The sequence below is a fragment of the Citrobacter amalonaticus genome (genome assembly GCF_018323885.1).
Lineage (GTDB): Bacteria > Pseudomonadota > Gammaproteobacteria > Enterobacterales > Enterobacteriaceae > Citrobacter_A > Citrobacter_A amalonaticus.
Window position 1 is genome coordinate 4,260,932 of record NZ_AP024585.1, and the last position, 57,671, is coordinate 4,318,602.

Below are 57,671 nucleotides of genomic sequence, written 5' to 3' on the forward strand. Positions count from 1 at the left end.
TTATTAAGCACACGACGAATTGTCGCCGGAAAGGCGATTAACGTCGCGTTGACGGTGGAGGGAATAATGTATTTTTAAACATGAACATGACGATTATCCTCGCAGCCATGCTGCGTTATTCTTTATGGGATGCAATCGTCTGGATGAGGAGATTGCTGCCCGCCGGTAGGCAAGCAGCGCAGAAAAAATTACGTCAGCTTGCCTTTATGTATAAATAAGGGTGACTGTCCAACATATTTCTCCTGTATGAATTTGTGCTCATTATAATCATTCAATTATTCGAGTAAAGTTAAAATCTCGCTTTAGTGACGATTTGTTTAGAATGACCTTAATGCTCAAAGCCCACCCCGGCGCGAACCGGGGTTAATTCACTAATCAAAGACGTCATTAATTATCGACGTCACGATCGCTGCTATCAGCACCTAATCCTGCCCTACCATGCACCAATCATAGCGGGATAGAACTAAGCAGCCTGAAGGCTGCAAATTTAAAAGCTGCCGTCTCCCGGTCCTGTTGTTGCCATACACTACGCGGGATACGCATGACCTGACTACTTTTCTACAGACTGAAAATCAGTATGGCTCAGAATGACGTCGTTTCGCTCACCAGGCGATTCCAGGACATATCCGTCAGGGATTCGACGGTCCGCTGAATCTGCCGCCCGGGTCGATGCCCGGTAAGCGTAGCGCCACCGGGCAACATGACGGTGTTACTGATTTTCGATCAGTAACGCTTCCAGCAGGTCGAGATCGTGCAGCAGTTTTTGCAGCGTTTCATTGCTGATTTCACGCGTGGCGCGCAGGTGATACAGCTCCGCCCGCTCTGAACGCAGCGCCGCGAGACGGAAGCGGCGTTCCAGATTCTCTTCCTGGAGCGAACTCTCAACATCGTTACGCCCGTCGGCACGACGCCGCAGGTTACCGATGACGCGGGAACTCACCTCGGTCAGCAGCTGATTATCAATGTTCTCTTCGGTATCCGCCGCCAGACGCTCTTCCATCTTCTGAATGGCGACAATCGCCACCTCCGCCGTCGCCGCGCGGGCAATCCGCTCCTCTTTCAGTTGCTGAGAATGATCGGCCACTTCCAGATGTTGCAGCAGAATCGGCAGCATAATCACGCCGACAAACAGCGAGAACAGAATCACACCAGCGGCCAGGAAGACCAGTTCGTAGCGCGCCGGGAAGACGTTGCCATCTGGCAGCAGCAGCGGGATAGACAGGACACCCGCGAGGGTGATAGCCCCGCGAACGCCCGCAAAGGAGGCGATCAAAATTTCCCGTGTCGTCCAGGAGCCAAACTCCATCGGTTTCTTTTTCAGGAAACGCATGCTGAAGTTTTTCATCGTCCACAGCCAGCCGAAACGCACCAGCATCAGCGCCACATAAATCAGAATGATATCGGTAAATAGCATCCAGATTTCCACGTTCGGATCGGCCTCCGCTGCCACCAGCGACGACTCGAGAATGCCCGGCAGTTGCAGGCCCAACAGCAAAAAGACCATGCCGTTAAACACAAACTCAAGCATCGCCCAGGTGCTGTTGGCGCGCAGACGCATCGCCAGCGGCGCACGGCGCATCACCCCGGAGCGGGTGATGGTCATCCCGGCGGCGACCGCCGCGAGGATCCCGGAGACGCCGATATGTTCTGCGATCAGGTACGATGCGAACGGCAGCAGGAACAGCAGGACGATTTGCGTCGCTGGCTCATCGCCGCCCCAGCGGCTGAGAAAGCGCAGCGAGCGACCGTACAGCCAACTGACCACAAAGCCCGCGAGGATACCGCCGATCGCCACCTTAAAGAACTCCACCGTCGCGCCGCCGACGGTAAACACCATCGTGCCCATCGCCACCGCAACGGCAAATTTCAAAGATACCAGACCGGAGGCGTCATTCATCAGCGCCTCACCTTGCAGGATGCCCATGATTTTCTTAGGGATCCGCCCTTCACCGACAATACCGGAAAGCGCAACCGCATCGGTTGGCGACAGCACGGCAGCCAGCGCAAAGGCCGGAATCAACGGAATGCCCGGCACCAGCCAGTAAATCAGAAAACCAATCCCGACCACGGTGACCAGCACCAGCGCCAGCGCCAGACCGAAAATCTCTCGCCCATGTTCAAGAAATTCTCGCGTTGGCGTCTTCCAGCCATCCGCAAACAGCAGCGGCGGGATAAACAGAACCAGAAACAGTTCGGGGTCAAATTCTACGTGCAGACCAAACGTGGGCCACGCCAACAGCGCGCCGATAGCAATCTGCATGAGGGGTAAGGGGAGCTGGAAGGGCAATACGCGCGTAAATACCCCGGACAGCGAGACCACAAGGGTCATGATGAGTATTGTGAAGAAGATTTCCATGCGTTCCCTGTTTGCGATGTTTCTTATGTGTTTGAGAGGCGTCGTGCCTCAATTTTGCCTTTCTCAGAGTATCGCAAAAGACAACGAGTGTGTGCTGAAAATAAAAACGGGCGGCAAACGCCACCCGTTTTTCGGAATCACTTTCGGAATCAAATGGCCCAGCCACCGGCATAGAACGCCACCAGCGCCACGGCGATCACTACGGTGCCGATGTTCAGCTTGCGCCATTCACCCGACACCACACGGCCAATCACCAGCGTGGCAAAACCAATCATGATGCCGGTCACGATGTTACAAGTCAGTACAATGAATACTGCCGTCACCAGACCCGCCATCGCATCGACAAAGTCAGCGAAATCGATTTTCGCCACGTTGCTCAGCATCAGCAGACCGACGTACATCAGCGCAGGCGCCGTGGCATACACCGGAACGAGGTAAGAGAGCGGGGAAAGGAACAGGATCAGCAGGAACAGCACGCCAACGGTAATGGCGGTCAGGCCAGTTTTCCCCCCCGCCGCCGTACCGGCTGCCGACTCAATGTAGACTGCTGCCGGCGCCGCACCCACCAGACCGGAGAACACGCTGCTCAGGGAGTCTGTGGTCAGTGCTTTACCGCCGTCAATAATCTGCCCGTCTTTATCCAGCAGATTCGCCTGACCCGCCACGGCACGGATGGTGCCGGTGGCATCAAACACAGCGGTCATTACCAGCGCCAGAACGCTTGGCAGAACAACCGGGTTCAGCGCGCCCATGATATCCAGGCTGCCAATCAGTGATTTACCGGTTTCATCGCTCAGCGACGGCATGGCAAAAATGCCGGAGAATTTCACCGCCGGATCGAAAATCAGACCAACGACAGAAATGCCGATAATAGTCAGCAGAATACCGCCCGGCACTTTCAGTTTCTCCAGACCGATAATTACCGCCAGACCCACCAGCGACATAATCACCGGGAAGGTAGCGAAGTGACCAAGCGCTACGGGCAGACCATCCAGCGGGTTCTTGATAACCAGACCCACGCCGTTCGCCGCAATCAGCAGTAAAAACAGACCGATACCGATGCCGGTACCGTGCGCGATGCCCTGCGGCAAATTACGCAGGATCCAGCTACGGATCCCGGTGGCGGAGATAATGGTAAACAGTACACCCATCAGGAATACCGCACCCAGTGCGACCGGAACGCTAATCTGCTGGCCCAGAACCAGACTGAACGCGGTGAAGGCGGTCAGCGAGATGGCGCAACCAATCGCCAGCGGCAGGTTGGCCCACAACCCCATGACGATAGAGCCCAGACCGGCCACCAGACAGGTCGCGACGAACACCGCCGCGGGCGGGAATCCGGCTTTACCCAGCATGCCAGGCACGACGATAACGGAGTACACCATCGCCAGAAACGTTGTTAAACCTGCCACCACTTCCTGACGGACAGTGCTTCCACGTTGTGAAATTTTAAACCAGGCGTCGAGCGAACCGCCGGTACGCGCTGAAGGCGTAGACATAGAAAACATCCCCTGAGAGTTTATTATTCGTTCTTATGCGTGGTGGACAATCCACTGCCAGCGCAACGTCAACTCCCTGTGCTCTGATCGCGACAAAGAGGGGTGTCGCAAAAAGCAAACGTTTAGCTCCGCGCATAAAAAAACGGGTTGTAAAAAAAGCAAACGATTATCCAGCGATCATACGAGGATTTTCAACTGAACTTTGCCGCTTTTTACTCATTTCTTGCACTAACGCTGAAGAAATCACCAACTGATGCGCAAACGTTATCGTCAATGCGCAATCCGGCAACATAGTTAGCCGGATCGCGTCGCAAATGCAGGAGGCAAGACGGTTAAAAAACCGCCATCAACCACCGGGAATGGCAAAAGGTCCTCCCTGCTGAATGGCACGTTGCCAGGCAGGACGCATTTCCACGCGTTTTTTCCACGCGCTGATATGGGGAAGATCGGCAATACCACCGCGCGCCAGTAGCGCAAAAAGAGGAAAACTCATCTGGATATCCGCCATGCTGAGATGGTCTCCGGCAAACCACAGACGCTCAGCGAGGTGCGCGTCAATAAAGCGCGCGTGGGTTTCCAGTTGCGGATTGAGATACGCTTTTTGTACGCCCTGCCCCAGCGCGCCGCCCAGCGTGCGCAAACCAAACGGCACGGGCGGTTTCCCCAGACTGGTGAAGACCAGCTTCATTAACAGCAACGGCATCAGCGAACCCTCGGCGTAATGCAACCAGAAGCGATACTGGAGAACGGATTGTGCATCAGCCGGTTTAAACTTCCCTTCGCTGTCATAGGTGTCCTGCAAATAGTCGAGAATCGCCCCCGACTCCGCGAGGATCGCGCCGTTATCTTCCACTACGGGGGATTTCCCCAGCGGATGAATTTTCTTCAGCGCCGGCGGAGCGAGCATGTTCTTTTCACGCTGGTAACGCACAATCTGGTAAGGCAGCGATAGCTCCTCCAGCGCCCAGAGAATGCGCTGTGAGCGGGACTGGTTTAAATGATGCACCGTCAGCATGATGTTCTCCCGTCATTTCCTCTTACTCACTCTAGTAAATTATGGGAGATGGCGAAAAAAATTCGCCTAAAAAGTCGCCAGATACACTGGCAAACGGGATAACGCGGCTTACACTTACAGTATCAACACAAACCGGAACCTCCACCACGTGCTCGAATGAGGGGTGTTGACGTCGGGGGAAACCCTCCCGTGAACCAGCGGGATAGAGAGAAAGACAAAGACCGGAAAACAAACTAAAGCGCCCTTGCGGCGCTTTAGTTTTGTTCATCTTCCAGCAGACGCGCGCCCGTACCCTCTTCGCCCAGCCGATCTCCGGGGTTACGTAACGGACAGTCTTTGCGCGACAAGCAGCCACAGCCGATGCAACCATCCAGCTCATCACGCAGCGCCACCAGCGTATGAATGCGACGGTCCAGCTCTTCGCGCCATTGCGAGGAGAGTTGCTTCCACTCTTTAGCGCTGAGGGTATGACCTTCCGGCAACACGCCCAGTGCTTCACTGATAGTCGCCAGTGGGATACCGATTCGCTGAGCAATCTTGATAATCGCGACATAACGCAACACGTCACGCCGGTATCTGCGCTGATTGCCGCTATTGCGGATACTGCTGATAAGCCCCTTGCTTTCATAGAAATGCAATGCGGACACCGCCACGCCGCTACGCTTTGCCACTTCGCCCGGCGTGAGCATCGCTTTTATACGCGGTAATTTCTTTTCCATAAATCGCTTTACCTCAAGTTAACTTGAGGAATTATACTCGCCCGCAGACAAATAGACGAATCGAACACTGAGAAGGAGGCAGCAATATGTCCCATCAGCAAATTATTCAGACCCTTATTGAATGGATTGATGAACATATCGACCAACCGCTGAACATTGATGTGGTCGCGAAAAAATCAGGTTATTCAAAGTGGTATTTACAGAGGATGTTCCGCACAGTAATGCGCCAGACGTTGGGTGACTATATCCGTCAGCGCCGACTGCTGTTGGCCGCCGTTGAGCTGCGCAACACCGAGCGACCGATATTCGATATTGCGATGGATTTAGGTTATGTGTCGCAACAGACATTTTCCCGCGTGTTTCGCCGGGAATTTGATCGCACCCCCAGCGACTACCGCCACCGCCTGTAGTATTACTGCCCGCGCTGCATCAGGAGTGCGGGCGGTTGTTGCAGCCAGTGAATGAAGTCCTGCGGCGGCAGCGCCTTCGCAAAGTGCCACCCCTGACAGTACTGCACCCCGCGTTTAAGCAGCCAGCTCACCTGATCCGCCGTCTCCACGCCTTCTGCGATGGTTTTCAGACGCAGGCTTTGCGCCATCTCAATGATATGTTCCGCAATCAGATGGCTGGTACTGTTGGTGGTCAGCGTATCGATAAAGGACTTGTCGATCTTAAGAATATCAACGTTCAGGGAATAGAGGTTGTGCAGGTTAGAGTAGCCGGTGCCGAAATCATCAATCGCCACTTCATAGCCTGCCTGACGAAATGCCTGGATCACCGGCGTGGTTTTCGGCACATCGATAAATCCTCGCTCGGTCACTTCGACTTTTATTTGTTGCGCAAGCACGCCATGTTCGCGCGCTTTATCCGCGATCATGGCAATCAATCGTGAAGAGTGGAAATCCGATGCGGAAAGGTTGATAGAGATATACAACTGTGGATTTGCAGCCAGAAACGTCCCCATATCACTGAACACTTCTTCCACCACGTAGTCGGTAATCTGCGCGATCATCCCCTCTTTTTCCGCCAGCGGGATAAACTCCGCCGGACTCATCACCTGATCTTTACAACCCGGCCAGCGCAGCAGCGCTTCCGCCCCCACGCATTTCTCGTTTTTGATATCAATGATCGGCTGATAGTGCAGGCAAAGCTGACGCTGTTTAAGCGCGCGCTGGAGCATGCGCCGCGGCGAGTAGTATTGCCGACGCGCCCGAGACCAGAACATTAATAGCAAAATACTGCTGATGACCGCCAACGGAAGCGCGATCAGCAATTGCTGATACAGATTCTGATAAAACCGCTGCATCGAAGTCGACACAATGACCGCTATGGGGCGTTTATCCGATTGGACGACGGTATAAAAACGGTCGTCCTGCCGGAAGACAGACTGATTACGCTGGACCAGTGGCAATAGTTGAGCCGCCCAGGCCTGTTCGCTAAGGGAGAAAAAGGTGTTGGTTACCGTGTCATAGACCCCCCAGGCCAGCTCGGGGTCTTCGGACATCACTTCGCTATATGACAATGGATTGATCACGGCAACATAGTTTCCACGTTGCATATACGTCATTTTATAACCGGTGAAAAAAGGCGTATCGCGAAAGTAATAAATAGCGATATTGGGTTTTCGTTTATAGTTTGCCGTTGGCATAATATAGGGCGCTGACGGTGCCATTACCGTTGAGCATAAAAAACGATCGCCTTGCGCATAAATTAACTCGTTGATATACAGGCGCCCTCGGATAATATTCAACATTCGTTGTTGATGCGCCGGCGTACACGCTTGTCCCTGATACTGTTCAGCGGCATCGCGGGCTAAGTCTGCCTGTAAAACGACCAGTTCTGTTTTATCTAAAGCCAGATGAGCAAAAATGCTCAGTTGCTTACTGGTTTGGGACGTTGCTTGCAGGTGGGCAAACCATAGCGCCAGCATCACGGGGAGCAAAACCACCATGATTATCCCGAGGAACCTCAGCACCTTGCGTCGCACCCGATGATTCATTTCAGCCCTATATCCCTGCATTTCATATGCCTGTTATCATCAAGACAGGATGCTAAATTACACAGGTGGTTACGTTGCATGAATCTATCAATATTAGCAACAGACTTTTATTAGCAAAAGTCTGATATTGCAAGATGGTGATAATATTCGACCATAAAGCAAACCCGCAGTGACGATTAATTTTATTAAGGGTAATCCATTCTGCGAAAGGAGTCGTGTTTTATGAAAGTTTTGTTGGCTCATTCGCAAAATGGAATTAAGTTAAATTTCTATGTCTGCTTATTTTTTGACAATACAAACAAGGTAAAGCCATTGCCTCTTTATTACGTCGCGCTTTTCGGTTGCACCACGGTGAAAGTGTGTCGATCATTGAATCAATAACCATGTTTTTATTAAGGTTATAAAGCAGGCAAAAAAGAAGTCGACAGGCTGGCGAACGGTCGCCTAACCGTGATATAGTTCACAAATATTATGAAACAAAAACAATGTTTCATTCGGTGTTGATATGAATGCCCATCGATAGCCAGAGTGCGCCACGCCTCCCGTGAAAACGCCGCGCTGTCCAGGGCACCTGCTATTCTCAGAGGAAATATTTCATGGCTACCCTAACCACTGGCGTGGTTCTTCTCCGCTGGCAGCTGCTGAGCGCTGTGCTCATGTTTCTCGCCAGCACATTGAATATTCGCTTTCGTCGCTCAGATTACATTGGTCTGGCAGTGATCAGCAGTGGGCTCGGGGTTGTCGCCGCCTGTTGGTTTGCGACGGGATTACTCGGCATCACCCTGATGGATCTCTCCGCCATCTGGAACAACATTGAATCCGTGATGGTTGAAGTAATGAGCCAGACGCCGCCGGAATGGCCGATGGTATTGACCTGATTTCACCTAAGCCTCCCTGACGGAGGCTTTTTTATTGTTTCCAGATAATCCCGTCGGTGTTTGTTGTGGACACACTCGATTCCCCTTCGATTTCAGCAAGCCCGCCTCGATTATTCGCTTATATGGCGCGGCCCGTTTATTCGGCAGGCTGCGCTTCATAATATATTTCCCCGTTGTCTCTGATTTCCCTAATGTCATTATTTTTCAGGATTTAAAAGTTATGTAAGGAAGACTGTTTTTATTATTCTCATCCCAGATATTTTACAAAGAAATAGGTTGAAATACCGCTAATTGCCGCCACAGCGATTGCAAACATAATCAATAAAATCAATCTCTTGGCATTGTATATTCCAAACATAAACACCTCCTTTCCTAAATTTACACTTCCATTTACCCTCATAAAAAACAAGGGAAAATATCATCTTCACTCAAAGATAAAATAATATTTACCGAAATACCATTGATTAATATCAAACATCTTAAGGCATTATTCAAATAGTATGCGCGTGTTTCAAAATATTAAAATTTTATTCTTTGAGGAAATTTACTTTGACCAGAATGCCGAACAGCAATCGTCTCCATTCTGCGCCATGCGCTGGAAAAAAGCCGTACCAGCTAACCGTTGAGGAGGTTCTGAAAAATCAGCAGAGCCAACCTTCCGGGCTGACTCACAATGAGGCCAGCGCACGTCTTGCCAGAGATGGCCTTAACGCACTACCGGAAAAAGCGGGTAAACCCGCCTGGCTACGCTTTCTGGCCCATTTTCACGATGTTCTGATCTACGTCCTGATCGCCGCAGCGGCCCTCACCGCCGTAATGGGGCACTGGGTGGATACAGCCGTCATCCTCGGCGTCGCGGTGATCAACGCCCTGATTGGCCATATTCAGGAAAACAACGCGGAAAAATCGCTGAAAAGCATCCGCAATATGCTCTCCGCATCCGCTGTCGTGGTCCGTAACGGACAACATGAGACGGTCGCGACGACCGATCTGGTTGTCGGCGATATCGTGGTACTGCGTGCGGGTGACCGTATTCCCGCCGATCTTCGTGTCATGGAAGCCCATAACCTGCGGGTTGAAGAGGCTATCCTGACCGGTGAATCCACCGTTGTGGACAAAACGGCAGAGGCGCTGAGTGGCGAACTGCCGCTGGGCGATCGCAAAAACCTGCTGTTCTCTGGCACCACCATCAGCGCCGGGGCGGGGCTTGGCGTGGTAATCGCCACCGGCGAGGCGACGGAACTGGGCCATATCAACCAGATGATGACGGAGATCGAAAAGCACCGTACGCCACTACTGGTGCAGATGGATAAACTCGGTAAAGCGATTTTCGCCCTTATTCTCGCCATGATGCTCGGGCTGTTTATTTTCAGTCTGCTGCTGCGCGATATGCCGATGGGTGAACTGCTGCTTTCGTTAATTAGCCTGGCTGTCGCGGCCGTTCCGGAAGGTTTACCGGCGATTATCTCGATCATCCTGTCGCTGGGCGTACAGACCATGGCCCGCAAACGCGCCATCATCCGCAAACTGCCTACCGTTGAAACGTTGGGTGCCATGTCGGTGATTTGTTCCGACAAAACCGGCACGCTGACCATGAACGAGATGACGGTTAAAGCCATCATCACGGCGGATAAAAATTATCGCGTGCAGGGCAACAGCTACGAACCAACGGGCGAGATCCACGTCGAGGAAAACGACGCGCAGGCAGAGATTGCGCCTGGCAGCCTGCTTGAAAGCTATCTGCGTACTATTGATCTGTGCAACGACAGCCAGTTGATTCGCGATGAACAGGGGCACTGGGGAATTACCGGCGGACCAACGGAAGGGGCGCTGAAAGTGCTGGCCGCCAAGGCCATGCTGCCTGCCGTCGAGAGCGAACTGCGCAGTAAAATCCCGTTCGATTCCCAGTACAAATATATGGCGACGCACTATCGCATCGGCAACGACGAGCGCGTACTGGTGACCGGGGCACCGGATGTGCTGTTTAAACTCTGCCGGTTGCAACAAACCGCGAACGGCACGGAAGCCTTTACCCAGCCGCACTGGGAGGCCGAAATCGCCCGCTATGCCAAAGAAGGTTTGCGGATGGTGGCTGCCGCCTGGAAGCCTGCGCGTGCTGATGCCGATGCGCTGACCCATGACTGTCTGAGTGAGGGGCTCATTTTCCTCGGCATCGCCGGGATGATGGATCCGCCGCGCCCGGAAGCCATTGCGGCGATCGGTGCCTGCCAGCAAGCCGGGATCCGCGTCAAAATGATCACCGGCGATCACCCGCAAACCGCCATGAGCATTGGCGGCATGTTGGGTATCCATAACAGCACACATGCGGTGACGGGCTATGAACTCGAGCAGATGGATGAGGCTGAACTTGCCGAAGCGGCCGTCACCTACGATATCTTTGCCCGTACCAGCCCGGAGCATAAGCTGCGTCTGGTAAAAGCCCTGCAAGAAAAAGGCGAGATCGTCGGCATGACCGGGGATGGTGTCAACGACGCGCCGGCGCTGAAGCAGGCCGATGTAGGCATCGCGATGGGTATTAAAGGTACCGAAGTGACGAAAGAGGCCGCCGACATGGTGCTGACGGATGATAACTTCGCGACCATTGCCAGCGCGGTACAGGAAGGGCGCCGCGTCTACGACAACCTGAAGAAAACCATCCTGTTTATCATGCCCACTAACCTGGCGCAGGGTCTGCTGATCATCGTCGCGCTGCTGGCGGGTAATCTGATCCCGCTGACGCCAGTGCTGATCCTGTGGATGAACATGGCAACCTCCGCCACGCTGTCATTCGGTCTGGCGTTTGAAGCCGGTGAGCGCAACATCATGCGCCGCCCACCGCGCCAGAGTAATGAGAACGTGATGGATGGCTTTGCTATCTGGCGCGTAGGGTTTGTCGGTACGCTAATTGCCGCCTGTGCCTTTATGCTGGAAGCTTGGCTGCAGCCGCGCGGTCACAGCCCGGAATTCATCCGCACGGTCCTGTTGCAAACGCTGGTGACGGCGCAGTGGGTGTACATGCTTAACTGCCGCGTTTCCGATGGCTTCTCGCTGGGTCGCGGTCTGCTGATGAATAAAGGCATCTGGCTGGTCAGCGGTATTCTGTTACTGCTGCAGTTGGCGATTATCTACGTGCCGTTCCTGCAAATGTTGTTTGGTACGGAAGCCCTGCCGCTACGCTACTGGGGAATTACCTTTGCCATCGGCATCGCGCTGTTCTTCATTGTTGAGATTGAGAAACCCCTCACCCGCAAATACCGCCGGAACTAACCGGCGGTATCCGGCAATAAAAAGGCCTCCCAAAACCGGAGGCCTTTTTCGTCTACGATGACGGATTAACGAACAACCATTACCGGCACCTTTGCGTAACGCAAAATATTAGCGGCTGCCGAGCCCAGCAGATGGGTGGCAATCCCCGGTTTGCGTGAGCCGATAATAATCATTTCGGCATTATGCGCCGCTGCCGCGTCATTCACCTCATCGCGAATATTGCCGTGTCGGACTTCAAAGCGAATCCTCTCCAGCGGCGTTTTGAATTTTCTCGCCAGCGCGAGCATTTTCTCCTGCGCATCGTTGGTCATGTACTCTTCGTATTTTTTGATATCCGAAGCAAAGCCGCGCATTGGCGACGCCTGCAGCTTAGGGAAAACGTGCAGCAGATGTAGCACGCCCTCTTCTTTATTGAGCATGTGATCGGCCCAGGCAATCGCTTTGTCAGAAAGGTCCATCGCCAGAATATCAACCGGCATTAAAATGGATTTGTTCATTCTAATTTCCTTATGTTCGCTGACAGGCTGATCGTGTTTCCCTGAAAAGCCCGGCAAGGTTCAGTCTTAATGGGTGAAAGTTGCGAACGCAGGATAATCGATAATCGTCGTCACGATTTGATCTCAGGCAGTTTATTTATCTTCCTGATAACTCTGCAGATTTATTTACGTAGCGTGAGAAAAACTGACAAAAAAATATCCTCCGGCATAGCCGGAGGTTTTTCTGATGCGCCGATAAGGCTCTGTTACTAGCCGCGCCCTAACAGGCGCATACGATCTGACATTTGCATCAGACTACTTTTCCCTTTCAGATACGCCATAAAGCCGTATACGCTCATTTTTGGTGGGATCTCCACAAGCATATGGATATGATCTGCACAGTATTCCGCTTCCAGGATTCGTACGTTTTTCCACTCACACAGCTTTCTTAAGATGCTGCCTACCGCCCTGCGTTTCTCTCCGTAGAACGCTTGTCTTCGGTATTTTGGCGCAAAAACTATATGATATTTACAGTTCCATCGGGTGTGCGCTAAGCTCTTTTCGTCCCTCATTGGGATCCCCTTTTGATTTCTTGTTTAACTTTTGCAGTTGCCAGACCGCAAGGGGTTTTAATAACTGTCTCAAAATTGAAAGCTTTCCGGAACCTCCAGCCTGGCTGGGGTTTTATACGTACAAAAAAGCCCCGTCAGAAACGGGGCTTTTCTATTTTTATTTAGCACAGCGCTAAACTGGCTTGATCAGAACGGGATATCGTCGTCGAAATCCATTGGTGGTTCATTAGACGGTGCTGCTGGGGCAGACTGCTGCTGCGGGCGAGACTGCGCGCCGCCGCTGAACTGGTTGCCACCCTGTGGCTGCTGAGGTTGACCCCAACCACCCTGTTGCTGCTGACCGCCTGCCGGTGCGCCACCACCCTGACGACCACCCAGCATCTGCATGGTACCACCAACATTCACCACCACTTCCGTGGTGTATTTCTCTACGCCGGACTGATCGGTCCATTTACGGGTACGCAACTGACCTTCAATGTAGACCTGAGAACCTTTACGCAGATATTCGCTGGCTACTTCCGCCAGTTTGCCGAACAGCACAACACGGTGCCATTCTGTCTGCTCTTTCATTTCACCGGTCTGCTTGTCACGCCAGGATTCGGAAGTAGCCAGCGTGATGTTGGCAACTGCGCCACCATTCGGCATGTAGCGTACTTCCGGGTCCTGGCCCAGATTACCCACGAGAATAACCTTATTTACGCCTCTGCTGGCCATGATCGAGTCTCCTGAAAACGTTTCTTAATAAGTGTAAACGCGCGATTGTAGCATTACCAATAGCGAATTTACTATGTTGCGACGCGGATTCCGCGAAACAACCTCAGCCGGACATTGTTACATAAGACTCTGCGTTTTGCATTCCAATACTGTATATCCATTCAGGTTTTATTGTGTCATAATTAACCGTTTGTGATCGCCGGTAGCACCCTGCTGCGCCGGGCAAAAAAGCGTTTAATCCGGGAAAGGTGAATGGATAAGATCGAAGTTCGGGGCGCCCGCACCCATAATCTCAAAAACATCAACCTCGTCATCCCCCGCGACAAACTGATTGTCGTGACCGGGCTTTCGGGGTCAGGCAAATCCTCGCTCGCTTTCGACACCTTGTATGCCGAAGGGCAGCGTCGTTACGTTGAATCCCTTTCTGCCTATGCGCGTCAGTTTCTGTCGTTAATGGAAAAGCCGGATGTCGATCATATTGAGGGGCTGTCTCCCGCCATCTCAATTGAACAGAAATCGACGTCCCATAATCCGCGCTCGACGGTCGGCACCATTACCGAAATCCACGACTACCTGCGTCTGCTGTTTGCCCGCGTTGGCGAACCGCGCTGCCCGGATCACGATGTTCCGCTGGCGGCGCAGACCGTAAGCCAGATGGTGGATAACGTTCTGTCGCAGCCGGAGGGCAAACGCCTGATGCTGCTGGCCCCGGTGATTAAAGAGCGTAAGGGCGAGCACACCAAAACGCTGGAAAACCTGGCAAGCCAGGGTTATATCCGCGCCCGTATCGATGGTGAAGTGTGTGACCTCTCCGATCCGCCAAAGCTGGAACTGCAGAAGAAACACACTATCGAGGTGGTGATCGATCGTTTCAAAGTGCGTGACGATCTCAGCACTCGTCTGGCGGAATCGTTTGAGACTGCGCTGGAGCTTTCCGGCGGGACGGCGGTGGTTGCCGATATGGACGACGAAAAAGCAGAAGAACTGCTCTTTTCCGCCAACTTCGCCTGCCCAATCTGCGGTTACAGCATGCGCGAACTGGAACCACGCCTGTTCTCCTTTAACAACCCGGCGGGCGCCTGCCCGACCTGCGATGGGCTCGGCGTACAGCAATATTTCGACCCCGATCGCGTGATCCAGAACCCTGAGCTGTCGCTAGCGGGCGGGGCCATTCGCGGTTGGGATCGCCGGAACTTCTATTACTTCCAGATGCTGAAATCGCTGGCAGAACACTACAAGTTTGATGTTGAAGCCCCGTGGGCCAGCCTGAGCGCAAACGTACACAAAGTGGTGCTGTACGGTTCTGGTAAAGAGAGTATTGAATTCAAATACATGAACGATCGTGGCGATACCTCCGTGCGTCGCCATCCGTTTGAAGGCGTACTGCACAACATGGAACGCCGCTATAAAGAGACGGAATCCAGCGCCGTTCGTGAAGAGTTAGCCAAGTTCATCAGCAACCGCCCGTGCGCCAGTTGTGAAGGAACCCGTCTTAAGCGCGAAGCGCGCCACGTCTTCGTTGAAAATACCCCGCTGCCGACCATTTCCGACATGAGCATCGGCCATGCGATGGACTTCTTCAACAATCTCAAACTCGCCGGTCAGCGGGCGAAGATTGCAGAGAAAATCCTCAAAGAGATTGGCGACCGCCTCAAGTTCCTGGTCAACGTTGGCCTCAACTATCTGACGCTGTCCCGTTCCGCGGAAACGCTCTCCGGCGGCGAAGCCCAGCGTATTCGACTGGCAAGCCAGATTGGCGCCGGTCTGGTCGGCGTGATGTACGTGCTGGATGAGCCGTCCATCGGCCTTCACCAGCGCGATAACGAACGTCTGCTGGGGACGCTGATCCACCTGCGCAATCTCGGCAATACCGTAATTGTGGTGGAGCACGATGAAGATGCGATTCGCGCCGCCGACCACGTGATTGATATCGGTCCGGGTGCCGGCGTCCACGGCGGCGAAGTGGTTGCCGAAGGTCCGCTGGAAGCGATTATGGCGGTGCCGGAGTCCCTGACCGGCCAGTACATGAGCGGCAAACGCAAGATTGAAGTGCCGAAACAGCGCGTTCCCGCAAACCCGGAGAAAGTGCTGAAACTGACCGGCGCGCGCGGTAACAACCTGAAAGACGTGACGTTGACGCTGCCGGTCGGCCTGTTCACCTGCATCACCGGCGTGTCCGGTTCCGGTAAATCGACTCTGATTAACGATACGCTGTTCCCGATTGCACAGCGCCAGTTGAACGGTGCGACGATCGCCGAACCGGCGCCGTACCGCGATGTGCAGGGGCTGGAGCATTTCGATAAGGTCATCGACATCGATCAGAGCCCGATTGGACGTACACCGCGTTCCAACCCGGCAACGTACACGGGCGTGTTTACGCCAGTACGTGAGCTGTTTGCTGGCGTACCGGAATCACGCTCACGCGGCTATACGCCGGGGCGTTTCAGTTTTAACGTTCGCGGCGGGCGTTGCGAAGCCTGTCAGGGCGATGGCGTAATTAAAGTCGAAATGCACTTCCTGCCAGATATTTACGTGCCGTGCGACCAGTGCAAAGGCAAGCGCTATAACCGCGAAACGCTGGAGATTAAGTACAAGGGCAAAACCATCCACGAAGTGCTGGATATGACTATCGAAGAAGCACGTGAATTCTTTGATGCCGTCCCGGCGCTGGCACGTAAGCTGCAAACCCTGATGGATGTCGGTTTGACCTACATTCGTCTCGGCCAGTCGGCGACAACGCTCTCCGGCGGTGAAGCCCAGCGTGTGAAGCTGGCGCGCGAACTGTCGAAACGCGGCACCGGCCAGACGCTCTATATTCTGGATGAACCGACTACGGGTCTGCATTTTGCCGATATCCAGCAATTGCTGGACGTGCTCCATCAGTTACGCGATCAGGGCAATACCATCGTAGTGATTGAGCACAACCTGGACGTCATCAAAACGGCGGACTGGATCGTGGATCTCGGTCCAGAAGGCGGTAGCGGCGGTGGGGAAATCCTCGTCTCCGGTACGCCGGAAACCGTGGCGGAATGTGAAGCCTCACACACGGCCCGCTTCCTGAAACCGATGCTGTAAAAGACAAAACGCCGTTCATCTTCCGCACTGAACGGCGTTTTTTACGGCTGTACCAGCAGCTTGCGTTTCTCTTCCGGCAGCGTATTCACCGCCTGTTGGTACGAAGCATCCACCAGATAATAAATTTGTGAATCCGGCAGCGAGCCGTCGAGGTAGACGGTGCTCCAGTGTGCCTTATTGAGATGTCGGCTCGGACGCACATCACTGTGCTGCTGGCGTAACAATTCCGCCAGTTCGGGGCTGGTTTTCAGAGATACCGCCGGGCGACCTTCCACCTCTTTCACCATGGCAAAGAGCACATCTTCAACTTTGATTTGTGTGGCTTTCCAGTCACTGTGCACACTCTGCTCCGCGCCGATTTTCGCCATGCAGTATTGCAGTAACTCCGAATTGGTCATCGTTAATCCCCTCGCAAGCGTAATACTCCACTGAAATGTCATCTATTCAGTGTGCAGCAAGACAGCAAAAGGTAAAAGCTGGCAGATCAATTTTGTTTAAAAAAACAGCAGACGCTCAGCCGCCGGTTAATACTCCGAATTTACGATCACCTCTTCACCATACGCACCAGCCTGCGGCAACGGTCTGTAGGTCGAGTTTGAGGCGCGCAGAATACGGATCCCACGGATGCCCGCATCACGCGCGGCGGTAATGTCGTTATCCGAGTCGCCATAGAACATGCGGATATTTTTATCCTGCAGCCACTGCGTTTTGGTGTTCTGACCCGGCTTGTCTCCGGCAAAAATCACCGGATTCATATTTGCCGCCGGAATGTGGAAGTTATCTGCCAGCGTTTTCGATACGGTCTCGGTTTTGGTCGGCGAACGACCGGTGATAAAAAAGATGCTGTCGCCACGACGGACGTGCATGTCGATCAACTGACGCGCGACCTCTTTTGGAATACTGAACTCATCCCAGCCGTTGTTCATTTTCTCCCAGAATGCCGGGTTCTTCAGATACGCCTCGCTGTCCGGGGACCAGGTTTTCTTTCCACGCCAGAAACCAGGACTGGAAAACAGCACAGTATCATCAATATCAAAACCGACGGCCATTGGCGGACGACCGGTCAGCGTGTTTTCGATCTGCGCCACGGAAACCCAGTGAACAGGAGCTTGTTCCGCGAGTTTCGCAACGTTAGTACCGGGATTTAATGGGGAAGGTGAAGAAGCCAGCGCGCTGGCAGGATGGTTCAACGTGAAAAGTAAGCAGATGGCGCTCAACGCCAGTGTGATCTTTCGCATATTTTTCCCTTTTAAGTCATTTAGTTATGATTTTATTAGTACGACTATTCGACAAACTCTCTGACCATAACCCCAGCGGCAGATGAAAGGAAGGATTTTCTGCGGTTTAACCCTGGAAAAAGAGGAGGATCACATATAGAAGGAAAAAGGCCGGTTCAACCGGCCTGAGAGGAATTACATGACCGCAGCAAAGGCCTTCGCTACACGCTGCACATTCGCCACGTTCAGACCGGCCACGCACATACGCCCGCTGGCGATCAGATAGACGCCAAACTCGTCGCGCAGGCGATCGACCTGAGCCGCGCTTAGCCCGGTGTAGCTGAACATGCCGCGCTGTTGCAGCAGATAGTCGAAATTACGGCCCGGAATGGTGGCGGTTAGCACGTTCACCAGCTCCTGACGCATGGCCAGAATACGGGTTCGCATTGCCTCCACTTCCGCCAGCCAACTGGCTTTCAGCGCGTCATCGCCGAGCACCGTCGCGACCACCTGCGCCCCAAAGTTCGGCGGGCTGGAGTAATTACGACGTACGGTCGCCTTCAGTTGCCCCAGTACGCGGCCTGCGGTGGAGGCATCTTCACAGACGACAGAAAGCCCACCGACACGCTCGCCGTACAGAGAGAAGATTTTCGAGAATGAGTTGCTGACCAGGGCAGGCAGTCCGGCGCTGGCAATCGCACGGATAGCATAAGCATCATCATCCATACCAGCGCCAAAGCCCTGATAAGCAATGTCGAGGAACGGGATCAGATCATTCGCTTTCAGGATCTCAATCACCGCATCCCATTGCGCGTGCGTTAAATCCGCACCCGTCGGGTTATGGCAGCAAGGATGCAACAGGACGATACTGCGCGCAGGCAGCGTTTTCAGGGTCGCCAGCAGATCGTTGAAACGCACGCCGTTGGTGGCATTGTCGTACCAGGGATAGGTGCTGACGGTAAATCCAGCCCCTTCAAAAATCGCGATATGGTTTTCCCACGTCGGATCGCTGACCCACACGCCGGAATCCGGGAAATAGCGCTTGAGGAAATCGGCCCCCACTTTCAGCGCGCCAGAACCGCCCAATGTCTGGATCGTCGCCACACGCTGCTGCTGGAGAACCGGATGATCAGCCCCAAACAGCAATGGCGCGATAGTATGACGATAGGTATTCAACCCTTCCATCGGCAGATACAGCGAAGCGCCGTGCGGCTGCGCGTTAAGACGCGCTTCGGCTTCCGCCACCGCTTTCAACTGCGGGATAATCCCGTCTTCGTTGTAATACAGACCGATACTCAGATTCACTTTGTCACTACGCGGATCTTCTTTGAACCGCTCCATGAGCGACAGAATCGGGTCGCCAGCGTAGGCGTCAACTTTTTGAAACACGCGATGGTTCTCCAGGTTTACAGGCAGGGGTTAAGACACAATAAACCGGATGGAGAGGAAGATCGAGCGCCTGGTGGGAATATTGCCGGATAAGGCGTTTACACCGCCATCCGGCACTCCACACGCCCGCTTAATCGATATACTTCATTGCCACCCGTGAAGTCAGGCGGGTAATCAGCTCGTAAGCACTGACTTTAGTCATCGCCGCAATGCGTTCCACCGGGAGTCCCTCTCCCCATAAAATCACCGGGTCACCGGCCAGGTCTGTCGCCTGCGGCCCGAGATCAACGCAAATCATGTCCATCGCTACGCGACCCACAATCGGTACTTCGCGACCGTTCACCAACACCGGCGTACCGGATGGCGCAGCGCGCGGATAACCATCGCCATAGCCCATCGCCACGACGCCAAGACGTGTATCACGTTCGCTGATCCATGTTCCGCCATAGCCTACCGGCTCGCCCGCTTTATGCTCGCGCACGGCAATCAGGCTGGAAGTCAGCGACATGACCGGCTGGCAGCCAAAATCGGCCCCTGTGGACTGGTTTTCCAGCGGCGACACGCCGTAGAGAATAATGCCAGGACGAACCCAGTCAAAATGCGACTGCGGCCAGAGTAAAATCCCGCCGGAGGCGGCAATCGAGCGTTGACCCGCTTTGCCTTCACAAAAGGTATTGAACACATCAAGCTGCCGTTCGGTCGCTCCACATTCCGGCTCGTCCGCACGGGCAAAATGGCTGACGATATTAACTGGTTGGCGCACGTTTTTACATTGCGTCAGGCGCTGCCAGAAGGCGTCCGCTTCTTCAGGAAGCACGCCCAGACGATGCATACCGGTGTCGAGTTTCATCCACACGGTCACCGGTTCATCCAGTTCGGCGGCTTCCAGCGCGGCCAGTTGTTCCTGGTTATGGACCGCCGTATGCAGGTGTTGTGCGGAAATGGTGGGCAGATCGGATGCCTCAAAAAAGCCTTCCAGCAGCAGGATGGGTTGCGTGATCCCCCCTGCTCGCAGACGTAAAGCTTCTTCGAGACGCGCCACACCAAAAGCGTCAGCATCGGGGAGCGTTCGCGCGGTCTCTAACAGACCGTGTCCGTAAGCGTTCGCTTTCACGACCGCAACCAGCTTGCTGGCAGGCGCCAGTTCACGCAGACGTTGCAGGTTGTGTCGCAGAGCGCGGCGGTTAATAACTACAGTTGCCGCTTGCATTGTCATTCCTTGCCTTAATAAAGAAATAATCTTCTCAATCAGTTGCGTCACAGCAAGACGGTCAACGCCGCTGCGGCACAAAAGATGACGAGGATTTACTCGTCGTCGTACTGCGGTCCCGCATAATTATCGAAGCGCGACCATTGTCCGTTAAAGGTCAGTCGCACCGTCCCGATGGGGCCGTTACGCTGCTTACCAATGATGATTTCCGCAATCCCTTTCAGGTCGCTGTTCTCGTGATAAACCTCGTCACGATAGATAAACATGATCAAGTCGGCATCCTGTTCAATGGAGCCGGATTCACGCAGGTCGGAGTTGACCGGGCGCTTATCAGCACGTTGTTCCAGCGAGCGGTTAAGCTGCGACAGCGCCACGACCGGCACATGCAGTTCTTTTGCCAGCGCTTTCAGCGAGCGGGAAATTTCAGCAATCTCCAGCGTACGGTTGTCGGACAGCGATGGCACGCGCATCAATTGCAGGTAGTCGATCATAATCAGCCCGATACCGCCATGTTCGCGAGCGATACGGCGCGCGCGGGAGCGCACTTCCGTTGGCGTCAGACCGGAGGAGTCATCAATATAGATGTTACGTTTTTCCAGCAGAATGCCCATCGTGCCGGAAATGCGCGCCCAGTCCTCATCGTCCAGTTGCCCGGTACGAATACGGGTCTGATCCACGCGGGACAGCGAGGCCAGAGAACGCATCATAATCTGTTCAGAGGGCATCTCAAGACTGAAGATAAGAACCGGTTTATCCTGCAACATCGCCGCATTTTCGACGAGGTTCATCGCAAATGTGGTTTTACCCATTGACGGACGCGCCGCGACGATTATCAGATCCGAGGGCTGCAGGCCTGCGGTCTTTTTGTTGAGATCGTCATAGCCGGTGTTAACCCCCGTCACCCCGTCGTGCGGTTGCTGGAACAGTTGTTCGATACGCGCAACGGTCGCGTCGAGCACATCGGCAATGTTTTTCGGGCCTTCGTCTTTATTGGCGCGGCTTTCCGCGATTTTAAAGACGCGGGACTCGGCGAGATCGAGGAGATCCTCACTGGTGCGCCCCTGCGGATCAAAACCCGCATCCGCAATTTCATGGGCGACGGCAATCATGTCGCGCACCACCGCACGTTCGCGAACAATATCCGCATAGGCGCTGATATTCGCGGCACTTGGCGTATTTTTGGAGAGTTCAGCCAGATACGCAAAACCGCCGACGCTGTCCAGTTGCCCTTGTCGCTCCAGCGATTCCGCGAGCGTAATCAGGTCTATCGGACTGCCGGTTTCCTGCAACCGCCCCATTTCTGTGAAGATGTGACGATGTGGACGGGTATAAAAATCTTCCGCTACCACGCGCTCGGCGACATCGTCCCAGCGCTCGTTATCCAGCATTAAACCGCCCAACACCGACTGTTCCGCTTCAATCGAGTGCGGCGGTACTTTCAGTCCGGCAACCTGTGGGTCGCGATCACGGACATCAGTCTGTTGTTTGTTGAAGGGTTTATTTCCTGCCATAGTGAATGGAGTTACCGAGATAAAAGTGAGTTGACGCTAATCTTCCGATGATACTGGAGAAATCATGGCAACACGAATTGAATTTCACAAGCATGGTGGCCCTGACGTGCTTCAGGCCGTGGACTTTACCCCTGCCGATCCCGCAGCAAACGAAATCCAGGTCGAAAACAAAGCGATCGGCATTAACTTTATTGATACCTATATTCGCAGTGGGCTCTATCCGCCCCCCGCGCTGCCCAGCGGTTTAGGGACCGAAGCTGCTGGCATCGTCAGCAAAGTCGGCAACGGCGTCCGTCATATTAAAGCAGGCGATCGCGTGGTGTATGCGCAGTCCGCACTCGGCGCCTACAGTTCGGTCCACAACGTACCGGCCGATAAAGCCGCTATCCTGCCTGACGCCATCTCTTACGAGCAGGCTGCCGCCTCTTTCCTGAAGGGACTAACCGTTTTTTATCTGCTGCGCAAAACTTACGAAATCAAGCCCGACGAACCGTTCCTGTTCCATGCGGCCGCTGGCGGCGTAGGGCTGATTGCCTGTCAGTGGGCGAAAGCGCTGGGCGCGAAACTGATTGGCACCGTTGGCAGTGCGCAAAAGGCACAGCGAGCGCTGGATGCCGGCGCATGGCAGGTGATTAACTATCGCGAAGAGAACATTGTCGAACGGGTTAAAGAGATAACCGGCGGCAAAAAAGTCCGCGTGGTGTATGACTCGGTCGGTAAGGATACCTGGGAAGCCTCACTGGACTGTCTGCAGCGTCGGGGGCTGATGGTCAGTTTTGGCAACGCGTCAGGCCCGGTGACCGGCGTGAACCTGGGGATTCTGAATCAGAAAGGTTCGCTATACGCCACGCGCCCTTCTCTTCAGGGCTACATCACCAACGCGGAAGAGTTGACCGAAGCCAGTAACGAACTGTTTTCGCTGATCGCCAGCGGCGTGATCAAAGTGGATGTGCCAGACCGTCAGAAATATCCACTGAAAGAGGCACGGCGCGCGCATGAAGTGCTGGAGAGTCGGGCAACGCAGGGTTCGAGTTTGCTGATCCCTTGATTCCCTTGCTCCTGAAAGAAATTGGGCTTCCCATTGGGAAGCCCTTTCTTTTTTAGTTCGGCTGTATGTAGGGTACAGCTCGATGAATCCGTTAGTCGCGCAATACTGACAGATTTGGTAGTCAATTCCTATTTGGTTCTGACGCCAAAGTTACAGGTTGTGACGCATCCCTCACATCTTTAGTAACGCCAACGGTTATTGCGCTGATATTGTGGGATTTTTGGCGACTTAATCGCTTTAATCACCCACACCACCGCAACAGCCAACAGCAGCCACGGCAAGAGTTTGATCATCAGTGCAAACATGCCGCCAAGGAACATCACGAAGGCGGCAACAACCAGCGCGGCCAGAATGCCCAATAGCGAGACGCCGGTGACCATCAGCATGATAAAGAAGCCAATCACAAAAAGTAGTTCCAGCATGATGCTCTCCCATAATGAATTCCTGCCCAAACCATTACAAAAATCATGCCAAACTTAATTTCTTGATTTTTCAACAAAACGCCCCGCAAAACTTTGCAGGGCGTGGTGAAATTGACTACTTTTTAGTGAAAATCTAACGCTTATCGGCCACCAGCTTCAGCGCATGCTCCAGCACATTAACATCGGCACCGGCTTTATGGGCGTTTTCGCTCAGGTAGCGACGCCACTGGCGCGCCCCCGGGATCCCCTGAAACAGCCCCAGCATGTGGCGCGTAATATGACCAAGATACGTGCCCTTGCTCAGTTCACGTTCGATATAAGGATACATGGCCCGCACCACCGTAACCGGATCGGCATCAGCAGTTGAGGAGCCAAATATTTCGCGATCGACAGCGGCCAGAATGCCAGGGTTCTGATAGGCTTCGCGCCCGACCATCACGCCGTCCATATGTTCAAGATGCGCCTTCGCCTGTTCCAGCGACGTAATGCCGCCATTAATGGACATCGTCAGCTGCGGGAAATCGCGTTTCAGTTGATATACACGCGGATAATCCAGCGGCGGGATTTCACGGTTTTCCTTCGGACTTAACCCGGAGAGCCAGGCCTTACGGGCGTGGATGATGAACATCTCGCACTCACCGCGGCCAGACACCGTATTGATAAAATCGCAAAGAAATTCATAGCTATCCTGATCGTCAATACCAATGCGGGTTTTGACGGTCACCGGAATCGACACCACGTCACGCATCGCCTTCACGCAGTCTGCCACCAATTGTGCATTGCCCATCAGACAGGCGCCAAACATGCCATTTTGTACACGATCGGACGGACAGCCGACGTTGAGGTTGATCTCGTCGTAGCCGCGCGCTTCAGCCAGCTTCGCGCAGTGCGCCAACGCTGCCGGATCGCTGCCGCCTAGCTGCAGAGCGACCGGATGCTCTTCTTCGCTGTATGCCAGATAATCTCCTTTGCCATGAATAATCGCCCCCGTCGTCACCATCTCGGTATAGAGCAGCGTCTGGCGAGACAATAAGCGCAGGAAGTAGCGGCAGTGTCTGTCCGTCCAGTCGAGCATAGGCGCGATGGAAAAACGGTGAGCGGGAAAGGCAGATTGTGATTCTGGTGACATGGTGGTTTTTTGAGCATCCTGTAAATTGGGGGCGCTACTATAGCACAGGCAAAACCGGAGACGTAATGTCTCCGGTTATCCCCATCAGAACGTCACGCTGACCTGCGCGCCTGCGCCCCAGGTTTCGTCCTCGCCATACAGTCCCATCAAGTCAAGATGTACGCGGTTGAACGGGGCAAACCCGACGCCGCCGGTAAAGACGTTGCTGTCGTTATCTTTCACGTCAGCACGATAACCGGCACGCACGGCCAGCCAGTCGAGCGGCCGGACTTCAGCACCAACGCCGACATACTGTGAGTTTTCCTCGCTTTTGAAACCTTTGGTTTCGGTCAAATCACCGTCTGCACTCAGCGTCAGCAGCTCGTTTTGCCACGCCACACCGGCGGTGACCAGCGGGCGAATCTGGTACGTGTCTTTGTAGTTTCGCGTTTCACCCGTCATGCCGTGGGTAATAGTGATCGATTTGGTATCCAGATCGCGTGAAATGAGGTTCTGCCCGCTGATCCCCACCGTCCAGTGTTCACCAAAGTCCGCCGCAATCCCGGCGTCGACGTTAAAACCAGTGTCATCATTACGATAACGACTACTGTTCCAGTCGCTGCTGTCGTAGTTATAGATAGAGGTGGTGTAATTGTAGAGCCAGGTTTTTTGCAATTTTGGCGTAACGCCAATCGACACCGGCACATCGCCGAACGTAAACTGTCGGGCAACGGCGATACCATAATCTGAAACAATTGCCGCGCGTCCCGATGCCGTCGAGTTGAGGTGTTTGGTTATCTCATCTGAGCCTTCAATCGCCGCCTTCCCGGCTTCAACGAGCGCATAGGTATCGCTGCCCTCAATCCGGCGCAGATAGTCAATATCACCCTGATCAATGGATGAACTGACCCGTCCATGCGCATAGCCCTTCGCCACGAAAGCCAGGGAAAGCGTCTCATTGGGAATGCTCACCGCCAGTCCCGCCCCTGCACTGGCGCGTGCCGTTTTCCCTTTCAGGTATTCGAGTTCATCGGCAAGATCGCGTGCCGCGCCCTGAAACTGATTCAACACGCCGCGCGGGTTGAGCAAAACTTCCTGCGGCGTCAGATTATCAACCACCTCATCGTAGTAATCGATTTTGTCGCTGATCTCATCAATTTCATCCTGAAGATTATCTTTGTCGGTGATTTGTGCACCGACCGCCGGAAGAATCACGGTAACGCTGTCTTCAGGCTTCGCTTTCGCCAGCAACGCCGGGTTAATGAGAACCCCGCTACCATAATTTGCCGACGCCACGCCCGTTCCGCCCATCGCGTCGTTACGCGCTTCCGCCCAGGTATTCGCCGCGTTCGCCTGTTGGGAAACCAGGAACGAGACCGCAATTGCCACCACCGAAAAATTAAAATTTTTATTCACAGTAAACCTATTTTATTTGCAGGTGAAATAATGCCTCAGCCAGTATCAACGCGGCTGAGTAGGACTATTGCTGTGATAAAATGGGTGAAGATGACGCTATTCGCTCCATGCAGAACTTGCTGGAACGTTTTTATTATGTGACAGACATCAATATGTATAGAAGAGAATGCGAAACAGGGAAAGATTAGCAGGCGATTTATCGTGCCGGCCTGGATCTCGGCGTTTCTCCCATAACATGATAAAGTGAGGGTTTTCTTACTTCACGCGATCCGAGGTGCCCAATGGAAAAGACCACAACGCAAGAGTTGCTGGCGCAAGCTGAAAAACTGTGCGCGCAACGCAATGTGCGCCTGACCCCACAGCGCCTTGAGGTGTTGCGTCTGATGAGCCTTCAGGAAGGCGCAATTAGCGCTTACGATCTGCTCGACCTGCTGCGTGAATCAGAACCGCAGGCCAAGCCGCCAACGGTCTATCGCGCACTTGATTTCCTGCTTGAACAAGGGTTTGTGCATAAGGTTGAATCCACCAACAGCTACGTGCTGTGTTACCTGTTCGATCAGCCAACTCATACTTCCGCGATGTTTATCTGCGACCGCTGTGGTGCGGTGAAAGAAGAGTGTGCGGAGGGCGTGGAAGACATTATGCATATGCTGGCGGCGAAGATGGGGTTTGCCCTGCGCCACAATGTGATTGAAGCACACGGATTATGCTCAGCCTGCGTGGAAGTGGAAGCCTGCCGTCACCCTGGCGAGTGTCAGCACGATCATTCGATTCAGGTTAAAAAGAAACCCCGTTAAGGAAATGGGCGGCATGCTATGCCGCCCGAAGCAAACAGAGGGGCTTACATCCATGTACTCACGGGTATGAGGGTAGCTTACCAGCGATAGTCGTTGCGTTTTTCCCAGCTAACGACCTCTTTCTCCGCCTGGTCTTTCTCGTAACCATAACGTTCCTGAATCTTACCGACCAGTTGATCACGCTTACCTTCAATGACTGTCATATCGTCATCGGTCAGTTTGCCCCACTGCTCTTTCACTTTACCTTTAAATTGTTTCCAGTTACCGCCGGCTTCGTCTTTATTCATCATAAAGTCCTCTTTATTAGGCTGTGAATAGTGAGAGTAAACCGCCCAACTGCGTTCGTTTTCTGCTGGACGTGAGATTAAGTGTAGTCAGAGATTCTGGGTTCAATTCACTATTCAGAATCTTTAACCATCACGAAGCCGAAAACCAGGTCCCATTCCGCCAGTGGCGCCGCCAGATCCAGGCTAATGACAGTCCGCGCAGCGCCAGGAAAACCGCCAGCGCCAGCCACAAACCGTGATTCCCCAATACGGGGAGCGCCAGCAGGGTCAGCGCAAACCCGGCAGCCGCGACCGCCATACTGTTACGCATTTCAGCCGCCCGCGTTGCACCGATAAACATACCATCAAGCAGATAGCACCAGACGCCGACCAACGGCAAAATCACTTGCCAGAGCAAATAGCGATCGGCCAGTTGCTGGATTTGCGGGAGTGATGTCAGCAGCGCGACGATCTGTTCGCCCGCGAGCAGATAAACCACTGAGAACAGCAGTGCGACAATACCTGACTGACGGCACGCCGCGCGCCAGACCTCCAGCAACTGACTGCCATCGCGGGCGCCATAGGCCTGACCGGAATGCGCCTCCACGGCGTAGGCAAAGCCATCCAGCGCATAGGCCGTAAACGTCAGCAACGTCATCAACACGGCGTTAACGGCGATGATATCGCTACCCAGTCTGGCCCCCAGCACGGTAATGGCACCAAAACAGAGTTGCAGCAGCAGCGAACGCAGCATGATGTCGCGATTGAGCGCCAGAAGGCGACGAAAGTTGCCGCGCCAGGCCTGCCTGAGCATGACGAGAGAGACGCCCCGCAAGTGCAAGACCTTACGCACCATCAACAAACCGATCAGCAACGTCGCATATTCCGCAATCACCGTCGCCAGTGCGGCCCCCTGCACGTTCATATGCAGCCCCATTACCAGCCAGAGGTCGAGCACAATGTTCAGGATATTGCCGACAATCAGCAGGATCACCGGCGCACGCGCGTATTGCACGCCCAGTAACCAACCGAGCAGAACCAGATTCGCCAGTGACGCCGGCGCGCTCAGCCAGCGAATGGCCAGGAATAGCCTCGCCTGTTCCAGCACCGCTTCGCTGCCGCCGACAATGTGTAGCGCCAGGTCGATAATCGGCGTGCGGAAGATAGCAATAAATGTCCCTGCGCCCAAAGCCAGGATCAGCGGTTGCACCAGAGCCCTCGCCAGCGCCTGAGGATTCTTCGCGCCGAATGCCTGCGCCGTCAGCCCGGTAGTGCTCATCCGTAAGAAGAGCAGTAGCATAAACAGAAAGCTGGTTGCGGTTGCGCCTACTGCCACACCGCCGAGATAGACGGGGCTGTCCAGGTGACCAATGACCGCCGTATCCACCAGTCCCAGCAGCGGAACGGTGATATTGGAGAAAATCATCGGTAAGGCGAGGCGCCAGAGTGCTTTGTCAGCAGAAGCAAAAAAAGGCATGGAGACGAGCCTGAGAAGAGGTCATAACGAGAGTGGTGAGAGTGCCGGATAACGACGTAAACGCCTTATCCGGCCTAAAGAAGTACTACAGCCATTCACCATTACGGATGACGCCAACGGCCAGTCCTTCGATGGTAAAATTCTGTTCGCGAAGGTCAACCAGGATTGGTTTAAATTCGCTGTTTTCGGGCAGCAGTTCAACTTTATTGCCCTGTTTTTTCAGGCGCTTGACCGTCACTTCATCGTCGATACGCGCTACAACCACCTGACCGTTACGCACGTCCTGGGTTTTGTGTACCGCCAGCAGATCGCCATCCATAATGCCGATGTCTTTCATCGACATTCCGCTGACGCGCAGCAGGAAATCGGCGTTCGGCTTAAACAAAGATGGATCCACCTGATAATGGCCTTCAATGTGCTGCTGCGCCAGCAGCGGCTCGCCCGCCGCAACGCGACCGATGAGCGGTAACCCTTCCTCTTCTTCCTGCAGCAGTCGAATGCCGCGAGAAGCACCGGAGACGATTTCAATCGCCCCTTTACGTGCCAGCGCCTTCAGGTGTTCTTCAGCCGCGTTTGGGGAACGGAACCCCAAACGCTGTGCGATCTCCGCACGCGTCGGTGGCATACCTGTCTGGCTGATGTGATCCCGAATGAGATCAAACACCTCTTGTTGCCTGGCCGTTAACGCTTTCATTCCGCCCCCTGGGTGTATATACAGTTATGCTGTGAGTATATACAGCTAAAGGTGATTTTGGAACCACAAACTACACATTCGACAGCAGATTTAGCCGGTTATGGAATCAGGGTCGAAAAACGTTAGCGAAAATGTGGCCACAACAGGAGTCCCCAGGTGATCAGCGCCACAATGATAGAAAGCAGCACCGCCGCCGACCCCATATCTTTTGCGCGACCAGAAAGTTCGTGATAATCAGAGCCGATACGGTCCACTACCGCCTCAATGGCGCTGTTCAGGATTTCAACAATCATGACCAGCATGACAGAGCCTATCAGCAGAACGCGCGTAATGGCATCCACGTCCAGCCAGCAGGCGATAGCCACGGCCAGCAGCGCCGCCACGCTTTCCTGACGGAACGCGGCCTCGTTAATCCACGCGGCGCGAAAACCTTTCCAGGAATAGCCTGCAGCTTTGATAATTCGGGTGAATCCAGTGGTATTATTAGCCATTAAAAGAACCTTTTTGCATTATTGGCGTCAATGACATTGTCTTGTTAACTCATGTAATTCGAGTTAGGGCAACGCGGCGCGAAGTATGACGGGATAGACCAGAAATTCACATGACTTTCTGATATCCTTGCAACGCAATTGCATTATTAACCAGAGGCTTTACATCGTTTATGTCCGGCTGGCCACGAATTTACTACAAAATCCTGAATTTACCATTAAGTGTACTGGTAAAAAGCAAGTCTATTCCGGCAGATCCTGCCCCGGAATTGGGACTCGACACCTCTCGCCCAATTATGTACGTTTTGCCGTACAACTCCAAAGCGGACTTGCTGACGCTGCGCGCGCAATGTCTGGCGCACGATCTCCCCGACCCGTTAGAACCGCTGGAGATCGATGGCACACAGTTGCCACGCTATGTGTTCATTCACGGCGGACCGCGTGTCTTCACCTATTACACGCCGAAAGAAGAGTCCATCAAGCTGTTCCATAACTATCTCGACCTGCATCGCAGCAATCCGGATCTGGATGTGCAAATGGTGCCGGTGTCGGTGATGTTTGGACGTTCTCCGGGTCGTGAAAAGGGCGAGGTTAACCCGCCGCTGCGCATGCTTAATGGCATTCAGAAATTCTTTGCCGTCTCCTGGCTTGGCCGCGACAGCTTTGTCCGCTTCTCGCCTTCCGTCTCTCTGCGCCGAATGGCCGATGAGCACGGCACGGATAAAACCATTGCGCAGAAACTGGCTCGCGTGGCGCGTATGCACTTCGCCCGTCAGCGCCTGGCCGCGGTGGGGCCGCGTCTACCTGCGCGTCAGGATCTCTTCAACAAGCTGCTGGCCTCCAAAGCGATTGCCCGCGCGGTGGAAGACGAAGCGCGCAGCAAGAAAATCTCCCATGAAAAGGCGCAGCAAAACGCCATTGCGCTGATGGAAGAGATCGCCGCCAACTTCTCTTACGAGATGATTCGCCTGACCGACCGTATTCTGGGCTTCACCTGGAACCGGCTGTATCAGGGGATTAACGTTCACAACGCAGAACGCGTTCGCCAACTGGCGCACGACGGGCACGAAATTGTTTATGTTCCCTGCCACCGCAGCCACATGGACTACCTGCTGCTCTCCTACGTGCTCTATCACCAGGGGCTGGTGCCGCCGCACATCGCTGCAGGTATCAACCTGAACTTCTGGCCGGCAGGCCCGATCTTCCGCCGCCTGGGCGCGTTCTTTATTCGTCGTACCTTTAAGGGCAATAAGCTCTATTCCACGGTTTTCCGTGAGTATCTGGGCGAACTGTTCAGCCGCGGCTACTCGGTTGAATACTTTGTCGAAGGTGGTCGTTCCCGTACCGGCCGTTTGCTGGACCCAAAAACTGGCACGCTGTCGATGACCATCCAGGCGATGCTGCGCGGCGGCACCCGTCCGATCACCCTGGTGCCGATTTACATCGGTTACGAGCACGTGATGGAAGTGGGAACCTATGCCAAAGAGCTGCGCGGCGCGACCAAAGAGAAAGAGAGCCTGCCGCAGATGCTGCGTGGCCTGAGCAAGCTGCGTAATCTCGGTCAGGGCTACGTCAACTTTGGCGAGCCAATGCCATTGATGACCTACCTGAATCACCACGTGCCGGAGTGGCGCGAGTCTATCGATCCGATCGAAGCCGTGCGTCCAGCCTGGCTGACGCCGACGGTAAACGGGATTGCGGCGGAGCTGATGGTGCGTATTAACAATGCGGGTGCGGCGAACGCCATGAACCTATGCTGCACCGCGCTGTTAGCGTCTCGCCAGCGTTCGCTGACCCGCGAACAATTGACCGAGCAGCTCAACTGTTACCTGGATCTGATGCGCAACGTGCCGTATTCCTCTGATTCGACCGTGCCGTCTGTCAACGCCAGCGATCTTATCGATCACGCGTTGCAGATGAACAAATTCGAAGTCGAGAAGGATACCATTGGCGATATCATCATTCTGCCGCGCGAGCAGGCGGTGCTGATGACCTACTATCGCAATAACATCGCGCATATGCTGGTGCTACCGTCACTGATGGCGGCGATCGTCACCCAGCATCGTCATATTTCCCGCGAAGCGTTGCTGCAACACGTTGACGTGCTCTACCCGATGCTGAAAGCCGAGCTGTTCCTGCGCTGGGAGCGCGATGAGCTGGCAGACGTGATTGATGCGCTGACGGCTGAAATGCAGCGTCAGGGGCTGATTACCGTTCAGGATGATGAACTGCATATCAATCCGGCTCATTCCCGTACGCTGCAACTGCTGGCCGCGGGTGCGCGCGAAACGCTGCAGCGTTATGCCATCACCTTCTGGCTGCTGAGCGCTAACCCGTCGATCAACCGCGGGACGCTGGAGAAAGAAAGCCGCACCGTGGCGCAGCGTCTGTCCGTGCTGCACGGTATTAACGCGCCGGAATTCTTCGACAAGGCGGTGTTCAGCTCACTGGTGCTGACTCTGCGTGACGAGGGTTACATCAGCGATACCGGCGATGCGGAGCCGGGCGAAACGATGAAGGTGTATCAGATGTTGGCGGAACTCATCACGTCGGATGTACGCCTCACCATCGAGAGCGCGACGCAGAGCGAGTAAAGAAAAAGCCGGTCAAGATGACCGGCTTTTTTATGTTAGATTGCCGGATGGCGGCGTTCCGCCTGATCCGGCCTACATCGGCTTACGGTTTGGTAGGCCCGATAAGCGCAGCGCCACCGGGCAAGATGCTTTATAAGTGCCAGTAGCTCATTGCCAGACCGATAAACAACACCAGCCCGACGTAGTTATTGTTCATGAATGCTTTAAAGCAGGCCTCGCGTTCGCGGCTGGCAATCAGTTTCTGTTGATAAACAAACAGCGCGCCCGCGACCAGCACAGACCAGTAATAACCCAGCCCCAGACCGTTCAGCCAGCCAATCAGCGCCATCAGCGCCAGCACCGCCACCTGCAAGATACCGATAATCAGCTTGTCATGTTCGCCAAACAGAATGGCCGTCGATTTAATGCCGATTTTCAGATCGTCATCGCGATCAACCATCGCGTACTGCGTGTCGTAGGCCACCGCCCACAAGATATTGGCCAGGAACATCAGCCAGCAACTCAAGGGTACCGACTCACTCACCGCCGCGAAGGCCATCGGGATCGACCAGCCAAACGCCGCCCCCAGCACTACCTGCGGCAGGTGGGTGTAGCGCTTCATAAACGGATAGACCCACGCCAGCGCCAGTGCTGCAACCGACAGCAATATGGTCATGGTGTTGAGCGTTAATACCAACAGAAAAGCGAGCAGTACCAGCACCACAAACAGCGTCCGGGCCTCTTTCTCCGTCACTGCGCCGCTAGGTAATGGGCGGTTCGCCGTGCGTTTTACGTGTCCGTCAAATTTTCGATCGGCATAGTCATTAACCACGCATCCGGCGGCACGCATCAGCCAGACCCCGGCGACAAACACCGTCAGGATCCACCCTTGAGGGACGCCAGGGGTCGCTACCCACAGAGCCCACAGCGTCGGCCAGAGCAGCAGTAAGGCGCCGATGGGCTTATCCGTACGCATCAAGCGGTGAAACGCCAGCAGCTTATTTTGCGTCAGACTCCACTCCATTTTATTTTCCTCTTAGTACAACGGCGATGCAGGTAAAAACAGTTCGGTCAGCATTAGCGGCTTACCGCTCAGTCGCAGGCGGGAACGACGTCCCCACAGCCCGGCATCACAACCAATCTCAATAAAATCTCGGGTCAACGTCGATGATGTAAACAGATAACGCCCCAGCGGGGTTTTGCCTAAGTGTTGTAAGGCCAGTTCGGGGCCGGACAGCGTGGATTCAGGCACCACGGTGCGTCCAGCCAGCCAGGGTTCATCATCGGCACAGAGCAGGATTTCACGCAGCCAGTAGCGGGATTCTTTTGGCAGTCGCGTCAGCTCTTCCACCACCTCATTTTGACCGACAAATCCCTCCCTGATCAGGGTCACCGTGACCCGTTTTCCCTGTTGTTCAAAACGTTTTGTCATGGAATCTTCCAGTAGCAGCCAGTCGAGCTGTTCTGGATCCAGGGCGGGAATCTCTTCAAAATAGCGCAGCGCACGCAGTTGCGTTAACGCGGGGTGTGACATGCCTGACTCTCCGTTTCATAACTGAAAGGCATTGTATCGCAGAAAAGCGCTTACGGAAGATGGAAACATAATTAAGTGATCTGTTACGCAACAGAAACGTAACAAGTCGCAGGAAATGCTAAAAAAAAGGTGCGCCAGTTGACGCACCAGTTGTTGCAAATCAGCAATGTGGGGAGAAATTACCCCTTGCCTTTTACACTGCTGATAAAGGTGGAACGGGCAGATGTTGATCCCAGACGTTCAGCTTCATCAAGCAGTTTCAGCGCTTTATCAACGTCACCTTTCGCGACGGCGTCTTTAATCGCTTTGTTAAAGTAGCTTTCGGTGTCGTTCAACATCGGCTCGCTTTTCTTCGCGGGCGCAGGTGCAACCACCGGCGCGGCAGCAGGTGCAGCGTAGGTCGGTGCAGGTGCGGCGGTATTGCCTACCGTCACCGGACCCGGGCCGGAAGAACCAAACAATGGCCCCACCAGCACGCTGGAACTGCTGCTGGTTTTCACTTTCAGCTTCAGCAGACCGTCGGTAGTATGACGGGCAATCGGATCCGGAATATCCGGCACCGAGTTACCCACGCCTTTGGCGTAGGCTTTCGCTGGATCGAGCAGTTTGGTGGTCTGCTGAAGATCTTTCTCGGTCGTAAAGACCAGAACATAAAGCTTCTGCTGGCCCAGCGCTGGCGTCAGGCGCATCACCCCTTCCAGACGATCCGCGCTCATCACGCCCGGTTCCTGGTAGGTGAAATAGCTGCTGGGGAAGAACGCAGAAGGCGTCATGTTCTGATCGAGAATCAGGACGTTGGGCGCGAAGACACTGGTTTGTTTGTTCACTTCGCTGGTGAGCGTTATGTTTAGCTCCCCGATGTTCGCCGGTACGCTGTAAGCGGCAACCGGACCGGAGATGCCCGCGACATCAAGACGCTGACCGCCGGTCGAAAGCTGTGTGGTTTGCGTGTTGGACTGGTCAACCGGCGTCCAGGTTAACTGCTGGAGTGCCGCCGTCGGAATCGTCGGTGCGGCGCTGGTATTCTGTGGAACGTAATTCACGTCAGCCAGGCTGATGCCCGGCGCACTGGCAACTAACCCTGCGGATAAACAAAGGGCGACGAGACTTTTCTTCATTTTCATTGTTATCACCTCAGAAAGCGTGGGTTCAGCGGTGGCCAGGCAATAGCGCGCTAAACCGCGAGAAACAGAGGGGCTTACGCCCCTCGCTACGTCAGGTTAGTGCCGGATTACCACCAGATTTCCATCTGAGCACCGAAGGACCACTCATCGTTGTCGCCACGGCTGTAGGTGCGCGCGCTGGTATCGCTGTAGGCAATGCCGTTGTCGTAACCCCATTTCTCATCCCACTTCGCGTAGGTCGCGAAGACACGGATAGCCGGGCGGGACCAGATGCTGTCGCCAGCCTGCCACTGTTGCGCCAGGGTAATTTTGTACTGGTTGTTGGTGTCGTCGGTACGCTGAGACTTCACGTTGTCGTAGCCGATTTCCATCAGGGTGCTCATGATCGGTGTCCATTTGAACATCGGACGCACACCGACGGTGTACCAGGTTGAACCGTTGTTATCGTCACGGTCGATATCCTGATACATACCGACGTACATCAGGTCCCAACGGTCGCCCAGAGAGATTGCACCGTGGTCGAGGATACGCACCAGACTACCGTTGTTGTTGATTTCGTTGTTAACGACGCCAATTTCCGTATCAGGGTTGTAGTTGTTACCCGTGAAGGAGCCCTGCGGGATCCCTTTACCCTGAGTCGTCATTGCGTCGGTAGCGTACTGAACGACAAACTTGTTGTAGCCTTTCAGCATGCTTTGCGTGTGTTCAGCGGTGAACATCCAGCCGTCTTTAGTGGCACCGTCGGCATAGCTGTAGCCGTCAGTTTTGTTCGCACGACCGTAGTCAACACCCAGTTCCAGCACGCCGTCCGGGTTCGTTTCCAGACCGGCTAAACGCACGTCGAAAACGTCGTTCGCCGTGTCTTTGTAACGGTCATAGATATCATTGCTGCTGAAGATGTAAGAGCCGCCGGCTTCCTGAGAACGGGTGGCGGCCAGAGACAGTTTACCGAAGCCCAGATCGATATTTTCGATACCGGCGCCAGGACCTGAAATATCCCAGTAGTAGAAGTCGATCATGTGAACGTCATGACGCTGATAGAAGCGCTTACCTGCCCAGATGGTGGAGCCAGGCAGCCAGTCGATCAGGTTTTTACCCTGTACGTTCGCTTCACGGAATGCCGGGTCGGTGGCTTCCCAGTCATTCTGCTGTGCCACGGAGTAGGCAACGTTGGTGTCAAAATAGAAGCTCTTATCGCCCTCTTTCCAGACTTCCTGGCCCAGTTTAAGTTCCGCGTACGTTTCACATTCGTTGCCAAGACGGTATTTACTTTGAGCACCGGTTGCCTGGAAACATTGTTGTTCGCCGCCACTACCCGTCCAGCCGATACCGGAACGAGCATAACCATGGAAATCCACTGCCATTGCCTGAACAGACATAATGCCTGCTGCGACGGCAACCGCCAGGGGGAGTTTGCGCAGAGTAATCATCATTCTATCTCCTGAGATCATTGCTTTTCTTTGCACGCTTCACCGTAGGGTTTTGCGCTTTTTTTTAATGGGACACCTTAAACGCCTGGCTCTTTATGCAGCCGACGACATGCGGTGCCATCTTCACGGAACAGATGACAACGCTCTGGCGGCAGGCCAATAGCGAATGTGGCGCCCTCTTCTACCAACACCACGTCGTTCTGGCGGTACACCAGGTTTTGACGAATGGCGGGGATCTGAATATGAATCTGTGTTTCGTGACCAAGCTGTTCGACGACCTGAACCTCGCCTTCCAGCGTGACATCGGCGATATCACTGGGCAGCAGATGTTCCGGACGAATACCTAGCGACATATTTACGCCGACCTGCACATCACGGCTGTCGACCGGTAGCCAGACGTGCTGACGGTTCGGCAGTTCCACTTGCACCTGGTCGATGGCGGTTGCGGTGACTTTCACCGGCAGGAAGTTCATCTTCGGTGAACCAATAAAACCCGCGACGAAGCGGTCTGCCGGGTAGTGATACAGTTCCAGCGGCTTGCCAATCTGCGCGACGCGACCGGCATCCAGCACCACGATTTTGTCGGCCAGCGTCATCGCTTCGACCTGATCGTGGGTGACGTAGATCATCGTGCGACCCAGGCGTTTATGCAGACGGGAGATTTCGATACGCATCTGCACGCGCAGCGCGGCATCAAGGTTGGAGAGGGGTTCATCGAGCAGGAACACACGCGGTTCCGCCACCAGCGTACGGCCAATCGCCACGCGCTGGCGCTGTCCCCCTGAAAGGGCTTTCGGTTTACGCTCCAGCAGATGCGCCAGTTGCAGCACTTCGGCAACCTGGTTAACACGCTGATTCATTACCTCTTTTTTCGCGCCCGCCAGTTTCAGGCCAAACGACATATTTTCGGCAACGGATAAATGGGGGTAGAGCGCGTAGGACTGGAAGACCATCCCGACGCCACGTTCCGCAGGGGGGATATCGTTCATGCGGGTTTCCCCAATATAGAGATCTCCGCTGGTAATCGTTTCAAGTCCGGCAATCATACGGAGCAGGGTCGATTTGCCGCAGCCTGACGGTCCAACAAACACCACGAATTCCCCTTCGTGAATGTCGAGATTGATATCTTTCGATACCACCACATCACCCCAGGCTTTCGTTACATTTCGCAGCTGTACGCTCGCCATGCCTTCTCCCTTCGTTACAACCTGTCATTGACAGCAACATTCATGATGGCCCGACTATGCGGGATTCACTGCGAGCGTGAATCCTCCACCCCCCAGCTTTTTTATGGGGGAGGAGTCGGGAGGATGAGGGAAGGAAGTCTGAGACCCTGGCCGGGGGACATCGCGTAATTTCGTGATGTCCCCCGCAAAAATGAGTCTGTTTTTATGTGCGCCAGTACGCATTACTCATATTTCTGCAACACAGATCACATAAAGAGCGGGTGGGGCGTAGGGGTAAGGAGGATGGAAAGAGGATGTCAAATAAGGAGACTGAGTCACGTTGAACCACTGAAGTCTTACCACGAGCACATCACCAAAAGGATGGCAGATATGAAGATCAAGACTGGCGCACGCGTTTTCGCATTGTCCGCCCTCGCAGCAATGATGATTTCCGCACCGGCTCTGGCCAAAATTGAAGAAGGTAAACTGGTTATCTGGATTAACGGCGACAAAGGCTATAACGGCCTGGCCGAAGTGGGTAAAAAATTCGAGAAAGACACCGGTATCAAAGTGACCATCGAGCACCCGGACAAGCTGGAAGAGAAATTCCCGCAGGTCGCGGCAACCGGTGACGGTCCGGACATCATTTTCTGGGCGCACGATCGTTTTGGCGGTTACGCACAGTCTGGCCTGCTGGCTGAAATCACGCCGGATAAAGCGTTCCAGGACAAACTCTATCCGTTCACCTGGGATGCCGTGCGTTACAACGGCAAACTGATCGCCTATCCGATCGCGGTTGAAGCGCTGTCGCTGATTTACAACAAAGACCTGGTGGCAAACCCGCCGAAGACCTGGGAAGAAATTCCGGCACTGGATAAAGAGCTGAAGGCGAAAGGTAAGAGCGCGCTGATGTTCAACCTGCAAGAGCCGTACTTCACCTGGCCGCTGATTGCTGCCGACGGCGGTTACGCATTCAAGTTTGAAAACGGCACGTACGACGTGAAAGACGTGGGCGTCGACAGCGCAGGCGCGAAAGCGGGTCTGGGCTTCCTGGTTGACCTCATCAAGAACAAACACATGAACGCCGACACCGACTACTCCATCGCCGAAGCGGCCTTTAACAAAGGCGATACGGCGATGACCATCAACGGTCCGTGGGCATGGACGAACATCGATAAGAGCAAAGTGAACTACGGCGTCACCCTGCTGCCAACCTTCAAAGGCAAACCGTCTAAACCGTTCGTCGGCGTGCTGAGTGCCGGTATTAACGCCGCCAGCCCGAATAAAGAACTGGCAAAAGAGTTCCTGGAAAACTACCTGCTGACCGATCAAGGTCTGGAAGAAGTGAACAAGGACAAACCGCTGGGCGCCGTGGCGCTGAAATCCTATCAGGATCAGTTAGCGAAAGATCCACGTATCGCCGCCACCATGGATAACGCCCAGAAAGGCGAAATCATGCCGAACATCCCGCAGATGTCTGCGTTCTGGTACGCGGTTCGTACGGCGGTCATCAACGCCGCCAGCGGTCGTCAGACCGTTGACGCAGCACTGAAAGACGCGCAGGGCCGTATCACCAAGTAATGCTGTCGATGTGCCTGATGGCGCTGCGCTTATCAGGCCTACAAACGTCTGTAGGCCGGATAAGGCATTTATGTCGCCATCCGGCACATTCACGACAAGATTTCACTGTTGTAGAGGAAGATCCCCATGGATGTCATTAAAAAGAAACATTGGTGGCAAAGCGACACGCTGAAATGGTCAGTGATAGGTCTGCTGGGCCTGCTGGTGGGTTACCTTGTTGTTTTAATGTATGCACAGGGGGAGTACCTGTTCGCCATCATGACGCTGATTTTAAGCTCTGCTGGCCTGTACATTTTTGCCAACCGTAAGACCTACGCCTGGCGCTACGTTTACCCAGGCATGGCTGGTATGGGGCTGTTTGTCCTGTTTCCGCTGATTTGCACCATCGCCATTGCCTTTACCAACTACAGCAGCACCAACCAGCTCACTTTCGAACGCGCCCAAGAGGTGCTGATGGACCGCTCTTATCAGGCGGGTAAATCCTTTAACTTCGGGCTATATCCTGCCGGTGAAGAGTGGCAACTGGCTCTCACCGACGGCGAAACCGGAAAGAATTACCTCTCCGACGCTTTTAAATTTGGTGGCGAGCAAAAGCTGGCGCTGAAAGAGACAGACGCCCTGCCGACCGGTGAACGCGCAACGCTGCGCATCATCACCCAGAATCGCCAGGCGCTGAATCAGATTACCGCCGTGATGCCCGATGGCAGTAAAGTGATCATGAGCTCGCTGCGCCAGTTCTCCGGTACGCAGCCGCTGTACACCCTCGCTGATGACGGCATGTTAACCAACAACCAGAGCGGCGTGAAATACCGTCCCAATAACGGCATCGGCTATTACCAGTCCATCAATGCGGACGGCAACTGGGGTGATGAGAAGCTGAGTCCAGGCTACACCGTGACCATCGGCTGGGATAACTTTACCCGCGTCTTTACGGACGAAGGGATCCAGAAGCCATTCTTCGCCATCTTCGTGTGGACGGTGGTTTTCTCAGTGCTGACCGTGATTCTGACCGTCGCCGTGGGGATGGTGCTGGCGTGTCTGGTGCAGTGGGAATCGCTGAAAGGTAAGGCCATTTACCGCGTCCTGCTGATCCTGCCGTACGCCGTGCCGTCGTTTATCTCAATTCTGATTTTCAAAGGGCTGTTCAACCAGAGCTTTGGTGAAATCAACATGATGCTGAGCGCGCTGTTTGGCATTAAACCAGCGTGGTTCAGCGATCCGACCACTGCCCGTTCGATGATTATTATCGTCAACACCTGGCTCGGTTATCCGTACATGATGATCCTGTGCATGGGCTTGCTGAAAGCGATTCCGGACGACCTGTACGAAGCCTCGGCAATGGATGGCGCAGGCCCGTTCCAGAACTTCTTTAAGATTACACTCCCGCTGCTGATCAAGCCGCTGACGCCGCTGATGATCGCCAGCTTCGCCTTTAACTTTAACAACTTCGTGCTGATTCAACTGTTAACCAACGGCGGTCCGGATCGCCTCGGAACGACCACGCCAGCCGGGTATACCGACCTGTTAGTGAGCTACACCTATCGCATCGCCTTTGAAGGCGGCGGCGGTCAGGACTTTGGTCTGGCGGCGGCAATCGCCACGCTGATCTTCCTGCTGGTCGGCGCCCTGGCGATTGTGAACCTGAAAGCCACACGCATGAAATTTGATTAATCAGCATCACCAGGCGTCATTGGCGCCGCCAGTCTGGATGCTGCCAGCATTCAGAATGGCAAGTGAAATAGCCTGGAGCGGTATTAAGGAGTGAAGAAAAATTATGGCTATGGTCCAACCGAAATCTCAAAAGTTGCGCCTCTTTATCACGCACCTGCTGCTGCTGATATTTATCGCGGCGATCATGTTCCCGCTGCTGATGGTTATCGCCATCTCGCTGCGTGAAGGTAACTTTGCGACCGGGAGCCTGATCCCGGAAAAAATCTCCTGGGAGCACTGGCGGCTGGCGCTGGGCTTTAGCGTTGAACACGCTGATGGCCGCGTCACGCCGCCCCCCTTCCCGGTACTGTTATGGCTGTGGAACTCGGTGAAAATCGCCGGGATCACCGCAATGGGTATCGTGGCGCTGTCCACTACCTGTGCCTATGCTTTTGCCCGTATGCGCTTCCCTGGCAAAGCCACGCTGCTCAAAGGAATGCTGATTTTCCAGATGTTTCCGGCGGTGCTGTCGCTGGTCGCGTTGTACGCGTTGTTCGATCGCCTCGGTCAGTACATTCCGTTTATCGGTCTGAACACCCACGGCGGGGTGATCTTCGCCTATCTCGGCGGTATCGCACTGCATGTGTGGACCATCAAAGGCTATTTCGAAACCATCGACGGCTCGCTGGAAGAAGCGGCCGCACTGGATGGAGCAACCCCGTGGCAGGCGTTCCGTCTGGTGTTGCTGCCGCTGTCGGTGCCCATTCTGGCGGTGGTCTTTATCCTGTCGTTCATTGCCGCCATCACCGAAGTACCGGTTGCCTCACTGTTGCTACGTGATGTGAACAGCTACACCCTGGCGGTCGGGATGCAGCAGTACCTCAACCCACAAAACTATCTGTGGGGCGATTTTGCCGCTGCCGCCGTGCTGTCCGCGATTCCAATCACTCTGGTCTTCCTGCTGGCGCAGCGCTGGCTGGTCAACGGCCTGACTGCCGGCGGAGTCAAAGGCTAAGTTTCATCGAAGTACCTGTAATGCCACTGCACCCTCAACTTGTTTTATCCAACTTGTGACTGTAATTCGGCGCTCCACGGAGCGCCCTTTTTTTACTCGCGCTTCAGGCGTTTCGAATTACACATCCAGAGGGTGATCACCAGCAGCAGGATCGCCGCCGAATAGATCAACACGTCCATTGGCGATTTGTGATCGACGATGATCAGCCGGACAATCGCGGTGATCCCGATATAGATGAAATAGCGCAGCGGAAAGTGAAAGCCTGACTGAAAGTACTTCACAATCAGCGCGATAAATTCGAAATAGAGAAAGTAGACAACCAGCCCTTCCACCAGCTCATACTTGCTGGCTTGTTCAGGCGCGAAAAGCACATCAGCCAGATGCAGTGTCTCTTTGCCGAGGAATACGACCAGGATCAGGCCCAGACTCAACAGCCCAAGGTTCAACACGGTCTGTAGGATCGTAGAGATAAACTCCACGCGCGGACGAGATAGTGACGTCATAACAGCACCTCTTTCTCAGTGGTGAGGTTCCTGTATAACGCAAAAATGTGACGGAGATCTATATTTTTTGTTTATGTTTTGTGCAATCAGAAAAGGGTGTGACAATCCTTTCAACCCTAACATTCTGAAAGGAAGGCGAAATGCTTCGGTTTCAAATGGCAATACAAGACGATGCCAGCCTGTTGAGCACAATGGGATATACCAGCTATCGTCATCATTTTGCCCATCTGTGGAAAAACGATGACGAACTGGCGGCGTATCTTGAGCAGGAATATTCTCTGCCCGCCATCGCCAGAAGTCTCGCAGAAGCGGGCACCTTCTGGTTGATCGCTTTTACTGACGTCCCGATTGGTTTTGCGAAGTATTCGTTACATCAGGCCCTTGAGCCACAAGACCCGCCGGGGACATTGCTGCATAAGATCTACCTTCTGCCGGGCGAAACTGGCAAACAGTACGGTGAACAGCTTTTTGCCGAAGTGGTCCGTCAGGCCAAAGCGCAAGGGGAAACACGGATCTGGCTGGAGGTACTGGCGGATAACCCCCGGGCACGTCAGTTCTATGAACAGCAGGGAATGACCTTTGTGAAAGACACTTTTTTTTCCACCACGTCGCAGACCACTACGCTTCACGTTATGAAAAAACCGCTCTGAGAGACCCAAAATGGCAACGACTCATCAGTCCACCCTCCGCAATGTCACCTGTGGTGAAAATGTAGTGATTTATGAACCCGCCAATCTCTACGACTGCCGGCTTGGCGACAACGTTTTTGTCGGCCCCTTTGTCGAAATTCAGGGAAATACGCAGATTGGCGCAGAGACAAAAATCCAGTCGCATACCTTCATTTGCGAATATGTCACCATCGGTTCCCGCTGCTTTATCGGCCACGGCGTCATGTTCGCTAACGATATGTTTCGGGAAGGAAAACCCAATGCCGACCGCAGCAGTTGGGGACGAATTACTCTTGGTGACGATGTCTCCATTGGTAGCGGCGCGACAATACTGGCGGTCAGTATCTGCGATGGCGTAGTTATCGGTGCGGGTAGCGTGGTGACCAAATCAATCACCGAAAAAGGCGTATATGCGGGTAATCCAGCCAGATTATTACGCCGTCTTCCGGCTGGATAAAACCACGTTAACTCAGCGGAAATTCACATTTTTATCGCTGGTCATGTCATAGAGCTGGAATTTACGTCCGAGCTGCTGACCCCCATCACGCGTCAGCGGCGTCCAGCCGATGGCCGCACGACTGCGGGTCGGGCCGGAAGAGAAGAGATCCAGCGGAATCGACACGTAGACGCCTTTGGTGAAATCCCCTTCGCCATACTCATCCGGCGAGACGTTGGTAAGCGTGGCGTAACCACCCACCACCACGCCGCTGTCAAAGCGTTTAGAGATATCCAGCGTGCCGCCTTTATCCCCCGCCAGATACTGACCGACGCTTGCTTTCACCAGCACGTCCTGGGCGAATGACGGCGTCCAGTAGGCCGTCAGGTGTCCGGTCTTCACGCTGTAGTCGGTGAATTTCATCATGTCCTGCGCGCTGCGCCAGTCACGCTGTTTCACGTAGTTTGCATCCAGACCAAACGCCCAGTTGCTGTCGACCGGACGGTACAGCACTTCTGCCCCCGCCCCGCCATACATGGTTTCAAGATAACCCCCGTAGACCTGACCATAGAAACCATTACCCAAGTACTGGAAATAATTAGCTTGCAGGTTGTTCACATAAACGTCGTTCTGCACATATTCACGCACGCGGGTACGCACACGTGGCAGCTTCGAATCGTTCGGCGGATTGGTGTAGTTGAATTTATCGTAGTTATTGGCGAGATTTCCAAACAAGCTTCCGGTGGTCAGCAGGTGATCGGTCACCCACAGATCCGCCGTCGCCATCACACCCAACTGGTACATGTAGAAGTTTTCCGGTCCGCCCACGGACTGGTTCAGCACCGGATCGAGGTGGAAGTCGAAGCGCGACTTGTCGATATACCAGCCCTGCTCAGTGCGTTCCGGCACTATCGGCTCAAGGCGCTGTTGCGCCAGCGGCGTTTCCTGTCCCAGCGGTTCGCCTTCCAGATGGCGTTTCAGGCTGCTGACGTCCGTTTCGGTAGTGACCTGCGGCAGGTTGAGACGGTTTTCCGTCACGCGGATCGTGCGGATCCCCTCTGGCAAATCGTTCATCACGATCCGATTCGCCCGTTCAATACCTTCACGCGAGTCGCGGTATTTCACCTGCTCGCCGGTCACGTACAGCGTATCGCCTTTCACCTGAATCTGCGGATCTGCCAGTCCGGCGTTGTATTTCAGCAGCGTCAACTGATTCGCCACCACTGAGTGTTGCAGGATCGCGTCCTGCGGTTGCGGCTGGTATTTCGGCCGCGCGTTATCGTTATACGATGGGCGTAAGTCGTTGAAATTAGTCCGCAGCGTTACCCCAAACATAAAGGTGTTACCACGTTCATAGCTGAGGTTAACGTCGGCCCAATCGGTGACGCGGTAAATGGCGCCGACGTTAAACTTGCTTTTCTGTTCCAGCTTGCCCGCAAAATCCTGCTGGTAGTTATTGCCCTCATATTCCAGCTTCAGCCGCAGGGGCTGCCACGGCGTCTGGTACTCAACGCCGCCAAACAACGATGCCGGGCCGTGGAACATCTGGCTGCCATCAATGGAGCCAGCTTGTTTATAGCGGTTATCGCGGTAGCAATATTTATCGCTGTACGAACAGAGCGGGTTACTGACGTTGCCGCTGGTTCCCAGATATCCCCAGCCGAGGCCGAGTGAGAAATCAAACGGTCCCCAGGCTTTGTTCGCCACGAGGTATTCCGCATCAAACAGGCCAGTCCCGCCGATATCTCGCGCACCGACCGACACCTGCGGCATCCAGTAGCTCTCTTCCCACAGGCGTAACTTCAGATCGAACGCTTTATCTTTGTAGGTTTGATCGCCGGAAAACGATTCGACGCTGCTGTACTTTTTGGTCCGCACATCGGTGTAGCGCAGCGTGGTTTCCAGCCAGGGGAAAAGCTGTACGGAGGCGGAGTAGTAACGGTACTGATCGTTATCACGATAGTTGAGGCTCAACTCCCCTTCACGCGCCATGCGCGCGGTTGGGGTCTGTAATAATCCCACGCCGCCAAAATCCGACTGAGAGGGTCCAATCGGCGCCGGATACGTTTCGGCATGGCAGGCTGCGCTGATGCCCAGCGCCAGTAAGCTGAGCAGATATGTTTTTTTCATTATTCAGGTATCCGCTGCGTCAGGGTATGAAGAATGTCAGCGTTCAGCGCTTCCGGTTCGCTGCTCCAGAGAGAATCATCCAGCCCGACAACAATGATGCTGCCGGGCATCGGTTCAACGTGACGCTTATTCCAGTACGCCACCGGCACCTTCTGCGTTCGGCCATCGGGATAAACAAGCCACGCATAGCTGCGATCCGCGCCGCTGAGCCGGTCTTGTCCATCGAGATAGCTGACGACGTCGCGTCCGGGCATAAACGGCTGCTTACCGGGACGGCTTATCAGGCCAAAGAGCGTGACGTCCGTCGGCTGCCCGCCGACCCACAGCGTGTAGTTGCCCTGCAACGGCGGATTGCCGCGTTCGCTGACCCGCACGATGTCCGGATCGAGATTCACCAGCTGTCGACCCGTCACCTTCAGCGCCTGAACTTGCTGGCGCAACGCGTTAATGGCGGCGGCATCGTCCCCGCTTGCGTTGGCGCTTAACGCCGCCAGGCGCGCCAGCAGCGCCTGCTGTTGGCCCTGCGCTTTCACGGTCGCTTTCTCTTCAGCGATCACCGCGCCAGGCCACCAGCTGTTCGCCAGTCTGGGCTGTCCCACCAGATCGATAAGATGATCAGCGCCGGTAAGCGTTTTCGGCTCTGTGCTACCGGCGCTAAAGACCTTAACGGTCCCCGCAGCAAAAACAGATGATGCGCTCAGACTGAAGATCAGCGCTGCAAGAGTCCGTTTCATCATGATTTTGCCGCCTTAATCAGCGTGGTTTTCACCGGGAAGAAGTTCGCGCCCAGATACTGCTCCGACTGGCGAATTTGCCCTTCGTTATCGATCCAGTAACGGTTATGCCAGCGCGCTTGATCGGTCGTGACAGTTTCGTCCAGCACGCGAACCGGCGTCTCTTCGCTACCGACTTTTACCGTGTCGTTGCCATCCCATGTAAAGACGGAGCGCGCGGTGGCATAGCGCACCTGCTTGTATTCCGTCCAGCCCATCGTGCGGGTCCAGGTGGCACCGTCGACGATCTGATTCGGTTTACTCAGCGGGTCATCTGCGAGGTTATTCACATCGATAAGGTTGTCGCCGCCAAGCAACGTTTTCACCAGACGACCATGTTGGGTCACGAGAGTGGCCTGATCCTGCGTCACCCATTTTTGCTGCCCGTTCTCTGCGAAAGCGAGCACCACAAACAGCTGCGGCCCGCCGTTGAGCTGCATGTACTGGCTGGCGTAAGGCATGTTTTGGATATCATCGTCCGTTAGCTGGACGCCGGGCGTGCCAAACAGACTGTCCCACAGTGAGTTGCCCAGCTGCTTTGTGGTGGCTGAGCAGGCCTGTAACAGCAGGCAAAGTAATATGAGCGCAGGTCGCTTCACGACTCTTCTCCAGAGGGGCAAAATAACCACACCGAAGTGTGGTTAGAGTTAAACGTACCGGTGTTACTGGGTACTGGTGGTGGTTGTGGTGGTGGTCCCGGTATTGGAACCGTCACCGCCGCCGGTTGCCGCCAGAGCGACACCCACCGCCGAACTTACGGTGCTCACGCTGGATGCCGAGGAGCTACCCGCCGACACCGACGTTGCTGCCGAGCCTGCTGCTTCACCTACCTGAACGGGGGCTGCATAGACAGAACTCGCCGCAAGCGCAGATATGGCAAAAATGCCATACAGAACTTTTTTCATAACAATTTCCCTTCATTGAATGAATGGAGATTTGCCCAAAAGCGTTTCGGGCGGGATCGAGTATACACAACTAAAGCATGCGAATTACGGTAGGGGGAAATAGCGGAATGGTTTTAGGATAATTGGACTTTTGTTGAATTATTTACTTTAATTAAAATAACAATAAACATTAAAAACAACGAGTTATCATTAAAACCTGACATCTGAACGATCCGTATTATCCTAAAATAACACGGCGTTATTTTCCGGTTATTTATTATTTTAGGATTATGCTCAATATAGAACGGTGGAGAACAACACGAACAACCGGAATTATCTTATAAAAAAAGCCGATAATAATATCGGCTGATTTCATTATTAATTTGCCGGATAAGGCATTCGCCGCCATCCGGCACGCTGGCAGATTAACGCCAGGCTTTATAACGGTTAATCAATCCGTTAGTCGAGCTGTCGTGGCTTTCGATCGCCTTATCATCTTTCAGCTCCGGCAGAATACGGTTTGCCAGCTGTTTACCCAGCTCAACGCCCCACTGGTCGAAGGTAAAGATGTTCAGGATGATGCCCTGTGTAAAGATTTTGTGCTCATACAGGGCGATCAGCGCCCCCAGGCTGAACGGGGTGATTTCACGCAGCAGGATGGAGTTAGTCGGGCGGTTGCCCTCAAACACTTTGAACGGTACCACGTGTTCCAGCGTGGCCGGATCTTTACCCTGGTCACGGTATTCCTGCTCCACCACTTCGCGGGATTTCCCGAACGCCAGCGCTTCAGTCTGGGCGAAGAAGTTAGACAGCAGCTTCGGATGGTGATCGGACAGCGGGTTATGGGTAATCGCCGGGGCGATAAAGTCACAAGGCACCATTTTGGTTCCCTGATGAATCAACTGGTAGAACGCGTGCTGACCGTTGGTTCCCGGCTCACCCCAGATGATCGGACCCGTCTGGTAATCCACCGGGTTGCCGTTACGGTCAACATATTTCCCGTTGGACTCCATATTGCCCTGCTGGAAGTAGGCCGCGAAACGGTGCATATACTGGTCGTACGGCAGGATGGCTTCGGTTTCAGCACCGAAGAAATTGTTGTACCAGATGCCGATCAGCGCCAGCAGCACCGGCAGGTTGCTCTCCAGAGGCGTGGTCGAGAAGTGCTTATCCATCGCATGCGCGCCGGACAGCAGTTGCACAAAGTTGTCGTAGCCGACAGACAGGATGATCGACAGACCAATCGCTGACCACAGAGAATAACGACCGCCCACCCAGTCCCAGAACTCGAACATGTTGGCGGTATCAATACCGAACTCACCAACCGCTTTCGCATTGGTAGACAGTGCAGCGAAGTGTTTCGCAACGTGTTTTTCATCACCGGCGGTTTTCAGGAACCAGTCACGCGCGCTGTGGGCGTTGGTCATGGTTTCCTGCGTGGTGAAGGTCTTGGACGCCACGAGGAACAGGGTAGTTTCCGGATTCACTTTCTTCAGCACTTCGGCGATATGGGTACCGTCGACGTTAGAAACAAAGTGCATATTCAGGTGATTTTTGTATGGGCGCAGCGCTTCGGTCACCATGAACGGGCCGAGGTCGGAGCCGCCAATACCGATGTTGACCACGTCGGTGATCGCTTTACCGGTATAACCTTTCCACTGACCCGAAATAATGGCTTCGGAGAAAGATTTCATCTTCTCCAGCACCGCGTTGACTTCCGGCATCACATCTTTGCCGTCAACCATAATCGGGGTATTGCTACGGTTACGCAACGCCACATGCAACACGGCACGATCTTCCGTACGGTTGATTTTCTCGCCGGAGAACATGGACTTGATGGCGCCTGCCAGATCGGTCTCTTTCGCCAGATCCTGCAGTTTCGCCAGCGTCTCTTCGGTAATGCGGTTTTTGGAGTAATCCACCAGCATTAGATCGTCAAACGTTGCGGAGAATTTGCTGAAGCGATCGTTATCCTTCGCGAACAAATCCGCGAGGGTAACGTCCTTCATGTCGTCAAAGTGTTTTTGTAGTGCCTGCCAGGCAGAGGTCTGCGTTGGATTGATGTTTTTCATTAGCAATACTCTTCTGATTTGAGAATTGTGACTGAGATCGATTGTAACGCCAGTCACAGAAAAGTGTGATTGTTTTAGTGCCGTTGCCCTGGCTTCGGTCAAATACAGTGAAAAAACAGCGTTGTTATAAGTACGGTTACTCAGCCACTTGCCAGCATGAAAAATCCGCATAATCCCGGCGTTGACAGTGTCGTCTGCACATTTTATTTATAAATACGGTATTTGCGCCTGCACCGGTTTCTGTTCTGCCTTTGTGCCCAGGTCGCTTTCTCACTCCCTGACACGAGGTTGTTATGACAGAAATCGTTGTTTCCAAATTTGGCGGTACCAGCGTCGCTGATTTTGATGCCATGAACCGCAGCGCCGACGTGGTGCTTTCCGATGCAAACGTGCGCGTAGTGGTGCTCTCAGCTTCTGCTGGCATCACCAATCTGCTGGTGGCGCTGGCAGAAGGACTGGAACCACAGGCTCGCTTTGAGAAGCTCGACGCCATCCGCAAAATTCAGTTCGATATCCTGGAGCGTCTGCGTTATCCCAACGTCATTCGTGAAGAGATTGAACGCCTGCTGGAAAATATCACCACGCTGGCGGAAGCGACCTCATTAGCCACCTCCCCGGCACTGACGGATGAACTGGTCAGCCACGGCGAACTGATGTCCACCCTGCTGTTTGTTGAGATCCTGCGTGAGCGTAACGTTCAGGCGCAGTGGTTTGATGTGCGTAAAGTGATGCGAACCAACGATCGCTTTGGCCGTGCCGAACCTGACGTAGCGGCGCTGGCGGAGCTGGCGACATTGCAACTGACCCCGCGTCTGAGCGAAGGGCTGGTGATCACGCAAGGGTTCATCGGCAGCGAAGGCAAAGGGCGTACCACCACACTCGGACGCGGCGGCAGCGACTACACAGCCGCCCTGTTGGCCGAAGCGCTGCATGCGGCGCGTGTCGATATCTGGACGGATGTTCCGGGCATCTATACCACCGATCCTCGCGTGGTGCCTGCCGCCCAGCGTATCGATGAAATCGCCTTTGAAGAGGCGGCGGAAATGGCCACCTTCGGCGCGAAAGTGCTGCATCCGGCCACCCTGCTGCCGGCGGTGCGCAGCGATATCCCGGTCTTCGTTGGATCCAGTAAAGATCCGAAAGCAGGCGGCACGCTGGTTTGTAACAAAACGCAGAATCCACCGCTGTTCCGCGCGCTGGCACTGCGTCGTAAGCAGACGCTGCTGACCCTGCACAGCCTGAATATGCTGCACTCGCGCGGTTTCCTGGCTGAAGTGTTCGGCATTCTGGCGCGCCATAATATCTCCGTAGATTTGATCACCACCTCTGAAGTGAGCGTGGCGCTGACGCTGGACACCACCGGTTCCACCTCCACCGGCGATACGCTGCTGACGCAGTCGCTGCTAATGGAACTGTCGGCCTTGTGTCGGGTGGAAGTGGAAGAAGGTCTCGCGCTGGTCGCGTTGATTGGTAACGATCTGTCGAAAGCCTGCGGTGTCGGCAAAGAGGTGTTCGGCGTACTGGAACCGTTCAATATCCGCATGATTTGCTATGGCGCTTCCAGCCATAACCTCTGTTTCCTGGTGCCTGGCACCGAAGCAGAACAGGTGGTACAGAAACTGCACCATAATTTGTTTGAGTGAGACAGGCCTGAATGCCGGATGGCGATGAAACGCCTTATCCGGCCTGGAGGCCAGCCGGTGTCGGCCCGATAAGCGTGAGCATCATCGGGCAACACAGTCATGACATCACCGTCTCGTAAAGCAGTCGATCCAGTGCCTTCACGTCGCCTTCGCGGCTATCCGGTAACGTTGGCGGGATTTCGCCTCGCGCCAGTTCGGCGTGGATAAACGTATGTAGCAGCGGACGACGCGGACCATACTCCGCCTCCCCAGCCCGCTGTTTGCGCACCAGCAGTTCATCTATTTCCTGACGTAACGGCGCATCCAGATCGCTTCCCGCCAGCAGTTCGGCAAACCGCATGGGCGGAACGCCTTTTCCTGCTTCAACCCAACGCACCGCCAACAGCGGACGCAGGACGTAGAAGTACTTTTTCAGACGCACCGTTTCCCCCTGCAAGTAGCCACGAAAGTTTTTTCGCGCCATCGAGTAGTAGTGCCAGCGCGCACGAAGCGGAGAGAACCACCGCGGTATCATCGCTTTAAGCGCACTGACCGTAGCATCATCCTGCTGATAAACCACCGGGGAATCCAGCCACTCGATCAGCGTTGGGTTAGCGCCCTTCAGCAGACCCAGCGCTTTACGCCACTCCCAGCCGCACACATCCAGCTCATCGTCGATTGGCAGCTCGATCACGTCACGCGGCGCATCAACCCGCAGATACCACTCCGGCGGATGAACATACAAAAACCGCACATCGTAATCGCTATCCGGCGAGGCAAATCCCCAGCCACGACTCCCCGATTCGCAGGCATACAGCACCCTGACGCCGTAGCGGGTTTCTATCTCTTTGAGCTGCCGCATGACCCGTTCGCACATTGCGGCACTCACTGCATTTTTGGTCATCTTCTTTTATCCTTTTACACATACCACCTGCCGCAACGTATGCACGATCTCCACCAGCGAAGACTGCGCCGCCATCACGGCATCAATGTCTTTGTAGGCCAGCGGAATTTCATCAATCACCTCGCTGTCTTTACGGCATTCAACGTGGGCCGTCGCGCGGATCTGATCCGCTACGGTAAAGCGTTTTTTAGCCGCCGTTCGGCTCATGGTTCTTCCCGCACCATGACTGCATGAACAAAAGCTCTCTTCATTTCCCAACCCGCGCACAATGAAACTTTTCGCCCCCATCGATCCGGGGATGATCCCCATCTGGCCTTTTTGTGCGGAAACGGCACCTTTACGCGTTACCAGCACCTCTTCACCAAAATGACGCTCTTTTTGCACGTAGTTATGGTGGCAATTCACTGCTTCTTGTTGCGTGATAAACGGTTTACTCACGCTACGCGACAGCGCGGCCAGCACGCGGGACATCATGACCTCCCGGTTTTGTCGGGCAAAATCCTGCGCCCATTCCACCGCTTCAATGTAGTCGTTGTAGTGCCGACTCCCTTCCTGGAAATACGCCAGGTTTCGGTCAGGCAAATTCGCGATATGTTGTTGCATATCCTGCTGCGCCAGCGTGATAAAGACGTTGCCGATGGCATTCCCCACACCACGCGAACCACTGTGCAACATCACCCAGACGCGCTGCTGCTCATCCAGACACACTTCAATGAAGTGATTACCGGTTCCCAACGTTCCGAGATGCTTATAGTTATTGGTTTTCAGCAGCGAGGGATACTTGTCAGTCAGGCGCGTAAAGCGCGGTGCCAATGTCCCCCAGTGAGTACTCACCTCCTCTGGCGGCGTGTCCCACGCCCCTTTATCGCGACGGGATCGCGTATTGGTTCGCCCGTGGGGAACGGCCTGCTCAATCGCGCTCCGCAACCCGCTGAGGTTATCCGGCAGATCGCCAGCCAGCAGCGAGGTACGTACCGCAATCATCCCACAGCCGATGTCCACCCCCACTGCTGCCGGAATAATCGCTCCTTTGGTCGGGATCACGCTGCCAATCGTTGACCCTTTCCCCAGATGCACATCCGGCATGACCGCCAGGTGTTTAAAAATAAATGGCATCTTCGCCGTGTTCAGCAGTTGCTGGCGTGCCTCGGGTTCCACCGGGACGCCGTGCGTCCACATTTTCACCGGCGCCGCGTTCTGCGACGTCAACAGCGCATAGTCGTGATGTGTCATGTTTCTTATCCTTTAATGTTCACTAAGCCGTGCAGAACCTGGTCCAGGCCACCGAATACCGAGATTTTATCGATACGCTCTGCCACTCTTTCGAGGGTTTCCAGCTCTTTTAAACGCAAAGCCACCGGGTTGTTTTCCATCACTTTCGCCGTATTCAACAACGAGCGCGTCGCTGCCGTTTCTTCACGACGGCGGATCACGTTGGCCTGCGCCGATTTTTCCGCTTCAACCAGACGGGACAGAATCGTTTTCATATCCCCCGGCAACACAATGTCCTTCACACCCAGCGACGCCACGTCGATGCCATACGGTGTCATCCGGTCTTTCACCTGTGCGCTGACCACCTCATCAATTACCTGTTTATCTTCCAGCAGCTCATCAAGCGTGCGCGTCCCGACGGCCTCCCGCAGCGCAAACTGCAGTTCGCGGTACAGATGATCGAGCGGTTTAGTGAGCTGTGCAAACGCCAGCAACACATCGCGGTAACGCCAGTTCGCTGCCAGATTCAGGCGCAGGTTGACCTTATCTTTGGTCAAAATTTCCTGACCGCCTACTTCCAGCACCTGCAAACGGGTATCCACCACTTCGGCGTCAACCAGATGATTCACTTTCCAGTACGCCGTCAGACCCGGCGGCAGCAGTGCCTGCGTCTCGCCATCAATTTTCAACACTCCGGCGTGCCAGGCAGGCACCTGTACGGTAAGCATCGCTTCACGACCTTTTACCGCGCCGCTACGTCGCGGTTGCAGAACCGCATTCATCACCTCAGCAGGCACCTGAACCTGACGCGTATCCATCCGTACCAGTTTCAACGCCTCGTCGGCCCGCCAGTACAAACAGCGCGTTGACGGAGGCAGGATCTCCTGCAACACCTCATTCATGTATAACGCGCCCGCTTCGCTGTCGTTAAGATCAACGGCCAGGGCATAACGTGTTACCCAGTCTGGCTGAAAGCGGCGTAAATAATTCGCCAGCGCTTCCGGCACTTCGCTGCCGTCCAGATTAACCACCAGCACCTCTGGCGTGTTGAACCACGGCAGACGGTGTTCACCCGCCTCCAGAACCTGATAGTAGTCGCCGTTTTTGGCTAACAGACCTAATTGTCCTTTACGAATAGTGATTTTCTTCGTCATTTTTCTCTTTTCCTTATCAAGTCAGGTGCGGGTGCGGAGGCGACGCTACAGGGGAATTCCCTTTTGCCTGCGGCGCGGCATCGTGACCGGCGACCTGTTTTGGGGCCTGTTAACTGCGCAGTGCCCGTTTTTATTTCTATGATTAACAACCAGTTTCATTGGGAGAATGAATCGGGAATCGAACCCATTGTTCAGGTGTCATCGGTTGACGGAACACTTCCGGAATACAGCCTCAGCCGTTCCTGATGTGCCGGCGGGGTTTAACCCCCTGCGTTTTCAACGTGTTGACGAGAGGGTTATTGCCAGAAGCGTGCCAGAACGAGAAAATGACGAAATTATTTTTTATTTAATTGATTAATAAGGAATTAATTTTCACCATCAAAAATGATGATTGCAGACGTCTCGCCTGTTTTTTATCCTTACCTATCTAACTTTATCTTTTGGGATAAACATGAAAAAGCGACGGGTGGTGATTGGTGTACTGGGCACGGTGCTGGATAAACGCGGCAAACGGGCAAACCGGTTAAAGAAATGGCGGCCCACGGTCGGACTGTGCCAACAGCCGGATTTCCCGATCGATCGGCTGGAGCTTATCCACCAGCCACGCGATGCCGGGATGTGTCAGCAGTTAGCGGAAGATATTAGCCTGCTCTCTCCACATACTGAGGTTCGTCCACATGCCATCCCCATTACCGATCCCTGGGATTTCGAAGAGGTCTACGCCGCGTTCCTCGACTTTGCCACTCATTACACCTTCGATACCGAGAATGAAGAGTATCTGGTGCACATCACTACCGGCACTCATGTGGCGCAAATTTGCTGGTTCCTGCTGACGGAAGCCCGCTATCTGCCCGCCAGCCTTCTGCAAACCGGACCCGCACCGAAGGGCGCTCCGCAGGAGGATGTTGCCGCTGGCACCTGCTCAGTGATCGATCTTGATTTAAGCCGCTATGCCACACTCACCAGTCGCTTTCAGCGTGAGCAGCAGCAATCAATCTCCTTCCTCAAAGGCGGTATCGAGACGCGCAATGCCACGTTCAATAAACTGATTGACCGTATTGAGCGCGTTGCCTTGCGCTCTGGCGATCCTATCCTGCTCACCGGCCCCACCGGTGCGGGGAAATCCTTCCTCGCAAAACGGATTTTTCAGCTTCGTCAGTCACGGCATCTGGTGGGTGGAAAACTGGTGGCAGTGAACTGCGCGACGCTGCGCGGCGATAACGCCATGTCGACGCTGTTTGGTCATGTGAAAGGTGCGTTTACGGGCGCACTGTCGTCACGAACGGGACTGTTACGTGAAGCCGACGGCGGGGTGCTGTTTCTGGATGAGATCGCGGAACTGGGGCTGGATGAACAGGCCATGCTACTGAAAGCGATCGAGGAGAAAACCTTCTTCCCGTTTGGCTCAGATAAAGAGGTGTACAGCGATTTCCAGTTGATAGCCGGAACCCATCGCGATATGCCGCAGTGGGTCGCCGAAGGGCGTTTTCGCGAAGATCTCTACGCACGGATAAACATGTGGCGCTTTGCCCTGCCCGGCCTTGCACAGCGGCGTGAAGACATCGCCCCTAACGTGGAGTATGAGCTGCAACGCTTCTCCCGCAGCCGACAGAATCAGATTCGTTTTGATAAGGAGGCGCGTGAACGCTATCTGGCGTTTGCCTGTTCACCTCAGGCGCAGTGGCGCGGCAATTTCCGCGAACTGAGTTCCTCCGTCGCGCGAATGGCGACGCTGGCCGAGCAAGGACGTATCACGCAGGCCCTTGTCGACGAAGAGATGGCGCTTTTGCAGGAGAGCTGGGGAGAGGCGCCGTCGCAACCGGAACTGGAGATGGAACTCGACCTCTTTGACCGCCGCCAACTGGAAACCGTGCTTGAGGTCTGTCGCCGCAGCGCATCGTTGTCCGAAGCCGGACGTGAACTCTTCGCCGTCTCACGACAAAAGAAAGCCAATCCCAACGATGCCGACCGTCTGCGTAAGTACCTGGCTCGGTTTGGTCTGAGCTGGGAAAATCTCAAAGTCAGAACATAAGCATAATTTGTTTGAATAATACCTCTTCACACGATACACAATAATGATGGTTGGGCTCGATCCCAACCCGTGAATAACAAGCAAACACAACATACGTGCAAGGAAAACAACATGCTCGCCACTCTCACCAGGCTGTTCCCGTTATGGGCGCTGCTGCTCTCTGCTATTGCGTATTACACGCCATCCACTTTTACGCCTGTCGGTCCGTGGGTGGCCACATTGTTGATGCTGATTATGTTCGGCATGGGCGTCCACCTGAAAGTGGATGATTTTAAACGTGTGCTCTCACGCCCGGCACCGGTTGCGGCGGGAATTTTCCTGCACTATCTGGTGATGCCGCTGGCGGCCTGGGTACTGGCGATGGCATTTAACATGCCGCCGGAACTCTCCGCCGGGATGGTGCTGGTCGGAAGCGTCGCCAGCGGCACGGCATCTAACGTCATGATCTATCTGGCGAAAGGCGATGTCGCACTCTCGGTAACGATCTCTTCCGTCTCCACTCTGGTGGGCGTGGTCGCCACACCACTGCTGACACGTCTGTATGTCGATGCGCACATTCAGGTGGATGTGATGGGGATGCTGCTCAGCATCCTGCAAATTGTGGTGATCCCAATTGCGCTGGGCCTGGTGATCCATCATCTTTTCCCGCGCGTTGTGAAGGCAGTTGAACCTTACCTGCCCGCGTTTTCGATGGTCTGCATTCTGGCGATCATCAGCGCAGTGGTTGCCGGTTCCGCCGCGCATATCGCGTCCGTCGGCTTCGTGGTGATTATCGCGGTGATCCTACACAACACCATCGGCCTGCTCGGCGGTTACTGGGGCGGGCGCTTGTTTGGCTTTGACGAGTCAACCTGCCGCACGCTGGCGATCGAGGTGGGAATGCAAAACTCCGGTCTCGCCGCCGCGCTGGGTAAAATCTACTTCGGCCCGCTCGCGGCCCTCCCCGGCGCACTGTTCTCGGTCTGGCACAACCTTTCCGGCTCTCTGCTGGCAGGGTACTGGTCCGGTAAACCGATTGATGAACAGCAGAGTGCTGTCAAAGAAAATTGATCCCCTGCGAATGGGGGATTTCCCCCATTCCTTGCCTTCCTTGTTTGAACCTCATCACAAAACAACAAACATCAACACAAAACAAAAATATAATTAATACCTTTATTTTCAATTAATTATTATAAATTTATTATTTTATAGAGAGCTGGATTCGTTCTTTTAATGTTGCTTTATTTTGTTTTGCTTGGGAATATGATTCCACTACAACACAGATAACCCCCTACCCTATCTTTTCTTTGAGGCCGCTATGAAAAAAATTGCGATTATTGGAAGCAGTGGAGGCAACCTCTACAACCTGGGTGGCGCTGAGCCAGAGAAGTTACTCCAGGAGATTTATCAGCAGTGTGAAGCCGCGGGTGTCACCGTCGCTGCCGTGCAGTTCATTGCAGCAGAGGCGTCGATGGATGTCGCCAAACCTGACACCCCAGCAGCCGTCTATGCCTTAACCACAGAAAACAACACAAAACCACAACGTATCTTCCAGGGTAAACTCTCCGAGGTGAATGCCTCCGTCGTCGAGAGCGATCGCCAGATAGCCGGGATGA

General features: G+C 54.3%; 50 protein-coding genes and 1 pseudogene (1 of these 51 cut by a window edge). 17 read left to right on the top strand and 34 right to left on the bottom strand.

Annotation, left to right across the window (positions count from 1 at the left end):
• The first annotated feature begins 80 nt into the window (after positions 1–80).
• On the top strand, positions 81–218 hold the full coding sequence (locus KI228_RS20190; RefSeq protein WP_155273573.1) for a hypothetical protein: 138 nt from the start codon (positions 81–83) through the stop codon (positions 216–218).
• Between the two features lie 491 nt (positions 219–709).
• Here the strand turns inward: KI228_RS20190 and KI228_RS20195 are convergent, their stop codons facing one another.
• The 4 genes from KI228_RS20195 to soxR all read right to left on the bottom strand — a co-directional run bounded on the left by KI228_RS20195 (position 710) and on the right by soxR (position 5,589).
• On the bottom strand, positions 710–2,356 hold the full coding sequence (locus KI228_RS20195; RefSeq protein WP_042999051.1) for a Na+/H+ antiporter: 1,647 nt from the start codon (positions 2,354–2,356) through the stop codon (positions 710–712).
• Positions 2,357–2,505: 149 nt separating this feature from the next.
• The gene (ghxP, locus tag KI228_RS20200) at positions 2,506–3,855 is read right to left on the bottom strand and encodes a guanine/hypoxanthine transporter GhxP (RefSeq protein WP_042321123.1); all 1,350 of its coding nucleotides are present in this window, start codon (positions 3,853–3,855) and stop codon (positions 2,506–2,508) included.
• Positions 3,856–4,201: 346 nt separating this feature from the next.
• Positions 4,202–4,870: a glutathione S-transferase family protein gene (locus KI228_RS20205; RefSeq protein ID WP_042999050.1), complete on the bottom strand. Its 669-nt coding sequence runs from the start codon at positions 4,868–4,870 to the stop codon at positions 4,202–4,204.
• 254 nt (positions 4,871–5,124) lie between these two features.
• Positions 5,125–5,589, bottom strand: a complete 465-nt coding sequence (gene soxR, locus KI228_RS20210) for a redox-sensitive transcriptional activator SoxR (RefSeq protein ID WP_042321119.1) — start codon at positions 5,587–5,589, stop codon at positions 5,125–5,127.
• Positions 5,590–5,675: 86 nt separating this feature from the next.
• Between soxR and soxS the strand changes: the two genes are divergently transcribed.
• Positions 5,676–5,999, top strand: a complete 324-nt coding sequence (soxS, locus tag KI228_RS20215) for a superoxide response transcriptional regulator SoxS (protein WP_042321117.1) — start codon at positions 5,676–5,678, stop codon at positions 5,997–5,999.
• A gap of 2 nt (positions 6,000–6,001) precedes the next feature.
• Here the strand turns inward: soxS and KI228_RS20220 are convergent, their stop codons facing one another.
• The gene (locus KI228_RS20220) at positions 6,002–7,588 is read right to left on the bottom strand and encodes an EAL domain-containing protein (RefSeq protein ID WP_042999049.1); all 1,587 of its coding nucleotides are present in this window, start codon (positions 7,586–7,588) and stop codon (positions 6,002–6,004) included.
• Positions 7,589–8,184: 596 nt separating this feature from the next.
• Between KI228_RS20220 and KI228_RS20225 the strand changes: the two genes are divergently transcribed.
• Both KI228_RS20225 and KI228_RS20230 read left to right on the top strand, forming a co-directional pair.
• On the top strand, positions 8,185–8,466 hold the full coding sequence (locus tag KI228_RS20225) for a YjcB family protein (protein WP_042999048.1): 282 nt from the start codon (positions 8,185–8,187) through the stop codon (positions 8,464–8,466).
• Between the two features lie 558 nt (positions 8,467–9,024).
• Complete coding sequence (locus tag KI228_RS20230; protein WP_042999047.1) at positions 9,025–11,733, top strand: cation-transporting P-type ATPase; 2,709 nt, start codon at positions 9,025–9,027, stop codon at positions 11,731–11,733.
• Between the two features lie 65 nt (positions 11,734–11,798).
• On the opposite strand, the gene KI228_RS20235 is transcribed toward KI228_RS20230, so the two are convergent.
• The 3 genes and pseudogenes from KI228_RS20235 to ssb1 all read right to left on the bottom strand — a co-directional run bounded on the left by KI228_RS20235 (position 11,799) and on the right by ssb1 (position 13,495).
• Positions 11,799–12,230: a universal stress protein gene (locus KI228_RS20235; RefSeq protein ID WP_042999046.1), complete on the bottom strand. Its 432-nt coding sequence runs from the start codon at positions 12,228–12,230 to the stop codon at positions 11,799–11,801.
• Between the two features lie 287 nt (positions 12,231–12,517).
• Positions 12,518–12,781, bottom strand: a pseudogene (gene tnpA / locus KI228_RS20240) (IS200/IS605 family transposase); the annotation flags it as partial.
• Positions 12,782–12,967: 186 nt separating this feature from the next.
• On the bottom strand, positions 12,968–13,495 hold the full coding sequence (ssb1, locus tag KI228_RS20245) for a single-stranded DNA-binding protein SSB1 (protein WP_042999045.1): 528 nt from the start codon (positions 13,493–13,495) through the stop codon (positions 12,968–12,970).
• A gap of 252 nt (positions 13,496–13,747) precedes the next feature.
• Here ssb1 and uvrA point away from each other — a divergent pair, with 252 nt between their 5' ends.
• Positions 13,748–16,570, top strand: a complete 2,823-nt coding sequence (gene uvrA, locus KI228_RS20250) for an excinuclease ABC subunit UvrA (RefSeq protein ID WP_042999044.1) — start codon at positions 13,748–13,750, stop codon at positions 16,568–16,570.
• Positions 16,571–16,611: 41 nt separating this feature from the next.
• Here uvrA and KI228_RS20255 read toward each other — a convergent pair whose 3' ends face one another.
• From KI228_RS20255 to dnaB, 5 genes are all read right to left on the bottom strand, one after another.
• Positions 16,612–16,968, bottom strand: a complete 357-nt coding sequence (locus tag KI228_RS20255; RefSeq protein WP_042999043.1) for an MmcQ/YjbR family DNA-binding protein — start codon at positions 16,966–16,968, stop codon at positions 16,612–16,614.
• Between the two features lie 126 nt (positions 16,969–17,094).
• A complete protein-coding gene (gene aphA / locus KI228_RS20260) occupies positions 17,095–17,808 on the bottom strand; it encodes an acid phosphatase AphA (protein ID WP_042999042.1) in 714 nt (237 codons plus the stop codon).
• A 174-nt stretch (positions 17,809–17,982) separates the two neighbouring features.
• Entirely contained in the window at positions 17,983–19,176 is a 1,194-nt protein-coding gene (gene tyrB, locus KI228_RS20265; protein ID WP_044257367.1) for an aromatic amino acid transaminase, read from the bottom strand.
• Between the two features lie 130 nt (positions 19,177–19,306).
• Positions 19,307–20,386 carry an alanine racemase gene (gene alr / locus KI228_RS20270; RefSeq protein ID WP_054176724.1) on the bottom strand — a complete coding sequence of 360 codons (1,080 nt, stop codon included), beginning with the start codon at positions 20,384–20,386 and terminating at the stop codon, positions 19,307–19,309.
• A 95-nt stretch (positions 20,387–20,481) separates the two neighbouring features.
• Entirely contained in the window at positions 20,482–21,897 is a 1,416-nt protein-coding gene (gene dnaB / locus KI228_RS20275; protein WP_042321088.1) for a replicative DNA helicase, read from the bottom strand.
• A 64-nt stretch (positions 21,898–21,961) separates the two neighbouring features.
• Between dnaB and KI228_RS20280 the strand changes: the two genes are divergently transcribed.
• Positions 21,962–22,945: a quinone oxidoreductase gene (locus KI228_RS20280; RefSeq protein WP_061069528.1), complete on the top strand. Its 984-nt coding sequence runs from the start codon at positions 21,962–21,964 to the stop codon at positions 22,943–22,945.
• A gap of 179 nt (positions 22,946–23,124) precedes the next feature.
• Here the strand turns inward: KI228_RS20280 and pspG are convergent, their stop codons facing one another.
• The 3 genes from pspG to KI228_RS20295 form a co-directional block, all read right to left on the bottom strand.
• A complete protein-coding gene (gene pspG, locus KI228_RS20285; protein ID WP_042999038.1) occupies positions 23,125–23,367 on the bottom strand; it encodes an envelope stress response protein PspG in 243 nt (80 codons plus the stop codon).
• A gap of 133 nt (positions 23,368–23,500) precedes the next feature.
• Positions 23,501–24,496, bottom strand: coding sequence for a tRNA dihydrouridine(20/20a) synthase DusA (dusA, locus tag KI228_RS20290; protein ID WP_042999037.1), 996 nt, complete (start codon positions 24,494–24,496; stop codon positions 23,501–23,503).
• A gap of 84 nt (positions 24,497–24,580) precedes the next feature.
• The gene (locus tag KI228_RS20295) at positions 24,581–25,891 is read right to left on the bottom strand and encodes a conjugal transfer protein TraF (RefSeq protein ID WP_044264122.1); all 1,311 of its coding nucleotides are present in this window, start codon (positions 25,889–25,891) and stop codon (positions 24,581–24,583) included.
• A gap of 281 nt (positions 25,892–26,172) precedes the next feature.
• Here KI228_RS20295 and zur point away from each other — a divergent pair, with 281 nt between their 5' ends.
• Complete coding sequence (gene zur / locus KI228_RS20300) at positions 26,173–26,688, top strand: zinc uptake transcriptional repressor Zur (protein ID WP_044264124.1); 516 nt, start codon at positions 26,173–26,175, stop codon at positions 26,686–26,688.
• A gap of 77 nt (positions 26,689–26,765) precedes the next feature.
• On the opposite strand, the gene KI228_RS20305 is transcribed toward zur, so the two are convergent.
• From KI228_RS20305 to KI228_RS20320, 4 genes are all read right to left on the bottom strand, one after another.
• Complete coding sequence (locus KI228_RS20305) at positions 26,766–26,975, bottom strand: CsbD family protein (protein ID WP_044264125.1); 210 nt, start codon at positions 26,973–26,975, stop codon at positions 26,766–26,768.
• A 130-nt stretch (positions 26,976–27,105) separates the two neighbouring features.
• The gene (gene dinF / locus KI228_RS20310; protein WP_061069527.1) at positions 27,106–28,431 is read right to left on the bottom strand and encodes an MATE family efflux transporter DinF; all 1,326 of its coding nucleotides are present in this window, start codon (positions 28,429–28,431) and stop codon (positions 27,106–27,108) included.
• Between the two features lie 85 nt (positions 28,432–28,516).
• Complete coding sequence (gene lexA, locus KI228_RS20315; protein ID WP_042321072.1) at positions 28,517–29,125, bottom strand: transcriptional repressor LexA; 609 nt, start codon at positions 29,123–29,125, stop codon at positions 28,517–28,519.
• Positions 29,126–29,247: 122 nt separating this feature from the next.
• On the bottom strand, positions 29,248–29,616 hold the full coding sequence (locus KI228_RS20320; RefSeq protein WP_042999034.1) for a diacylglycerol kinase: 369 nt from the start codon (positions 29,614–29,616) through the stop codon (positions 29,248–29,250).
• Between the two features lie 170 nt (positions 29,617–29,786).
• Between KI228_RS20320 and plsB the strand changes: the two genes are divergently transcribed.
• Positions 29,787–32,207, top strand: a complete 2,421-nt coding sequence (gene plsB, locus KI228_RS20325; protein ID WP_042999033.1) for a glycerol-3-phosphate 1-O-acyltransferase PlsB — start codon at positions 29,787–29,789, stop codon at positions 32,205–32,207.
• A gap of 130 nt (positions 32,208–32,337) precedes the next feature.
• On the opposite strand, the gene ubiA is transcribed toward plsB, so the two are convergent.
• The 5 genes from ubiA to malK all read right to left on the bottom strand — a co-directional run bounded on the left by ubiA (position 32,338) and on the right by malK (position 37,461).
• Complete coding sequence (gene ubiA, locus KI228_RS20330) at positions 32,338–33,210, bottom strand: 4-hydroxybenzoate octaprenyltransferase (RefSeq protein ID WP_104010290.1); 873 nt, start codon at positions 33,208–33,210, stop codon at positions 32,338–32,340.
• A gap of 12 nt (positions 33,211–33,222) precedes the next feature.
• A complete protein-coding gene (gene ubiC, locus KI228_RS20335) occupies positions 33,223–33,720 on the bottom strand; it encodes a chorismate lyase (protein WP_042999031.1) in 498 nt (165 codons plus the stop codon).
• A gap of 179 nt (positions 33,721–33,899) precedes the next feature.
• Positions 33,900–34,844 carry a maltose operon protein MalM gene (gene malM / locus KI228_RS20340; protein WP_044253364.1) on the bottom strand — a complete coding sequence of 315 codons (945 nt, stop codon included), beginning with the start codon at positions 34,842–34,844 and terminating at the stop codon, positions 33,900–33,902.
• A 107-nt stretch (positions 34,845–34,951) separates the two neighbouring features.
• Positions 34,952–36,277, bottom strand: a complete 1,326-nt coding sequence (locus KI228_RS20345; protein ID WP_042999029.1) for a maltoporin — start codon at positions 36,275–36,277, stop codon at positions 34,952–34,954.
• Between the two features lie 74 nt (positions 36,278–36,351).
• The gene (gene malK, locus KI228_RS20350) at positions 36,352–37,461 is read right to left on the bottom strand and encodes a maltose/maltodextrin ABC transporter ATP-binding protein MalK (protein WP_042321056.1); all 1,110 of its coding nucleotides are present in this window, start codon (positions 37,459–37,461) and stop codon (positions 36,352–36,354) included.
• A gap of 369 nt (positions 37,462–37,830) precedes the next feature.
• On the opposite strand from malK, the gene malE reads away from it, so the two are divergent.
• From malE to malG, 3 genes are all read left to right on the top strand, one after another.
• Positions 37,831–39,021 (top strand): maltose/maltodextrin ABC transporter substrate-binding protein MalE, encoded by a 1,191-nt coding sequence (malE, locus tag KI228_RS20355; RefSeq protein ID WP_042999028.1) that lies wholly within the window; start codon positions 37,831–37,833, stop codon positions 39,019–39,021.
• A gap of 126 nt (positions 39,022–39,147) precedes the next feature.
• On the top strand, positions 39,148–40,692 hold the full coding sequence (gene malF, locus KI228_RS20360; RefSeq protein WP_061069526.1) for a maltose ABC transporter permease MalF: 1,545 nt from the start codon (positions 39,148–39,150) through the stop codon (positions 40,690–40,692).
• Positions 40,693–40,795: 103 nt separating this feature from the next.
• Positions 40,796–41,686, top strand: a complete 891-nt coding sequence (malG, locus tag KI228_RS20365) for a maltose ABC transporter permease MalG (RefSeq protein WP_044253369.1) — start codon at positions 40,796–40,798, stop codon at positions 41,684–41,686.
• 92 nt (positions 41,687–41,778) lie between these two features.
• On the opposite strand, the gene psiE is transcribed toward malG, so the two are convergent.
• Positions 41,779–42,189: a phosphate-starvation-inducible protein PsiE gene (psiE, locus tag KI228_RS20370; protein ID WP_042999025.1), complete on the bottom strand. Its 411-nt coding sequence runs from the start codon at positions 42,187–42,189 to the stop codon at positions 41,779–41,781.
• A 140-nt stretch (positions 42,190–42,329) separates the two neighbouring features.
• Here psiE and KI228_RS20375 point away from each other — a divergent pair, with 140 nt between their 5' ends.
• Entirely contained in the window at positions 42,330–42,839 is a 510-nt protein-coding gene (locus KI228_RS20375) for a GNAT family N-acetyltransferase (protein WP_061069525.1), read from the top strand.
• A gap of 10 nt (positions 42,840–42,849) precedes the next feature.
• Positions 42,850–43,314: an acyltransferase gene (locus tag KI228_RS20380; protein WP_044264141.1), complete on the top strand. Its 465-nt coding sequence runs from the start codon at positions 42,850–42,852 to the stop codon at positions 43,312–43,314.
• 12 nt (positions 43,315–43,326) lie between these two features.
• Here KI228_RS20380 and KI228_RS20385 read toward each other — a convergent pair whose 3' ends face one another.
• From KI228_RS20385 to pgi, 5 genes are all read right to left on the bottom strand, one after another.
• Positions 43,327–45,423, bottom strand: a complete 2,097-nt coding sequence (locus KI228_RS20385) for a YjbH domain-containing protein (RefSeq protein WP_042999022.1) — start codon at positions 45,421–45,423, stop codon at positions 43,327–43,329.
• Positions 45,423–46,160, bottom strand: coding sequence for a capsule biosynthesis GfcC family protein (locus KI228_RS20390; RefSeq protein ID WP_042999021.1), 738 nt, complete (start codon positions 46,158–46,160; stop codon positions 45,423–45,425). Before KI228_RS20390 ends, KI228_RS20385 begins: the two co-directional genes overlap by 1 nt.
• Entirely contained in the window at positions 46,157–46,795 is a 639-nt protein-coding gene (locus KI228_RS20395) for a YjbF family lipoprotein (RefSeq protein WP_042999020.1), read from the bottom strand. The genes KI228_RS20390 and KI228_RS20395 overlap by 4 nt, the downstream gene beginning before the upstream one ends.
• A gap of 63 nt (positions 46,796–46,858) precedes the next feature.
• Entirely contained in the window at positions 46,859–47,101 is a 243-nt protein-coding gene (yjbE, locus tag KI228_RS20400; protein WP_042321038.1) for an exopolysaccharide production protein YjbE, read from the bottom strand.
• 404 nt (positions 47,102–47,505) lie between these two features.
• The gene (gene pgi / locus KI228_RS20405) at positions 47,506–49,152 is read right to left on the bottom strand and encodes a glucose-6-phosphate isomerase (RefSeq protein WP_042999019.1); all 1,647 of its coding nucleotides are present in this window, start codon (positions 49,150–49,152) and stop codon (positions 47,506–47,508) included.
• 293 nt (positions 49,153–49,445) lie between these two features.
• Here pgi and lysC point away from each other — a divergent pair, with 293 nt between their 5' ends.
• Positions 49,446–50,795 (top strand): lysine-sensitive aspartokinase 3, encoded by a 1,350-nt coding sequence (gene lysC, locus KI228_RS20410; protein WP_061069523.1) that lies wholly within the window; start codon positions 49,446–49,448, stop codon positions 50,793–50,795.
• 97 nt (positions 50,796–50,892) lie between these two features.
• Here the strand turns inward: lysC and KI228_RS20415 are convergent, their stop codons facing one another.
• From KI228_RS20415 to KI228_RS20425, 3 genes are read right to left on the bottom strand one after another with little or no spacing between them, the layout of a single operon-like run.
• Positions 50,893–51,678, bottom strand: a complete 786-nt coding sequence (locus KI228_RS20415) for a nucleotidyltransferase domain-containing protein (protein ID WP_061069522.1) — start codon at positions 51,676–51,678, stop codon at positions 50,893–50,895.
• Between the two features lie 6 nt (positions 51,679–51,684).
• Positions 51,685–52,911, bottom strand: a complete 1,227-nt coding sequence (locus KI228_RS20420; RefSeq protein WP_044326843.1) for an RtcB family protein — start codon at positions 52,909–52,911, stop codon at positions 51,685–51,687.
• A gap of 5 nt (positions 52,912–52,916) precedes the next feature.
• Positions 52,917–54,044: a slipin family protein gene (locus KI228_RS20425; protein WP_061069521.1), complete on the bottom strand. Its 1,128-nt coding sequence runs from the start codon at positions 54,042–54,044 to the stop codon at positions 52,917–52,919.
• A 451-nt stretch (positions 54,045–54,495) separates the two neighbouring features.
• Here KI228_RS20425 and rtcR point away from each other — a divergent pair, with 451 nt between their 5' ends.
• The 3 genes from rtcR to KI228_RS20440 all read left to right on the top strand — a co-directional run.
• Complete coding sequence (gene rtcR, locus KI228_RS20430; RefSeq protein WP_061069520.1) at positions 54,496–56,076, top strand: RNA repair transcriptional activator RtcR; 1,581 nt, start codon at positions 54,496–54,498, stop codon at positions 56,074–56,076.
• 111 nt (positions 56,077–56,187) lie between these two features.
• Positions 56,188–57,126 (top strand): ketopantoate/pantoate/pantothenate transporter PanS, encoded by a 939-nt coding sequence (gene panS / locus KI228_RS20435; protein WP_042999013.1) that lies wholly within the window; start codon positions 56,188–56,190, stop codon positions 57,124–57,126.
• A gap of 247 nt (positions 57,127–57,373) precedes the next feature.
• On the top strand, positions 57,374–57,671 hold the start of the coding sequence (locus KI228_RS20440; protein WP_090050365.1) for a PTS sugar transporter. The gene runs 1,289 nt beyond the window's last position; 298 of the gene's 1,587 nt are visible here — the first part of the coding sequence; its start codon is at positions 57,374–57,376; the stop codon falls past the right edge of the window.

Coding starts and splice junctions, on each gene's coding strand:
- uvrA (WP_042999044.1), top strand. CDS start 13,748: ATGGATAAGATCGAAGTTCGGGGCGCCCGCACCCATAATCTCAAAAAC.
- dnaB (WP_042321088.1), bottom strand. CDS start 21,897: ATGGCAGGAAATAAACCCTTCAACAAACAACAGACTGATGTCCGTGAT.
- KI228_RS20225 (WP_042999048.1), top strand. CDS start 8,185: ATGGCTACCCTAACCACTGGCGTGGTTCTTCTCCGCTGGCAGCTGCTG.
- KI228_RS20380 (WP_044264141.1), top strand. CDS start 42,850: ATGGCAACGACTCATCAGTCCACCCTCCGCAATGTCACCTGTGGTGAA.
- KI228_RS20230 (WP_042999047.1), top strand. CDS start 9,025: ATGCCGAACAGCAATCGTCTCCATTCTGCGCCATGCGCTGGAAAAAAG.
- zur (WP_044264124.1), top strand. CDS start 26,173: ATGGAAAAGACCACAACGCAAGAGTTGCTGGCGCAAGCTGAAAAACTG.
- KI228_RS20320 (WP_042999034.1), bottom strand. CDS start 29,616: ATGGCTAATAATACCACTGGATTCACCCGAATTATCAAAGCTGCAGGC.
- aphA (WP_042999042.1), bottom strand. CDS start 17,808: ATGCGAAAGATCACACTGGCGTTGAGCGCCATCTGCTTACTTTTCACG.
- KI228_RS20190 (WP_155273573.1), top strand. CDS start 81: ATGAACATGACGATTATCCTCGCAGCCATGCTGCGTTATTCTTTATGG.
- panS (WP_042999013.1), top strand. CDS start 56,188: ATGCTCGCCACTCTCACCAGGCTGTTCCCGTTATGGGCGCTGCTGCTC.
- psiE (WP_042999025.1), bottom strand. CDS start 42,189: ATGACGTCACTATCTCGTCCGCGCGTGGAGTTTATCTCTACGATCCTA.
- plsB (WP_042999033.1), top strand. CDS start 29,787: ATGTCCGGCTGGCCACGAATTTACTACAAAATCCTGAATTTACCATTA.
- pspG (WP_042999038.1), bottom strand. CDS start 23,367: ATGCTGGAACTACTTTTTGTGATTGGCTTCTTTATCATGCTGATGGTC.
- soxS (WP_042321117.1), top strand. CDS start 5,676: ATGTCCCATCAGCAAATTATTCAGACCCTTATTGAATGGATTGATGAA.
- KI228_RS20375 (WP_061069525.1), top strand. CDS start 42,330: ATGCTTCGGTTTCAAATGGCAATACAAGACGATGCCAGCCTGTTGAGC.
- malF (WP_061069526.1), top strand. CDS start 39,148: ATGGATGTCATTAAAAAGAAACATTGGTGGCAAAGCGACACGCTGAAA.
- pgi (WP_042999019.1), bottom strand. CDS start 49,152: ATGAAAAACATCAATCCAACGCAGACCTCTGCCTGGCAGGCACTACAA.
- dinF (WP_061069527.1), bottom strand. CDS start 28,431: ATGCCTTTTTTTGCTTCTGCTGACAAAGCACTCTGGCGCCTCGCCTTA.
- yjbE (WP_042321038.1), bottom strand. CDS start 47,101: ATGAAAAAAGTTCTGTATGGCATTTTTGCCATATCTGCGCTTGCGGCG.
- soxR (WP_042321119.1), bottom strand. CDS start 5,589: ATGGAAAAGAAATTACCGCGTATAAAAGCGATGCTCACGCCGGGCGAA.
- KI228_RS20280 (WP_061069528.1), top strand. CDS start 21,962: ATGGCAACACGAATTGAATTTCACAAGCATGGTGGCCCTGACGTGCTT.
- KI228_RS20205 (WP_042999050.1), bottom strand. CDS start 4,870: ATGCTGACGGTGCATCATTTAAACCAGTCCCGCTCACAGCGCATTCTC.
- KI228_RS20425 (WP_061069521.1), bottom strand. CDS start 54,044: ATGACGAAGAAAATCACTATTCGTAAAGGACAATTAGGTCTGTTAGCC.
- alr (WP_054176724.1), bottom strand. CDS start 20,386: ATGCAAGCGGCAACTGTAGTTATTAACCGCCGCGCTCTGCGACACAAC.
- KI228_RS20255 (WP_042999043.1), bottom strand. CDS start 16,968: ATGACCAATTCGGAGTTACTGCAATACTGCATGGCGAAAATCGGCGCG.
- KI228_RS20220 (WP_042999049.1), bottom strand. CDS start 7,588: ATGAATCATCGGGTGCGACGCAAGGTGCTGAGGTTCCTCGGGATAATC.
- KI228_RS20390 (WP_042999021.1), bottom strand. CDS start 46,160: ATGATGAAACGGACTCTTGCAGCGCTGATCTTCAGTCTGAGCGCATCA.
- malM (WP_044253364.1), bottom strand. CDS start 34,844: ATGAAAATGAAGAAAAGTCTCGTCGCCCTTTGTTTATCCGCAGGGTTA.
- ssb1 (WP_042999045.1), bottom strand. CDS start 13,495: ATGGCCAGCAGAGGCGTAAATAAGGTTATTCTCGTGGGTAATCTGGGC.
- ghxP (WP_042321123.1), bottom strand. CDS start 3,855: ATGTCTACGCCTTCAGCGCGTACCGGCGGTTCGCTCGACGCCTGGTTT.
- KI228_RS20195 (WP_042999051.1), bottom strand. CDS start 2,356: ATGGAAATCTTCTTCACAATACTCATCATGACCCTTGTGGTCTCGCTG.
- KI228_RS20235 (WP_042999046.1), bottom strand. CDS start 12,230: ATGAACAAATCCATTTTAATGCCGGTTGATATTCTGGCGATGGACCTT.
- ubiC (WP_042999031.1), bottom strand. CDS start 33,720: ATGTCACACCCCGCGTTAACGCAACTGCGTGCGCTGCGCTATTTTGAA.
- rtcR (WP_061069520.1), top strand. CDS start 54,496: ATGAAAAAGCGACGGGTGGTGATTGGTGTACTGGGCACGGTGCTGGAT.
- lysC (WP_061069523.1), top strand. CDS start 49,446: ATGACAGAAATCGTTGTTTCCAAATTTGGCGGTACCAGCGTCGCTGAT.
- lexA (WP_042321072.1), bottom strand. CDS start 29,125: ATGAAAGCGTTAACGGCCAGGCAACAAGAGGTGTTTGATCTCATTCGG.
- KI228_RS20385 (WP_042999022.1), bottom strand. CDS start 45,423: ATGAAAAAAACATATCTGCTCAGCTTACTGGCGCTGGGCATCAGCGCA.
- malG (WP_044253369.1), top strand. CDS start 40,796: ATGGCTATGGTCCAACCGAAATCTCAAAAGTTGCGCCTCTTTATCACG.
- KI228_RS20345 (WP_042999029.1), bottom strand. CDS start 36,277: ATGATGATTACTCTGCGCAAACTCCCCCTGGCGGTTGCCGTCGCAGCA.
- KI228_RS20420 (WP_044326843.1), bottom strand. CDS start 52,911: ATGACACATCACGACTATGCGCTGTTGACGTCGCAGAACGCGGCGCCG.
- malK (WP_042321056.1), bottom strand. CDS start 37,461: ATGGCGAGCGTACAGCTGCGAAATGTAACGAAAGCCTGGGGTGATGTG.
- dusA (WP_042999037.1), bottom strand. CDS start 24,496: ATGTCACCAGAATCACAATCTGCCTTTCCCGCTCACCGTTTTTCCATC.
- ubiA (WP_104010290.1), bottom strand. CDS start 33,210: ATGGAGTGGAGTCTGACGCAAAATAAGCTGCTGGCGTTTCACCGCTTG.
- KI228_RS20305 (WP_044264125.1), bottom strand. CDS start 26,975: ATGAATAAAGACGAAGCCGGCGGTAACTGGAAACAATTTAAAGGTAAA.
- KI228_RS20415 (WP_061069522.1), bottom strand. CDS start 51,678: ATGACCAAAAATGCAGTGAGTGCCGCAATGTGCGAACGGGTCATGCGG.
- malE (WP_042999028.1), top strand. CDS start 37,831: ATGAAGATCAAGACTGGCGCACGCGTTTTCGCATTGTCCGCCCTCGCA.